The sequence below is a fragment of the Prosthecobacter sp. genome (assembly GCF_044236155.1).
Lineage (GTDB): Bacteria > Verrucomicrobiota > Verrucomicrobiia > Verrucomicrobiales > Verrucomicrobiaceae > Prosthecobacter.
Map to the genome: position 1 here is coordinate 1 of NZ_JBIIHA010000002.1, position 55394 is coordinate 55394.

54 protein-coding genes (1 of these 54 running past the window's edge) are annotated in these 55394 nt (G+C 62.3%); 30 read left to right on the forward strand and 24 right to left on the reverse strand.

Annotated features, from left to right (window positions below; all coding sequences use genetic code 11):
* Positions 1-169 precede the first annotated feature (169 nt).
* Positions 170-430 carry a helix-turn-helix domain-containing protein gene (locus tag ACILSE_RS01800; RefSeq protein ID WP_395715627.1) on the reverse strand — a complete coding sequence of 87 codons (261 nt, stop codon included), beginning with the start codon at positions 428-430 and terminating at the stop codon, positions 170-172.
* Between the two features lie 167 nt (positions 431-597).
* Complete coding sequence (locus tag ACILSE_RS01805) at positions 598-1389, reverse strand: hypothetical protein (RefSeq protein ID WP_395715628.1); 792 nt, start codon at positions 1387-1389, stop codon at positions 598-600.
* A 251-nt stretch (positions 1390-1640) separates the two neighbouring features.
* Here ACILSE_RS01805 and bioA point away from each other — a divergent pair, with 251 nt between their 5' ends.
* The gene (gene bioA / locus ACILSE_RS01810; protein ID WP_395715629.1) at positions 1641-2936 is read left to right on the forward strand and encodes an adenosylmethionine--8-amino-7-oxononanoate transaminase; all 1296 of its coding nucleotides are present in this window, start codon (positions 1641-1643) and stop codon (positions 2934-2936) included.
* Between the two features lie 57 nt (positions 2937-2993).
* Here the strand turns inward: bioA and ACILSE_RS01815 are convergent, their stop codons facing one another.
* The 3 genes from ACILSE_RS01815 to ACILSE_RS01825 form a co-directional block, all read right to left on the reverse strand.
* Entirely contained in the window at positions 2994-4088 is a 1095-nt protein-coding gene (locus ACILSE_RS01815; protein ID WP_395715630.1) for an anion permease, read from the reverse strand.
* An 18-nt stretch (positions 4089-4106) separates the two neighbouring features.
* On the reverse strand, positions 4107-4739 hold the full coding sequence (locus ACILSE_RS01820; RefSeq protein WP_395715631.1) for a DUF47 domain-containing protein: 633 nt from the start codon (positions 4737-4739) through the stop codon (positions 4107-4109).
* 165 nt (positions 4740-4904) lie between these two features.
* Positions 4905-5252, reverse strand: coding sequence for a P-II family nitrogen regulator (locus tag ACILSE_RS01825; protein WP_395715632.1), 348 nt, complete (start codon positions 5250-5252; stop codon positions 4905-4907).
* Between the two features lie 205 nt (positions 5253-5457).
* On the opposite strand from ACILSE_RS01825, the gene ACILSE_RS01830 reads away from it, so the two are divergent.
* Positions 5458-6375 (forward strand): hypothetical protein, encoded by a 918-nt coding sequence (locus tag ACILSE_RS01830; RefSeq protein WP_395715633.1) that lies wholly within the window; start codon positions 5458-5460, stop codon positions 6373-6375.
* 1 nt (position 6376) lies between these two features.
* Here ACILSE_RS01830 and ACILSE_RS01835 read toward each other — a convergent pair whose 3' ends face one another.
* The 5 genes from ACILSE_RS01835 to ACILSE_RS01855 all read right to left on the reverse strand — a co-directional run bounded on the left by ACILSE_RS01835 (position 6377) and on the right by ACILSE_RS01855 (position 9413).
* The gene (locus ACILSE_RS01835; RefSeq protein ID WP_395715634.1) at positions 6377-7378 is read right to left on the reverse strand and encodes a glycosyltransferase family 2 protein; all 1002 of its coding nucleotides are present in this window, start codon (positions 7376-7378) and stop codon (positions 6377-6379) included.
* An 8-nt stretch (positions 7379-7386) separates the two neighbouring features.
* On the reverse strand, positions 7387-7842 hold the full coding sequence (locus ACILSE_RS01840; RefSeq protein ID WP_395715635.1) for an arsenate reductase ArsC: 456 nt from the start codon (positions 7840-7842) through the stop codon (positions 7387-7389).
* A gap of 133 nt (positions 7843-7975) precedes the next feature.
* Entirely contained in the window at positions 7976-8617 is a 642-nt protein-coding gene (locus ACILSE_RS01845) for an MIP/aquaporin family protein (RefSeq protein WP_395715636.1), read from the reverse strand.
* A 1-nt stretch (position 8618) separates the two neighbouring features.
* Positions 8619-9098 carry a DUF6428 family protein gene (locus ACILSE_RS01850; protein WP_395715637.1) on the reverse strand — a complete coding sequence of 160 codons (480 nt, stop codon included), beginning with the start codon at positions 9096-9098 and terminating at the stop codon, positions 8619-8621.
* A 6-nt stretch (positions 9099-9104) separates the two neighbouring features.
* Positions 9105-9413, reverse strand: coding sequence for an ArsR/SmtB family transcription factor (locus ACILSE_RS01855; RefSeq protein ID WP_395715638.1), 309 nt, complete (start codon positions 9411-9413; stop codon positions 9105-9107).
* Between the two features lie 94 nt (positions 9414-9507).
* Here ACILSE_RS01855 and arsD point away from each other — a divergent pair, with 94 nt between their 5' ends.
* Positions 9508-9840, forward strand: coding sequence for an arsenite efflux transporter metallochaperone ArsD (gene arsD / locus ACILSE_RS01860; RefSeq protein WP_395715639.1), 333 nt, complete (start codon positions 9508-9510; stop codon positions 9838-9840).
* Positions 9837-11633, forward strand: a complete 1797-nt coding sequence (gene arsA, locus ACILSE_RS01865) for an arsenical pump-driving ATPase (RefSeq protein WP_395715640.1) — start codon at positions 9837-9839, stop codon at positions 11631-11633. Before arsD ends, arsA begins: the two co-directional genes overlap by 4 nt.
* A gap of 9 nt (positions 11634-11642) precedes the next feature.
* Here the strand turns inward: arsA and ACILSE_RS01870 are convergent, their stop codons facing one another.
* Positions 11643-12755 carry a GTP-binding protein gene (locus tag ACILSE_RS01870; protein WP_395715641.1) on the reverse strand — a complete coding sequence of 371 codons (1113 nt, stop codon included), beginning with the start codon at positions 12753-12755 and terminating at the stop codon, positions 11643-11645.
* 88 nt (positions 12756-12843) lie between these two features.
* Here ACILSE_RS01870 and ACILSE_RS01875 point away from each other — a divergent pair, with 88 nt between their 5' ends.
* The 5 genes from ACILSE_RS01875 (at position 12844) to ACILSE_RS01895 (ending at position 16514) form a co-directional block, all read left to right on the forward strand.
* Positions 12844-13158: an ArsR/SmtB family transcription factor gene (locus ACILSE_RS01875; RefSeq protein WP_395715642.1), complete on the forward strand. Its 315-nt coding sequence runs from the start codon at positions 12844-12846 to the stop codon at positions 13156-13158.
* A gap of 65 nt (positions 13159-13223) precedes the next feature.
* Positions 13224-13604, forward strand: a complete 381-nt coding sequence (locus ACILSE_RS01880) for a hypothetical protein (protein WP_395715643.1) — start codon at positions 13224-13226, stop codon at positions 13602-13604.
* A 78-nt stretch (positions 13605-13682) separates the two neighbouring features.
* The gene (locus ACILSE_RS01885) at positions 13683-14684 is read left to right on the forward strand and encodes a hypothetical protein (protein WP_395715644.1); all 1002 of its coding nucleotides are present in this window, start codon (positions 13683-13685) and stop codon (positions 14682-14684) included.
* A gap of 10 nt (positions 14685-14694) precedes the next feature.
* Positions 14695-15771, forward strand: a complete 1077-nt coding sequence (locus ACILSE_RS01890; RefSeq protein WP_395715645.1) for a hypothetical protein — start codon at positions 14695-14697, stop codon at positions 15769-15771.
* Positions 15768-16514, forward strand: coding sequence for a hypothetical protein (locus ACILSE_RS01895; RefSeq protein ID WP_395715646.1), 747 nt, complete (start codon positions 15768-15770; stop codon positions 16512-16514). Before ACILSE_RS01890 ends, ACILSE_RS01895 begins: the two co-directional genes overlap by 4 nt.
* A 7-nt stretch (positions 16515-16521) precedes the next feature.
* Here ACILSE_RS01895 and ACILSE_RS01900 read toward each other — a convergent pair whose 3' ends face one another.
* Positions 16522-17499: a hypothetical protein gene (locus ACILSE_RS01900; RefSeq protein WP_395715647.1), complete on the reverse strand. Its 978-nt coding sequence runs from the start codon at positions 17497-17499 to the stop codon at positions 16522-16524.
* Between the two features lie 172 nt (positions 17500-17671).
* Between ACILSE_RS01900 and ACILSE_RS01905 the strand changes: the two genes are divergently transcribed.
* Genes ACILSE_RS01905 through ACILSE_RS01925 form a run of 5 tightly spaced genes read left to right on the forward strand, consistent with a single transcriptional unit; the run spans position 17672 to position 25152 of the window.
* Positions 17672-21379 carry an RDD family protein gene (locus tag ACILSE_RS01905; protein ID WP_395715648.1) on the forward strand — a complete coding sequence of 1236 codons (3708 nt, stop codon included), beginning with the start codon at positions 17672-17674 and terminating at the stop codon, positions 21377-21379.
* 21 nt (positions 21380-21400) lie between these two features.
* A complete protein-coding gene (locus ACILSE_RS01910; RefSeq protein WP_395715649.1) occupies positions 21401-22645 on the forward strand; it encodes a hypothetical protein in 1245 nt (414 codons plus the stop codon).
* Between the two features lie 2 nt (positions 22646-22647).
* Entirely contained in the window at positions 22648-23322 is a 675-nt protein-coding gene (locus ACILSE_RS01915) for a zinc-ribbon domain-containing protein (RefSeq protein ID WP_395715650.1), read from the forward strand.
* Between the two features lie 15 nt (positions 23323-23337).
* The gene (locus ACILSE_RS01920) at positions 23338-23634 is read left to right on the forward strand and encodes a hypothetical protein (RefSeq protein WP_395715651.1); all 297 of its coding nucleotides are present in this window, start codon (positions 23338-23340) and stop codon (positions 23632-23634) included.
* Between the two features lie 51 nt (positions 23635-23685).
* Positions 23686-25152 (forward strand): sulfatase, encoded by a 1467-nt coding sequence (locus tag ACILSE_RS01925; protein WP_395715652.1) that lies wholly within the window; start codon positions 23686-23688, stop codon positions 25150-25152.
* A 6-nt stretch (positions 25153-25158) separates the two neighbouring features.
* Here ACILSE_RS01925 and ACILSE_RS01930 read toward each other — a convergent pair whose 3' ends face one another.
* Positions 25159-26028, reverse strand: a complete 870-nt coding sequence (locus tag ACILSE_RS01930) for an AraC family transcriptional regulator (RefSeq protein ID WP_395715653.1) — start codon at positions 26026-26028, stop codon at positions 25159-25161.
* Positions 26029-26098: 70 nt separating this feature from the next.
* Here ACILSE_RS01930 and ACILSE_RS01935 point away from each other — a divergent pair, with 70 nt between their 5' ends.
* The 4 genes from ACILSE_RS01935 (at position 26099) to ACILSE_RS01950 (ending at position 32070) form a co-directional block, all read left to right on the forward strand.
* Positions 26099-28438, forward strand: coding sequence for a hypothetical protein (locus tag ACILSE_RS01935; protein ID WP_395715654.1), 2340 nt, complete (start codon positions 26099-26101; stop codon positions 28436-28438).
* Between the two features lie 146 nt (positions 28439-28584).
* Positions 28585-29166, forward strand: a complete 582-nt coding sequence (locus tag ACILSE_RS01940) for a helix-turn-helix domain-containing protein (protein WP_395715655.1) — start codon at positions 28585-28587, stop codon at positions 29164-29166.
* Between the two features lie 6 nt (positions 29167-29172).
* Positions 29173-29505 (forward strand): hypothetical protein, encoded by a 333-nt coding sequence (locus ACILSE_RS01945; RefSeq protein ID WP_395715656.1) that lies wholly within the window; start codon positions 29173-29175, stop codon positions 29503-29505.
* Positions 29506-29568: 63 nt separating this feature from the next.
* On the forward strand, positions 29569-32070 hold the full coding sequence (locus tag ACILSE_RS01950) for a glycosyltransferase (protein WP_395715657.1): 2502 nt from the start codon (positions 29569-29571) through the stop codon (positions 32068-32070).
* Here the strand turns inward: ACILSE_RS01950 and ACILSE_RS01955 are convergent.
* The 6 genes from ACILSE_RS01955 to ACILSE_RS01980 are packed head-to-tail and all read right to left on the reverse strand — an operon-like array spanning position 32067 to position 39727.
* Complete coding sequence (locus ACILSE_RS01955; protein ID WP_395715658.1) at positions 32067-32705, reverse strand: TVP38/TMEM64 family protein; 639 nt, start codon at positions 32703-32705, stop codon at positions 32067-32069. The genes ACILSE_RS01950 and ACILSE_RS01955 overlap by 4 nt on opposite strands.
* 19 nt (positions 32706-32724) lie before the next feature.
* Entirely contained in the window at positions 32725-33879 is a 1155-nt protein-coding gene (locus ACILSE_RS01960; protein ID WP_395715659.1) for a hypothetical protein, read from the reverse strand.
* 42 nt (positions 33880-33921) lie between these two features.
* A complete protein-coding gene (locus ACILSE_RS01965) occupies positions 33922-35166 on the reverse strand; it encodes a hypothetical protein (RefSeq protein WP_395715660.1) in 1245 nt (414 codons plus the stop codon).
* A 19-nt stretch (positions 35167-35185) separates the two neighbouring features.
* On the reverse strand, positions 35186-36634 hold the full coding sequence (locus ACILSE_RS01970; RefSeq protein WP_395715661.1) for a DUF1501 domain-containing protein: 1449 nt from the start codon (positions 36632-36634) through the stop codon (positions 35186-35188).
* Entirely contained in the window at positions 36631-39225 is a 2595-nt protein-coding gene (locus ACILSE_RS01975; RefSeq protein WP_395715662.1) for a PSD1 and planctomycete cytochrome C domain-containing protein, read from the reverse strand. The genes ACILSE_RS01970 and ACILSE_RS01975 overlap by 4 nt, the downstream gene beginning before the upstream one ends.
* 43 nt (positions 39226-39268) lie before the next feature.
* Positions 39269-39727, reverse strand: a complete 459-nt coding sequence (locus ACILSE_RS01980) for a YhcH/YjgK/YiaL family protein (protein ID WP_395715663.1) — start codon at positions 39725-39727, stop codon at positions 39269-39271.
* A gap of 98 nt (positions 39728-39825) precedes the next feature.
* Between ACILSE_RS01980 and ACILSE_RS01985 the strand changes: the two genes are divergently transcribed.
* The 5 genes from ACILSE_RS01985 to ACILSE_RS02005 all read left to right on the forward strand — a co-directional run bounded on the left by ACILSE_RS01985 (position 39826) and on the right by ACILSE_RS02005 (position 45671).
* Positions 39826-41814, forward strand: a complete 1989-nt coding sequence (locus ACILSE_RS01985; protein ID WP_395715664.1) for an ABC transporter substrate-binding protein — start codon at positions 39826-39828, stop codon at positions 41812-41814.
* 3 nt (positions 41815-41817) lie between these two features.
* Positions 41818-43023 carry an STAS domain-containing protein gene (locus ACILSE_RS01990; protein ID WP_395715665.1) on the forward strand — a complete coding sequence of 402 codons (1206 nt, stop codon included), beginning with the start codon at positions 41818-41820 and terminating at the stop codon, positions 43021-43023.
* A 143-nt stretch (positions 43024-43166) separates the two neighbouring features.
* Positions 43167-44096, forward strand: coding sequence for an ABC transporter permease (locus tag ACILSE_RS01995; RefSeq protein WP_395715666.1), 930 nt, complete (start codon positions 43167-43169; stop codon positions 44094-44096).
* 6 nt (positions 44097-44102) lie between these two features.
* A complete protein-coding gene (locus tag ACILSE_RS02000) occupies positions 44103-44915 on the forward strand; it encodes an ABC transporter ATP-binding protein (protein ID WP_395715667.1) in 813 nt (270 codons plus the stop codon).
* Between the two features lie 6 nt (positions 44916-44921).
* Positions 44922-45671 carry an anti-sigma factor antagonist gene (locus tag ACILSE_RS02005; protein WP_395715668.1) on the forward strand — a complete coding sequence of 250 codons (750 nt, stop codon included), beginning with the start codon at positions 44922-44924 and terminating at the stop codon, positions 45669-45671.
* On the opposite strand, the gene ACILSE_RS02010 is transcribed toward ACILSE_RS02005, so the two are convergent.
* The 3 genes from ACILSE_RS02010 to ACILSE_RS02020 form a co-directional block, all read right to left on the reverse strand.
* Positions 45640-47019, reverse strand: coding sequence for a PP2C family protein-serine/threonine phosphatase (locus ACILSE_RS02010; protein ID WP_395715669.1), 1380 nt, complete (start codon positions 47017-47019; stop codon positions 45640-45642). The two genes, ACILSE_RS02005 and ACILSE_RS02010, sit on opposite strands and share 32 nt — an antisense overlap.
* A gap of 172 nt (positions 47020-47191) precedes the next feature.
* Positions 47192-47905 (reverse strand): hypothetical protein, encoded by a 714-nt coding sequence (locus ACILSE_RS02015; RefSeq protein ID WP_395715670.1) that lies wholly within the window; start codon positions 47903-47905, stop codon positions 47192-47194.
* 23 nt (positions 47906-47928) lie between these two features.
* A complete protein-coding gene (locus tag ACILSE_RS02020) occupies positions 47929-48669 on the reverse strand; it encodes a DUF1080 domain-containing protein (protein WP_395715671.1) in 741 nt (246 codons plus the stop codon).
* Positions 48670-48783: 114 nt separating this feature from the next.
* Between ACILSE_RS02020 and ACILSE_RS02025 the strand changes: the two genes are divergently transcribed.
* Positions 48784-49203: a VanZ family protein gene (locus tag ACILSE_RS02025; RefSeq protein ID WP_395715672.1), complete on the forward strand. Its 420-nt coding sequence runs from the start codon at positions 48784-48786 to the stop codon at positions 49201-49203.
* Here the strand turns inward: ACILSE_RS02025 and ACILSE_RS02030 are convergent.
* The gene (locus tag ACILSE_RS02030) at positions 49166-50368 is read right to left on the reverse strand and encodes an NADH-quinone oxidoreductase subunit H (RefSeq protein ID WP_395715673.1); all 1203 of its coding nucleotides are present in this window, start codon (positions 50366-50368) and stop codon (positions 49166-49168) included. The two genes, ACILSE_RS02025 and ACILSE_RS02030, sit on opposite strands and share 38 nt — an antisense overlap.
* A gap of 78 nt (positions 50369-50446) precedes the next feature.
* Entirely contained in the window at positions 50447-50824 is a 378-nt protein-coding gene (locus tag ACILSE_RS02035; RefSeq protein ID WP_395715674.1) for a DUF4282 domain-containing protein, read from the reverse strand.
* Between the two features lie 167 nt (positions 50825-50991).
* Between ACILSE_RS02035 and ACILSE_RS02040 the strand changes: the two genes are divergently transcribed.
* The 6 genes from ACILSE_RS02040 to murJ all read left to right on the forward strand — a co-directional run.
* Complete coding sequence (locus tag ACILSE_RS02040) at positions 50992-51972, forward strand: TraR/DksA family transcriptional regulator (protein WP_395715675.1); 981 nt, start codon at positions 50992-50994, stop codon at positions 51970-51972.
* A gap of 23 nt (positions 51973-51995) precedes the next feature.
* Positions 51996-52169: a 50S ribosomal protein L33 gene (gene rpmG / locus ACILSE_RS02045; protein ID WP_395715676.1), complete on the forward strand. Its 174-nt coding sequence runs from the start codon at positions 51996-51998 to the stop codon at positions 52167-52169.
* 42 nt (positions 52170-52211) lie between these two features.
* On the forward strand, positions 52212-52427 hold the full coding sequence (gene rpsR, locus ACILSE_RS02050) for a 30S ribosomal protein S18 (protein ID WP_395715677.1): 216 nt from the start codon (positions 52212-52214) through the stop codon (positions 52425-52427).
* An 80-nt stretch (positions 52428-52507) separates the two neighbouring features.
* Entirely contained in the window at positions 52508-53296 is a 789-nt protein-coding gene (folE2, locus tag ACILSE_RS02055) for a GTP cyclohydrolase FolE2 (protein ID WP_395715678.1), read from the forward strand.
* The gene (locus ACILSE_RS02060) at positions 53293-54336 is read left to right on the forward strand and encodes an L-threonylcarbamoyladenylate synthase (RefSeq protein WP_395715679.1); all 1044 of its coding nucleotides are present in this window, start codon (positions 53293-53295) and stop codon (positions 54334-54336) included. Before folE2 ends, ACILSE_RS02060 begins: the two co-directional genes overlap by 4 nt.
* Positions 54333-55394 carry the 5' portion of a murein biosynthesis integral membrane protein MurJ gene (gene murJ / locus ACILSE_RS02065; RefSeq protein ID WP_395715680.1) on the forward strand. 555 nt of this gene lie beyond the right edge of the window, so the window shows 1062 of its 1617 coding nt (coding positions 1-1062); the start codon lies at positions 54333-54335; the stop codon falls past the right edge of the window. The genes ACILSE_RS02060 and murJ overlap by 4 nt, the downstream gene beginning before the upstream one ends.

Below are 55394 nucleotides of genomic sequence, written 5' to 3' on the forward strand. Positions count from 1 at the left end.
GACGCTTGGGCAAGCAGGTCGGCCATCCGACCTTTGTCCTCGAAAAACGGATGCAGCACCCGCGCCATACGGAAGAGCCACAGATGGACGCCACCTCCAGTAGCGGGGCAGGCGCTGAGCATCTCGTGTGCAAAGCGGGGCAAGTGGATGCCGTCGTGGATGCGGAAGCTCATGGCCGCCCCTCCTTGGCTTGAGCGTCTGCCAGCGCTTCGATATAGGTGCGCAAAGACATGCTCGAGATCAGCCGCGTGCCACGAACTTGTTGCGGGCTTCGCAAAGCCGCCGAGCGAATGGTGCCGGCATGAATGAGTTGATACAGCTTGGGCTTGGAAATCCCAAACAAGCGCTTCGCTTCACTGACGCGCAACCACTCTGGTGCGTTCATCTTGACCACTTCCTGTGGTCTGTTTTGGCATGAGTTTTGGTTCATGCGCACAAGATACCAAACCGGCCCCGTGCAAGATTTGGCGGCACATTTGCAAGAAGGCACTGCGGTTATGCCAGACTCATGCAGAAATAAGACCTGCCGTTGTCAGAGCGCGTCCGTAAGTTGCCAGATCAACACCCCACGGCGGACAGTTTTGCCGCCAGCCCGAGTCAAGCTCTTTTCCTGCCTTTGTTGCGCTTTGATGCCTTTATTGACTTTGTGGCATCATCCTGAGACGGCTTATAGAACCTGGCAAAACGCGGGCAGAAGGGTGCGAGACATTTCGCCAAATGCCAAAACTCAGCCTCGTCTTCAATCTCATCGGCGGTGCCGACGGCGGCCTGCTCAGCCGAAAAAGGTGCCAGCCCCATGGCGCTGCGTTGCCAGTTCAGCATCCTGAGCCGGAATTCAGTCCGGCGTTTACGGCTGTATTCACCACTGACATGCCGCACCGCCTCGTCGAGGGGGACCGGATATGAACGCGGAGGCCGGATCATCGACGCGCCCGGAAAATCTTTGTTTGGCACGCCGATGGAACTTACGGCCTCAACGGTATGAATGCCTGAGTCCCAGATCAAATGCATGTCGGCACATGCCAGGGGTGTGAGAGCGTTGCGCGCCTGCCAGGTGTGTTTGAGCAGCGCCACAGCCCCGGCGACATCGGGCTCCTTGATCCCCTTGAGTTGCGCCAGATGAATGGCCACCTCCGCAAGTTCGACCGCACTTACCCAGGGCTTATCCATGGCCTCAAGCTTCGTTGCCTCCGGCGTGTCTTTTTGATAGGGGCCCAGAAGCGTGCGCATACCCGGATTACTTGAGCCAAGAACGCAGATGTTCAAGACTTGTTCTACCGCAAGTTTTTGTCCAGATCCGCAGTTCATGCGAATCAATGAGTAGGCGGCACATGCCTGCATGACAAAACATGACAACTCAAGCTCATCAACTTGCGAAACCATGCGCATGCACCCGCGATTCCCTTTGCAGACAACGAAGGAAACACGCAGGTTTACGCATGGATCACAAACCCAAGCAAGGCCAACGGGCTTGCGTCATGCAGCACCCGGAGTGCCGAGCGAAAGCGAGCGCTCTCCTGGGACCACGCATCCACCCCGCGATCCCCGCCGTTTGAGATCATCTGGCGGCCTCCCCGAATCTGCGGGAGATCCAAAATCGAGCCATCAAAGCTCCAAGCTTGAGCCGGACCTGAGGTCAAATGATCTCCCCAACCGCCTCATTGACGAGACCCGGCGTGCCGGGCATGGAAGCGCCCGGCATGGATTCCCTGGCATCACTCGACAAACGCCACCTCTGGCACCCTTTCACGCCGATGCGGCCGTGGTGCGCGGAGGATCACACGCCGTTGATGCTGGTGGAAGGACGCGGCTGCCTGCTGCGGGACCAGTTTGGAAACGAATACCTCGACGGCAACGCGTCGATCTGGACGAACATCCACGGCCACAATCATCCCGTGATCAACGCGGCGATCATCGAGCAGCTCGGCAAGGTGGCGCACACTTCGTTTCTCGGCTTCACGCACGACCCGGCGATACGGCTGGCGAAGGAACTTGTGGAGCTGGTGCCCGGCGGGAAGCTGACGCGGGCGTTTTTCACCGACAATGGCTCCACCGCCATCGAGTCCGCCGTGCGCATGGCCTTGCAGTATTGGAAGCAGAACGGCCGGCCGGAGAGTGACACGCTGGTGGCCTTTGATCACGCTTATCACGGCGACACACTCGGCGCGGCGAGCCTCGGTGGCATTCCGCTCTTCAAAGGCAGCGGCAATGATTTTGGCTACCATGTGGTGACGGTGTCATGTGTCGAGGAGCTGGCGAGTCTCGATGCAAACCGGATCGCGGCTGTCATCATCGAGCCACTCATCCAAGGCGCGGCAGGCATGCGCCTGTGGCCACAGGGCATGCTGAAGGCGCTGGATCGATGGTGCGTGGCACAGGATGTCTTTTTGATCCTCGACGAGGTCATGACGGGCTTTGGCCGCACGGGGAAGATGTTTGCGTGCGAGCATGAGGAGGTGGTCCCCGACTTCCTCTGCCTCGCGAAGGGCATCACCGGCGGTTATCTGCCGTTTGCGGCCACCTTGACGACGGAGCGTGTGTTTGAAGGCTTCCTCGGTGATCCAAGCGAAGGCCGCACGTTTTTCTACGGTCACAGCTATGCCGGCAGCCAGCTCGGATGCGCTGCGGCGCTGGCGAGTTTGCGCGTTTTTCGCGATGAACGCGTGCTGGAGCAGCTTCCGGCCAAAATCGCCCGCTTGGGCGAGTTGATGCGCGATCTGCCTGCCTTCCGTCAGTGCGGCATGATCGCCGCGATGACGGTGGATGGCCCAGATTTGAGCCTGGGGGCGAAGATTTGCCTCGCCGCACGCAAGCACGGCCTGCTCACCCGTCCCATCGGCAACACCCTCGTGCTGATGCCGCCGCTTTGCGTCACGCTCGAGGAGATCGAGCGCATGGTTGGCGCGCTGAAGGCGGCGCTGGCTGAGGTGATGTAGATTCGATTGTGAATCGAATCGGTTTGGGACATCGGCTTCGATTACCAATCGAAGCTACTACGAACCGAGCAGCTTGAAGAACACCCAGCCGAGCAGCGCCGTGGCGGGGATGGTCATGACCCAGGCCCAGATGATGCTTTCGACAAGCGTCCAGCGGATGGAGCCCCAGCGCTTCGCGGCACCGACGCCCATGATCGAGGTGGTGATGGTGTGCGTGGTGGAGACGGGCATGCCCATGTAGCCGGTGGTGGCCAGGATGGTCGCCGCAGTGGTCTCGGCAGCGAAACCGTGCACGGGCTTCATCTTCACCATCTTGTGGCCGAGCGTCTTGATAATGCGCCAGCCACCCGCGTAGGTGCCGGCGGCCATGACGAAGGCACAGGTCATGATGATCCACATGGGGATGCTGGCGTTTTTGTCGGGAATCTTGAGGAAGCTGAGCCAGGCAGGCAACGAATCAAGATCGCCAGCCTGCGTGGCACCGAAGAGCGTGAGCATGATGACGCCCATGGTCTTCTGCGCATCGGCCATGCCGTGGCCAAAGCCCATGTAGGCGGCGCTGAAGATCTGCAAACCACCGAAGGTCGAGTTCACGGTGCGCGGACGCCAGTTGCGGATGAGCCAGAAGAGAAAACCCATGACGAAGAAGCCCACGAGGAGCCCGAGCATCGGGGAGGTGATCATGGGAATCACCACCTTGTGGTAAATGCCCTCCATGCTGACCTTGCCGCTCACTTTGTCGATCTTCTCGCGTGACCAGATGAGTACCTGCCAGTTCCCGTTGGCCGAGGCCACGCTGGCACCGATGAGGCCGCCGACGAGCGCATGCGTGGAGCTGGACGGCATGCCAAACCACCAGGTGATCAGGTTCCAGACGATGCCGCCGAGCATGGCGCAGAGGATCGTCATGGTGGTCACGGCGACGACCTTGTCATCGACGATGCCGCTGTGAATGGTCTTGGCCACGGCCTGACCGAAGAAGGCACCGATAAGGTTCATCCCGGCGGCAAGCACGAGCGCCTGCCGCGGCGTGAGCACCTTGGTGGAGACGACCGTGGCGATGGCGTTCGCGGTGTCATGAAAGCCGTTGATGTACTCGAAGGCGAGCACGACGAACAGCACGATGAAGAGCAGGAGCAACGCGGTGGTCATGGGGCGCGGGCGCTGCGATCAGGAGTTCTTCAGCACAATGTGGGCGACGACGTTCCCCGCGTCCCGGCAGCGGTCCACGACCTTTTCAATGAGATCGTAGAGATCCTTGAGGATGACGACCTGAACGGCGTCCTTCTCCTTGGTATAAAGATCGCGCAGGCAGTCCAGCATGAGCTTGTCAGCGTCGCCCTCGACCTGCTGAATCTTTTCATTCAGGGTCTTCACGCGCTCGAGGTGCAGCTTTTGGCGCAGCTCGGAGATCATGGTCACGACGACCTCGGCCGCAGTGTCCATGAACTTGATCTGGCGTGAGAAATCGACATTGACTAGGCGCTCGCGGCAGATGGACACACGCTCGGCGATTTTTTCGACGGTCTTGGGAATTTTGTAGAGCGCGTTGGCCAGCGCCTCGATGTCCTCGCGTTCCAGCTCTGTCACAAACGTGCGGCAGAGCGCTTCGTCGATCTGCTGGGTGATTTTTTTGTCCTCGCGACGCGTGGCGGAGAAGGCGTCGATGGTCTGGGCAGGGTCAGCCGGCTGGGAGAGCAGCTTGTTCAGGGCCTGGACGCTCTGGCGGGCCTGGGCCGCGCTGGCCTCCAGCAGGTCGTAGAACACATCCGTTTTGCCGAAGAGCTTTTGAAAGGAGATCATGTGGGAGAATGTGAGCCCAGGGTTGTGGGCGCGCCAGTTAGAGCGAGGGCTGGCATCTCTGTCAACACGGGCCAGCCCGCGTCATGTGCCGGAATTGTTGCAAAATAATGCCCGCCCCTGGCTAAACCAGGGGCGGGCATCAAAGAACAGGTTCTGGGGGGTAAATTAGCTGCTGGCCACAGCGTCGGAACCACGCTCACCAGTGCGAATGCGGATGGCGTCAAGCACAGGGCTGACAAACACCTTGCCGTCGCCAATCTTGCCAGTGTTCGCAGCTTTCACGATGGCCTCCACCACGGTGTCGGCACGGCCATCATCGACGACGACCTCAATCTTCACCTTGGGGAGGAAATCGACGGTGTATTCGCTGCCGCGGTAGATTTCGGTGTGGCCCTTCTGGCGGCCAAATCCTTTGACCTCCACGACGGTCATGCCTTCAACTCCGACTTCGGAGAGGGCTTCCTTCACATCTTCGAGCTTGAACGGTTTGATGATCGCTTCGACTTTTTTCATGGTTAACGCAATTAGGAGTGTGGTTCACGAATTGCAACGATCAGAACCGTGGGAAGTGATTTTCCCGGCCTAACCTTTTGCAGAAGCATGGTAAAGCCGGAACCGTGCCAACTCTCAAACCGATTTTTTTCAAACCTTGTTCCCGCGCTGCCGGGATCGAGTGCCGCGTTGCAAACCAAGGCCCACGCGCTTACACCTCGCCCGCATGTTCCGCCCCGCCCTGCTCCTGGTCTCCACGCTCCTCTGCCTCTCCTCCGCCCCGGCCCAGGATGACACCCCGGTGGAGCTCAAACTCCACTGGGAGCCGGGCCAGACCTACCTCCAGGAATCCGACACGGACACTACGAACTTCCTCACCGCCCTCGGCAAAAGCAGCGACCAGAAGCTGCGCCTACGGCAGACCACCGGCATCAGCGTCCAAAAGTCTGCCCAAGGCCAGACCGAGGCTCGAGTCATGATCGAGCAACTCGTCGGTGAAATGATTTATGAGGGTAAAACCCACACTTTTGACTCCAAAAGCCCTGCCACCTCCCATCCCGCGCTCCAGCAGATCCTCGGTGGCACCGCCGGACGCGGTTTCACCCTCGTGTATGATGACAAAGGTGCTTTTCTGGACGCCAAAGACACCGCCTCCATGGTCACCGGCGGTGTCGAGCCCGACCTCGTCTCCATCGCCAATGCCCGCCAGCTCGCCACCCTTTACCGACGCTCCTTGGAGATGGGCCTGCCGAAAATCCCCGTCCGTCCCGGCGACAAATGGATCTCTGACGAAATCGTCCCCTTCCCCCAGGCCGGCACCGTGCAGGTGAAGCTCAACGCCAAATTCGACGGCATCGTCGATCGCGAAGGCCATCGGCAGGCCCAGATTTCCTTTGAAGGCAGCATGAAAAACCAGCGGGACAAAGACAGCACCAGCGGCCGTGACCTCGACACCGAGCGCCCTGTCACTCTCGGCGAAGATTCCAAGGTCAACGGCCACGTCTTCTTCGACCTGGATCGCAAGACCATCAGCCTCGCCGTCTTCTCCGCCACCCTGCAGCTCAAAATCGAAGGCAAACCCATGCCCGTGCGCCAACAGGTCACCACTCGTCTCGTCTCGATGAAGCCCACCGCGGCCCCCTGAGTCACGCTACGAGTAGAAAATCATGCCCTTCGACCCAACCGCGTTGTGTCAGGTGCTCATAAATCGCCTCCCGAGCACCACGGGCAGCCACGCCAGCCAGGATGAAGCTCGTTTCACGCACCGGCAGGTCATCGGCCATGCGAACCACCCGCCCGTCGCGATGTTGACCTCGCTTTGTCTCATCCACGTCGATGAAACCCGTGATCACCTCCGCCAGGGCATCAAACCGCCGCCGGGTGACCCTTCCCGCACCCCACAGCCAGACCTCGCGGCCTGCGGCATGCGCAGCCAGCCAGCGCTCCAAGTACAGGCTCTTCATCTCATAAAAGGCCTCCACTGAATAGCGTCCATCTGTGCGCGACAAGCGCTGCGGCAGATCGTTCCACGTGAGCAGCTCCACATCGACCTTTCCAAACCGCACGCCCGCCTCCAGCCAGCGGAGCCACAGCTCATAATCCTCTGGAAAACCGCCATCGCGGTAGCCGCTGTGCTTCGTGATCAACTCACGCCGGAACATCACACTCGGATGCGCCACCGGTGCCTCCACAAAGCGTCGCAAGCTCATGTCCTCATGATTCGTCAACGCATTGATCCAGTCCACATGCGCAGCATAACCCGACTCCGTCCCGCCGAACTTCACACGGCACGAAACGAGCCCGAAATCGCGATTCGCGGCTAAAAACGCCCTCTGTGCCTCCAACCGCCGCACGTCCATCGAATCGTCAGCATCCATCCGCGCGATGAATTCGCCTCTGCATGCCCCAAGCCCGCGATTCAACGCCTCCACGATGCCCTTCGGCTCTTGCTTGATCAAAACGACCCGCGTGTCCGCATGCGCTGCGTGTTCAAGCAATGCCGTCGTGCCATCCTGCGAACCGTCATCCACGATGACCAGCTCCCAATCCGCCAAGGTCTGCCCGCGCACACTTTCAATCGCCGCCTCGACCGTCTCTCGCGCATCGCGAACAGGCATCAGGACCGAGATGGCGGGAGATCCGGGCATGGGGTCGATCAGACGGCTGACGGGCGCTTCATCTGATCGCGCCGACCATCCGCATAGGCGGTGAACACGGCTTTAATCTCATCCCGCACGCGGCGGAAGACGTTCATGATTTCGTCCTCGCTGCCGGTGGCGTGGGCGGGGTCGTCGAAGGGCCAGTGGTGGCGGTTGAGCTGGCCGGGATACATCGGGCAGGCCTGATCGGCGTTGCCGCAGACGGTGATGACGGTCTCCACGTCGCGGACGAGGAAGTCGTTCATGTGCTTGCTCGTGTGCGCGGAGATGTCGATGCCGATTTCCGCCATCGCCTTGATGCCGAGCGGATGCACGTAGCCCGCAGGTTTCGAGCCAGCGCTGGCAACTTCGAGGATGTCACCCGCCACATGGCGCAGCAGGCCTTCGGCAAGGTGGGAACGGCAGGAGTTGCCGGTGCAGAGGATGAGGACGAGGGGTTTGATGGTGGTCATGGGAAGAAAGAAATCTTGGAGCTGTCGAAATGACGAATGAGGAATTTAGAATGACGAATGAAGTCCGAAGGAGGGAATGACGAAGTTAGTGTGCCGTTGGAGCATTGGGGCTTGGGCATTCATTCGGCATTCATCATTCTGGTTTCGTCATTTTGGCCAGCGGCACGGCAACGAACGCGCCGAGCACCGTGGCCGTGAGATAGATCCAAAGATGCTCGAACTGGCCTGAGACAATGGCCGGAGCCAGCGAGCGGGCCGGGTTCATCGACGCGCCACAAATCGGTCCGGCGAACATCGCCTCGAGCGCGATGATTCCACCGATGGCGATGCCCGCCGTGATGCCTTTTTCCTTCGCACCAGTGGAGATGCGCAGAATGGCCAGCATGAGGATGGCGGTGAGGATGAGCTCCAACACGAAGCTCTGCATCGCGGAGCCGCTGGGAAGCGTCGCGCCGAGTTTGTCATGCGCGGGGAACAGCAAATGCAGCACACCGCTTGCGGCGAGGGCACCGGCGATTTGGGCCAAAACATAGCCGGGAACGCTTTTCCATTCAAAACGGCCTGCGACAGCAAAACCGAGCGTGACGGCCGGATTGAGGTGCGCACCGCTGACATCGCCAAACGTGTAGATCATCGCCATCACCACGAGGCCAAAGGTCAGCGCGATGCCCGCGTGGCCGATCACCCCGCCGCTGACGTCGTTGATGACGATGGCTCCCGTGCCTGCGAAGACGAGGATGAAGGTGCCGAGGAGTTCGGAGAGAAGCTTGTTCATGTCAGCAGCATTTGGAACCCGGCGTGCAGCAGGTTTGTGGCAGGCTTTGCGGTGTCGGAGAGCACTCGCCGGGCAGGCAAATGCCGCGGGCGAGGCAATCGGTGTGCTTCCAGCCGCAGCGGAAGGCCAGCGAGCCATCGATGATCTCTGCGCTCTCGACCGGGAACTGCGCCACGACGCCGTCTTCGTATTCGATTTCGACGGGCAGCTCATGATTTGGCAGCACATCGCCCGCTTTGTCGAAGATGGTGGCCAGTTTGCCGGCGTGGAGGCGATGATCGACATCGTCATGCACCCAGGTTTGCAGCAGGCAGGTCTCCAGCGTGCGCCGCGTGCCACCGCAGTCGATGAAGCGCTTCATAACGTGGCCCACCTCGGTGATGTGAAAGTGCGCGGGGATCAGGCCGCCGTCGGGAAGGACGAAGGCGAGCGGTTTGTCCGCATGCGACCGGAGTTGGGTGAGGAAGTCAGCGATGGTCATGAGGAATCAACAGCAGGTGGTTTTTTTGCCGCCGCAGGCCAGCCGGTCCACGCAGCGGAGGAAGTCGCCGAGGCAGTCGCAGGCAAGCGAGTAGTAAATGTTCAGGCCGCGCTTCTCGCAGTTCAGCACGCCAGCCTCGCGCATGAGCGTGAGGTGCTTCGAAACGGTGGACATGTCCGCGCCGACGAGGTCTTTGAGGTCACACACGCACATTTCGCCCTTCATGAGTGCCTCCGCGATGAGCAGGCGCGACGGATGCCCGAGCGCCTTGATCACGGCGGCGCGGTCTTCGAGCTTTTTCTTCGTGGTGGGCATGTATTTGGCGAATTAGCCAAATAAAGCGGGCGGGCAACAAGTTTCGCTCAGTGACCGGGCTTTACTTGCTGACCAACAGGGCGAGCGTCACTCCATGAAAACCATCCAGGTCTTTGATCCGCCCATGTGCTGCTCCACGGGGATTTGTGGGCCGAATATTGATCCTGATCTTGTGAACTTCGCGGCGGCGCTGTCGCAACTGGCGAACATGGGCGTGAAAATCGAGCGCCAGAACCTGGGGCAGCAGCCGATGGCCTTTGCGAAGAACGCGGCGGTGAAGGCGCTGCTCGAAAAAGAGGGCGCCACGGTGCTGCCAGTCATCTTCATCGACGGCGAGGTTTATATGAAGGGCCGCTATCCGAACCATGACGAGCGTCCGGTGTTCTTCCGCGCGGCGCTGGGCATCCCGGAGGAGGCCAAATCATGAAGTTGCCCGCTTACCAGCCTGATGCCGCCACGGCGACACGCTTCCTCTTTTTCACCGGCAAAGGTGGCGTGGGAAAAACCTCGCTGTCCTGCGCTGTGGCCTTGAAGCTCACGGAGGCAGGCAAACGCGTGCTGCTGGTGAGCACGGACCCCGCGTCGAACCTCGATGAGGTGCTCGAAACAAAGCTCACGAACGCGCCCACGCCCATTGTGGCTGCGCCGGGCCTCGATGCGCTCAACATCAATCCCGTGGCTGCCGCTGCGGCGTATCGCGAGCGTTTGATCGGCCCCATGCGCGGCCTGCTGCCCGAGGCGGCGCTACGCAGCATGGAGGAGCAGCTTTCCGGCTCCTGCACGGTGGAGATCGCGGCGTTTGACGAGTTCTCCGGCCTCATTGGTGATCCGAATGCCGCGAAGGCTTATGACCATGTCATCTTCGATACCGCACCGACCGGCCACACGCTGCGGCTCATGAGCCTGGCGAAGGCCTGGGACCAGTTTCTCGATAAAAACACCAGCGGCACCTCCTGCCTCGGCCCGCTGGCCGGATTGGAAAAGCAGCGCGGCATTTACGAGGCCACCGTGAACACGCTCGCGGATGCCACCGCGACCACGCTGGTGCTCGTGAGCCGTCCGCAACTCTCCGCGCTGCGAGAGGCCGAGCGCACCTCGAAGGAGCTGCGGGCGCTCGGCGTGGCGAATCAATGCCTTGTCATCAACGGCGTGTTCGCGACGAATTATCCGCAGGATGTCACTGCGCAGGCCATGCAGCAGCGCGGTGAGATTGCGTTGAATGCCGCGCAGGCCTTCATCGACAGCATGCCGGCCTTCATCGTGCCGCTGCGCTCCATCAACATCCTCGGCATCGGTGGGTTGAGAGCCTTGCTGACCAAAGATTTAACCACCGAGCCTCATGCGACTTTCGCCGAATGGTCTGCGCCGGAGATGCAAAGCCTCGCCGATCTCGTTAGTGGCATCGAGCAGCAAGGGCACGGCGTCATCATGACGATGGGCAAGGGCGGGGTCGGCAAAACAACCGTGGCAGCGGCGATCGCCGTGTTGCTCGCGAAACGTGGTCACAGCGTCCACCTCAGCACCACCGATCCCGCCGCGCATATCGCGCAAACGCTTGTCGGGCAGGTGGAAGGCCTCACGACGAGCAAAATCGATCCCGCTGCCGAAACCGCCGCCTACACCGCCGAGGTCATGGCCAATCAAGGCATGCAAATGGATGCCGCAGGCCGCGCCTTGCTCGAAGAAGACCTCCGCTCGCCCTGCACGGAGGAGATCGCCGTGTTTCGCGCCTTTGCGCGTGAAGTGGGACAAGGTACCAAACGCTTCGTCGTGCTCGACACCGCGCCCACCGGCCACACGCTGCTCCTTCTCGATGCCAGCGAGGCTTACCAGCGCGAACTCGAGCGCCAGGCCCGCAGCACGCAGCCCGAGGAAGTGCTGAAACTCCTCGAACACCTGCGTGATCCCGCTTTCACGCACATCCTCCTCATCACCCTGCCCGAGGCCACGCCCGTGCACGAAGCCGCCGCCCTCCAGGCCGATCTCCGCCGTGCCCGCATCGAGCCCTACGCGTGGGTCATCAATCAAAGCCTCCTCCACAGCGGCTCCTGCGATCCTTTGCTGCAACGCCGCGAGCAGTCCGAGCACCGCTACATCGACGAAGTCATCGAAAAACAAGCCACCCGCACCGCCTGGCTGCCCTGGCAGGCCGAGGAACCCATCGGGCCGGAGGCGCTGGCCGCGCTCGCTGCATCAAGCCTGCATGCGGAGGTGGCGTGAGCGAATCCCTCACGCATCCCGATGCGTCGGCGTCGGTTTGCCTGGGCGGAAGTGCTCTTCGTGATCGAGCGTGGCTTTGAGGCCGAAGAATTGCGATGCAGTGGCTTCGACGCCGGCTTTCACGGCTTCCATAAGCGACGCCGGATCTGCCTCAGCACGCAGATTGACGATCAACTGGCCGCCGGTGCTCGGTTCGTCGAGTTCCATGCCGAGTTCGGCCACATAGTCGCTGCGCACGAGATTGATGCTCGCTAATTCGCCCGCGATGCCGTCGTCGGGGCTGAAGGTCATCTTGAAATGGGCGATCTCGACGCCTGCGAGCTGCAAGCGGCCCTGCACATGCGTGGCGAGCTTTTTGAGGAAGTCGTTCGCGTCGAACTCGTCATCCGATTTCAGTGTGACGGTGGCATTCAGCCAGCCGAGGAGGGCTTCGCCATCGGCATAGACTTCGTAATCGACGGCCATGGGATTGCGCCGCGCCTGCTCGTCGGTCATGAGGCTGGCGAAAAGCTCGTCGAGGCCGGTTTCCTGACGTGGCGAGGCCGTGACAACCTTCGCGAGCGGGAATTCCTTCGTCAAAACGGCCCGCAACTCCTCGCGCTGCGTTTCGTCGATGAGATCGCTTTTGCTGATGACGATGATGTCGGCCTCCTCGAGCTGCTTTTTGAAGATGTAGGCCACTTTGGATGAAAACGTGCCGCCGTCATCGAGACCGAACACACGCCGGGCGCGGATCGGGTCCACCAGCACACTCAGCGGCGCGATGGTGAAGGCATCGCCATACATGCGGCGCAGCGGATACGTCACCGTGGCGACGAGGTCGGTGCAGCTCCCCACCGGCTCCGCGATGAAGACATCGGGCTTCGTTCTGGTCGTGAGCTTGCTGGCGGCATCGACGAGCGTGTTGAAGCGGCAGCAGAAGCAGCCGCCCGCAATTTCCTCCGTCGCATAGCCCTGACCGCGCAGCAGCTTCGTGTCCACGAGGCCACCTGCTTGATCATTCGTGATGAGGCCGACCTTGAGCCCCTGATCGCTCAAATGCCGCGCCAGCCGGCCGACGGTGGTCGTTTTGCCGGCTCCGAGGAAGCCTCCGATCATGATGTAGCGTGCGCGTTGGGACATGGGTTGTTTTTATTTGCCAGATGTGGCAAATAAACAAGCGCCAAGCACGCATCTTGCGCAAAAATCGTCCACACTGTATTTCCGCCGCATGCCCGCCCGCAAAACCTTCGACTGCCTCAGCGCCATGCGAGCCCTGGGCGAGCCGACGCGGCTGCGCCTCGTGCGGCAGCTCATCGCCGGGGCAAAGCCCGTGACGGAGCTGTGCGACACGCTTCACGTCACGCCCTACAATGTCTCCAAGCACCTCCGCGTGCTCAAAGAAGCGGGCCTGCTCGAAGTCGAGAAACAAGGCCAGCAGCGCATCTACGCCCTCGCCACCGCCTTCCGCGAGAAGCTCTCGAACAACGCCAAAACGCTCGATCTCGGCTGCTGTCAGTTTCATTTCGACAAGCTGCCAGACTGAAGCAAGCGCAAAGAATGCGCATTGAAGGCCAGCGAGAATGCCTGGGCGGGTTGTAGGCTCCAAGCATGAGACTTGCCTGCTTTTTACTGCTGGTGGCGCTGTGGGGTTCCGCGCATGCGGGGACCGGATATGATCTGCGTTGCGAGGACGCGAAGTGCGGATTCACCGCGTCGATCGGCATTGGCGGCGGACGGATGTTTGAAGAAGCAACCGGCTACTGCCCGAAGTGCGCCAAGGTCGTTTCCGTGACGTGGAAACGCGATGGAAAGCCAAGGAGTGCGCCGGCGCGGTTCTGGGATGCGTTGACTGGGCGCTTGCGGGAGATTTTCCGCTGCCAGTCCTGCCAGGGACCGTTTGTGAAGATCGAGCAGATCGAGGACTTCAAGCACTGCCCCAAATGCGGAAAAGCCTCGCTGAAGGCACGGCGGACGGTGCTCTACGATTGAGATGCGGGTGGCAAGAATGGCCCCGGAGTGCCCAAGCGCCGGTTGGAGACCCGGACGGGGCCCGAGTAGTATGTGCCTATGAAAAAGCCGACTTTTGCCTGTCTGGTTCTTGCTGCTCTCGCGGTGATGCCCGTCGCCCAGCTTGGCGCGGAGGAGTTTCCGGAGGAGCCGGTGATCGTGCAGGCCGATCTGGATGGTGACGGGACGGCGGAGATGATTTCCCGGCGCAAACTGGGCGCGGACAACCAGCTTGGCACCTTTTACCAAGTTCTTGTCAAAGATGCGCGAGGAAGCGTGCTGTGGCGCAGTCCTGAGGAGCTGGACACCGAGCACCCGCTGGCCTTCGGGGAGTGGGATTTCGGCATCAGCCTGCCGCAGTTTGCCGCGGATGTGGATCAGGATGGCACGGTGGAGTTGATCGCGCCGGCACCGCAGAGCGATGTCTCACCCACCTATTTCCGCATGCTGAAATGGACCGGCACGGCGTTCAAACCCCACCAGTCCAAGGCGCTGACCGGCAAGGCGCAGAAGGGCGCGGCCTTTCGATGGTCGGAAAGGCCGTCTTCGTCGTCCTACTGGGTGGAAAAGTGGATCGGCACGAGCGCGGAAGGCGGCTGGGTGGTGAAGCTCGCAAGCCTTGCCCAGAGCACGGACGGTGAACGCATGATGATGGCTGTCGCCGTGCTTGCCACGAAGGGGGATGGCTTCGAACTGGTGCGCTGGATCGAGACGCCCGAGGCGCTGGGAGCGGGCGGCGATGAATCCGCTGGTGTGCGACCGGACTCCTATCGGGCAAAACTCAGCGCGGCGGATCATGCGAACTCGACGGGCGTGCCGCTCAAGAACGTGCTGGAGGTGCTGCGGCAGGATCGTGCGAACGTGCACCGTGGCACGCATCGCGACCGGGAGGACGATGTGGATGTGTTTTTCACGACGCCGGAAAACCGGGAGGCGATGGCGCAAATGGAGTTGCGCGTGGTCGGCGGAGCGAAGGCCGAGTCGGCCATCCTGAGAGGCCAGCCCGTGGTGGAGGTGCAGATCTCGAATGACGGCCTGCAGGTGGAAATCATTGAACCGTGAGATTTCGAAGATGAACCCGAATCCAACACCTGCCTGCGCGAAGTGCGGCGCCCCGCTGGCCGCCGGGACGCGTTTTTGCGAGCAATGCGGCGCGGAAAACGTGGTTCAGCCCGTGCCTGCGGCTCCTCCGGGCCGTGGTGTCTCGCCGCTCGGATTGATCATCGCGGCATTGGTGGCAGGCGGGATCGCGTTTGGCCTGTTCACGCAACGTGAACGCCTCATGGGCCTCATCAAAGCCGCGTCCGCGGCTCCGGCAGCGCCTCCGGCTGATCCAGCGGTGAAAGCAGCCGAGGATCTCGCTGACGCGACGCTTTGGCTGCAAAAGCAACCGTGGCTGCTGGAACTGCGGAAGTCGATGCCGCGCGGTGTGGGCATGACGATGCACGCGGAGCCGTATGACGCGGAGGGCTGGTCGGAGGTGGCGCTGCGTGAGACGCATTCCGAGGACTCGGGCTATGATCCGAACGTGAGCCCGATGATCGGCCTGTTTCGCATCTCACGCACGGAGCAGCGCATCGAGTGGATGGAGCCGGTTTCAGGCGAGTATGTGCCTGTGGAGCAGTTTTTGGCGCATCGCGGCCTGACATCGGGCGCGGTGGCGCAGGTGCCCGCTTCGAAGAACAACTCTGCGCAAGCAGCGATCCCAGGCGGAGACTTCGAGTCCACGGCCACCAGCGGCCCGAACAGTGACACAGCGGTCATCGTGGCTGATCCGACACGGAAGGGAAATCACATCGCGTGCATCACCGGGCCGGATGAGATGAGTTTTGACCTGCCGCTGCGGCTGCCACCGGGAACACCGGAGGCCACGATCTCCCTGCGGCTGCTGCATCCGATGAGCACGAAACTCATCCGCTTTGACGACGGGCACGTGCCGGAGGGCATCCGCCTGCGTGTGCGGCTGGTGAATGACATCGGCAACTCAATCATCCGGGACGCCATCGTGCGGCCCACGGGCCAGTGGCGTGAGATGGAGTTCGCATTCTACGACCTGCCGCAAAAGGTCGTCAGCGTGAGCGTGGAGGCGATCTGGATGGAAGGCCCGGTGTATTTTGACGACGTGAAACTCATCCCCACCCAACCATGAACCGAGACTTCAAAATCGCTCGCCGCGCCTGGATCGTGACCGTGATCTTTTTCCTTGCCTGCTTTGTGCCGTCGCTGGGCGACTGGGACATGATGAACGGCGGCTTTGCGATGATCGTGTTGTGCGGTTTTGGGTCGCTGACGGCGTTTATCACCGCGCTGATGTTCCGCAGCCGCGGCAAACTGGCCGCGAGGCTTGTGAGCGGCACGGGGGAATTCATCACGGAGTGGAAGATCCCGGCGGAGCTGTGGCGTGAGATTTTGCAGCTCCAGTATGAGGAGGAAAAATCGGCCAAGAAGGCGCTGCTGCGCATCGTGTGGTTCTTCTGCGTGCTCTTTGGCGTCGGTTTCATGGTGTATGATCCCGAGGCGGGAGTGTGGGTGGCGGCGATCATGCTGCTGATGATGGTCCTCACGGGTCTGGCGGCCACTTTGACACCTGGTGCGCGGCTGCGCCGGCTCAGCGGAGTGGAAATGTGCGCCCGCGTGGGAAAAGAGTGCGTGATGCTCGGTGACGAGCTGCACTCGTGGTCCATGCCGGGCTCCTGGCTGCAAGGCGCCCAATTGGAAGAGGAGGAGGGCCGCCGCTGGCTGCGTGTGAATTATGCGTTCATCACCCGTGCCGGCATTCAGGAGGAGCAGGTGCTGCTGCCGGTGCCGGAGAGTGAGATGGGCAAGGCGGAGCTTGCCGCGGCGGAACTGACGAAGCTGAAGCGCGACAAGCCGCCTGCGGTTCAAATTTAGGCGGGGATCAGCGATCCCAGGCAAAGACCCACACGCTGCGCCATGGCTCGCCGGGCACCGCGAGCTGGTAGAGGCCCGCGGCGGGCAGCGAGTGCGCGGTCACGGCCTTGGGCGGCAGCACGATCTCCACGCCGGTGCCATGGTGGCCTTCCTTGGTGCTGCGCAGCCGTGCTTTGAGCTCGCGATCCGTTTCATTGCTCAGCGAGAGCGCGGCTCCTGCCGGCAGGTGCACGTCCCGCACGCCGGGATAGATGGCGGCAGGGCCGATGCGGATCATGCGGTCACCCAGTTCGGGATACGCGGCCACCGGCTGCCAGGCGAGCACAAACCACGCGGCGAGCGCGAGGATGGCCGTGCCGGACGCCGGCAGCGAGACGCCCCATCCACGCGTTTTTCGATCCTGACACACGCGGCCGAGCGGATAGCCGTAAAAGAGATGCGCGACGAAGGCGATGATGACAGTCTGCGAGAAGGCGCGAAGCCCGAAGAGCTCACCGAAGGGCGTGATGACAGCCATCGCCTCCAGGCCGAGGCCCCACAGCACGCCCCAGCCCCAATGACGCCCCGTCATGAGCAGCGCGTAGATCCAGCCGAAGGTGATGCCATTGCTGATGTGATAGGTGAAGCCAGCGAGGTCGGTCCACGGCGTGGCGTGATCAAGGCCAGACACCCACATGCCGTAGGCGCGGATGGGTGGAAAGGGATTCAGGCCCATCAGGTGCAGCGGCACACGCACCGCGTCGTAGCCCACCGTGCCCCATAAGCCGCCCACGAATCCCAGGCGCAGCCGCTCGGTGAGAAAGCGATCGCCTTTCGATGACGAAAACCACCACACCGCGAGAATCACCAGTGAGCAAGGCAGGGCGACGGGCAGGAGCAACGCGTGCATCGTGCTGATTCCGGCGACGTGGCAGATCAGCAGCGCGATGGAGCCGAAACTGGCGAGCCAGGCGGCCAGGGGCAGAGGGCGGAAGAAGGTGTTCATTGGATCGTGGTGCGCAATTCTGGCAGGATGGTTGGCATTGTGGTGCCTGCGTGCCGAAGGCAGCTTGGCTCGTATGGCCAAGCCAGCACAAGAACCTCCGGTGCTCAAATGCAACCACTGCGCCTCGGTTGTGGCGCCGGGGGCGAAGTTTTGCCCGTCTTGCGGGAAAACAGTGACGGTCCTGGAAGCGCCTTCCACGCATCCACCCCTCGCAGGACCTGTCCATGTCGTGCTTGGAGGCGGCACGCCACCTCCTGCGCTGCCGCCCGCGAGTTTGGCGGACCGGGTGAAGGCAGATTTGATCGACGCAGGCCTCATCTACGCGGGCGCCTGGCTGATCGGCCACATGATCTGGGAGTCCGCGTGGTCCGGCTGGCGCTATCCGCTGCCGTTCGGAGGCCAGACGACGACCTTGCTGCCATGGCTGCCCTTGCTGGTGGCGGCGTTGTATTGGTTCACGGAGGTCGTCGGCGGCAGATCGCCGGGCAAACGCCTCGCCGGGGTGCGCGTGGTGACCGCGGAGGGCGGCAAGCCGGGCTTTGTGATGCTGAAGAAGCGCTGGATGATCAAGATCGGCGTCTTCACTGGCGCGATGTTTTTGTGCATGGTGCTGTGGCAGATCCAGCTGGGCTCGCCCATGCGGAACGAACCCTGGCTGCTGAACCGGCTCGTGTTTCTGCTCGGCGGCGGCATTCAGGTGATGGTGCTGCTCTCCGCGCTGGGCATGCGCGGCCTGCATGACCGCGTCTCCGGCTGCACGGTGGCGCGGTTTGACGCCGCCGCCGCGCATCATCCCGCCTGGACGGCAGGCGAACTGCACGCGAAGGAGCTGCTGCGCAAGGCGCCGCGGCTGCTGCTGCAGTTTGTGAAGAGCGCGAGCGGCATCTTTGATGAGAAGGGCAGGTTCTCCTTCAAGCAGTTGCTGCTTTACCCGGTGCGCATGATCAAATCGAAGACGCAGGCCTTCCTGCAAGGCGCGGCGCTGGGCATGATCATCCATTTCTCCACCGTGGGGCTGAGCGGCGGCTACAACGACGTGGCGGAGTTTCCCACGATGCTGATGGTGCCCACGCTGTCGAAGTCCGCGCCGTCCTCGACCTTCTTCTTCCCGGTGGCGACGGCCTTGTGGGGATCGGTCGCCTCGATGTTCGGTTTCATCCTCGGCGTGTTGCGCGGTGGCAGCACACGGCGCGGGAACACACCGCCCGCGCTGCCCGGCACCGGCATCGCCGCTGGTTTGCTGGCTTTCTGGGCCTGTGACGACCTCCTGGCGGACGACTCCGGCTTGTCCGAGTGGGGCGCGGATCCCTCGCGATTCGCGGCGGAGGGCGGGCTGAACCTCGTGGGCCAAAGCACGGTCGTCGGCACCGCCACGGGCGTGGGAAATGCGATCGGTCAAACCGCAGGCGAAACCGTCGGACAAGGTCTTGCCCCCGGCGAGGGCAAAGAAGGCGAAGGCTGGATGGTGCAGGACACCGACGGCAAGGAGCACTTCTTCCCGAACGAGGCGGACGCTTACAAGTACTGGCAGACGCAGATGGACAAGCTGCAGCAGGAAACGGAGAAGGAGAACACGCGGCTGAAGCAGGATGACTACAAAAACACCGTCGAGCAGATCGGCTTCATCCAGTCCATCCGCGATGGCTTGAAGGCCTCGGGACGCGATTGCAGTGAGCAGGATCGAGAAATCGAGCGCCTCAGCAAGGAGCGCGACCGCATCAACCGCGAGCTCTCCGAGAAAGGTGCCACTGTGGACTACACCGCGCGCCAGCGCGACATCTGGCGTCCTGACCCCGTGCTGGAGCAGATGGTGCAGCAGCACAAGCAGGAGGCGCAGACCTTGCAGGACATCCACAAGACCGCCGATGCCATCCGTAATCTCCAAGCCCAGGGAAATCTCAGCTACACCGACGGACAATCGGAGAAGATGCTCGAAAAGCTCAACGAGATGTCCAAGAACCTGCTCGCGGGCAAACCGCCCTCGCAGGAGCAGATTAAGAAAATCCCCAGCCTCGTCGGCAAGGAGATGGAGGCGGAAACGTCACGCAAAGAGGCCCGCGAGACGAACTGGGTCCAAGAAGGCGCTCAAAGCACCGCCCGCGAAGTTTTCACCGGCACAAACTCCGATGGCGAGACCTCCTACAAGGCGATGGCGCTGCGCGGATTGCTCGGCGTCGCAACTGGCGGCCAGTCGGAGTATGGCATGGAGGTCGCGGAGAAAATGTACGGCGTGCATGATGACGTCATGGCGGGCAAGAGCGGCATGGAGGCCTTCACGAATGCCGCGGGCAAGGTCATCTTCGACGAAGGCGTCGGACGTGTGATGGAAAAAGGCATGGCCGTGACCGGAAAGACCGCCGGAGCGGCCTACGATGCCACCTTGAAAGGCACGAACTTTGATCGCGCCGCCAAAAAACGGCTCGAACAGGCCGGCAAGTTCCTGAATCAAGACGCGAAAGATCTCGTGGGCGGGCCAAAGCCCAAAAACCCAGACCTGCCCAGCACGAAGTTGGACGGCCCTTCCGATGCTGCGGTCAAAGACCGCACGGAGGCCTTCGAGAAAGGTCGTGAGATGGGCCATAAAAAAGTCAATGAGCTCGAGGAGGCGATGGGCAAGCATCGCGAGAATCCCACCCCCGAAAGCATGGCTGATTTGCGCAAGAAGCTCGATGCCGTGCAGCAGGACAAGCGCGCCATGCAGGCCTTGAACGTCCGCCAGGGAGAGGCCGCGGACAGCGTGCGCAAAGGCTTCAGCGAGGATCTCGGCCAGTCCTACAACCAGGCACACATGGCCGCAAAGGAGCGCATCTCGCTGGAGTATGGCGTGCATCCCGACGATGTGAAAGTCGTGCAGCCCACCAACAAGCCAGGCCTGGTGCCGAAGCCTGATCCCAGCGCTATCGCGAAAAAACCAAAGGGAACACCGCTGACTCGTGGAGATGATTTCACTCAAAGACCCGGCAAGGTGCCCGAGGTCGATCCTAAGAAGGCCAGCTTTGACCAGGACGTGACCTATCGTGTGCCACAGAAAGGCATTGATCCGCGCACAGGCCAGCCATTCATCGGCAAAGTCGATGTGCCCAAAGCGGATGCAAAGCGCATCTACAATGAAGAGTTTTACAAGGCGCGGCACGGCGGCGAGTTGCCCTATGAAAAGCATCTCAACGGCACCCGGAAGCTCGATAAGGCTGGCAAGCCCATCATCGACAGGGCGAAGGTCGATGACTACGCCCACAAAATGGACCAGTCCGTCACGGACCGGCTCGACGCGGAGGCTTACGGCACCGGTGACAAGGACCTTCAAACCGCTACCAACAGCAACGTGCGCGGCCGTGATTTCAGTGACGTCGAAGGCGTCGGCAAGACAATGGAGCACAAGCAATACGAATGGCGCAACCAGTCCCAGCAGATGCAAAAGGACGCGTCTGAGCTCAAAAAACTCGCCCAACAGGAGGCCGCCGCCGGAAACCTGGAAAGAGCCGCTGAACTCCAGAACCATGCGGACAACCTCTCCGCCGCCGCCGAGGCCAAGATGGAGGAAGGTTTCCGCCAGACGACAAAGCAGTTCAAAAACCAGATCCAAGGCCGCGTGGACGCGCTGAATGCTGAAATGGGTGCGAAAGTGGCCAAAGTGCCGCCAAAACTTCAAGAAGCTGTCAGCATCATGGAGCAGTGCGGCAAGGAGGCGGAGGGCGGCCTCTCTCCCGCGCAGGTGGAGCAAAAGCTCGCGCAAATTGGCTACACGCCGGAAAAAGTGGTTCAGCAAATGTCCGGCACGCTGGAGAGCCTGCAGAAGTTCAAACCCAAGCCTCCCAAGCCCGGCTACATGGGCCGCATCCTCGGTCAGACCGTGACGAAGGGCGCTCTCGATCAAAACTAACCTCCCATCCACTCCACGCTCATGAACTACGAAGGCAAAGATCTCGTCGCCACCGGCGCGGAACTCGTCGCAGCCTCATCGCTCATCGGCGAGCCTTATGGCAACCTCTCGCGCCTGCCGCGTGTGCTGCCCACGCCGGAGGTGGAGGACGGTGTGAAGGCTTTTTTGGAGCAACTCGCCCCGGAAAGGCGAAACATCACCACCGCGATGATTTCCGCCGTGGCCAATCCGGGCCGCGCCGGCACGCTTCACTACACGCTCGGCGATCTCGAGGTGCGCCGCGTCATTCTCGCCTGGCATCCCGCCACCGGCCCGGCGTGGACGTTCATGTTCTTTGGCGGCACCCAGTGGCATCTGCGCCTCGTCGAGCCGGAGGAACTGCTGCGAGTGCTCATGGAGGTGCTCCAGTCTGACACGCCGCTGCGCAGCACGCCTTACCGCTGCTGCCTGAACACCTCCTCGTCGCTGCTCTTCCTCGGCATCCTGCACCTGCTCCAGGCCGCGCACCTGCATGCCTGCCTCGGTCATGTCGAGTCGCCGGTGAGCTTTGATCCCAACGTCCTGCCAGATGTCATGCACGAAGGCTCCACGGAGGACTTCCGCTGGCCGCTCTATTTCTTCGACAAGGTGCTGCCGCATTCCGTCGAAGTGATGCCCTGGGCCGAGGAACTCGCTCCCGCGCTCGCCGACCTCGTCGCGCATGATCTCATCAAACCCGAAGGCGGCGACTACGCGCTCACTCCTGCCGGATTCGCCTTCGCCGCGGCCTTCCGCCATCATCTCACGAAGATCGGCCTGCGTTTCACCAGTCAAAACGACGCCGAAATCGAGACGCATGAGGCGGTGCTCCTTGTTCGCTCGCCGCACGACCTGCATCTCCTCGATGTCGGCGGAAAGGAAAGCGCTCTCGCGTCTCTCACTTTGGCGGATGCGCGCAACTTGCTCGCGGAGCTGCTCCATGTCGGTCCTGCGAAACCGGCCGCGCCTGTTTCAACAAACGCTCCCGCACCGGCTCCTTCGGCCAAACGCACCTGCACCGTTTGTGGTGCGCGCTACGCCATGGAAGCGGAAGTGTGTCCCACCTGCGGCACGCCCGCGCATGCGGAAGCCGTGCAAAAGCACGCTGCTCCCGCGTCTGAGCCCAAGCCTGCCGCAGCGGCACCACCACTGCCGGCAAACGCGCCTCCCGTTTGCAAGCAGTGCGGCAAACCGCTCGCCAAAGCCACGTCCAAATTCTGCGGCCACTGCGGCGCACCTGTCTCCTGATCATGTCTGATACCATCCAGCCATCTTTTTGCAGTCACTGCGGCGCACCGCTCACACCCGGCAGCGCGTTCTGCGATCAATGCGGCCATCGCATCGCGCAGGAACCATCCGCGCCACCACCGGTCACTGTGCCGGCGGCAACGCCTCCCGCACCCGCTCCTTCTCCCGCAGCCACGTTCACCGCGATCGAGCGCACCCAACAGCAGTCCTCGAAAAGCCTGCCAATGATCATCGTCATCCTGGTCGCCGCTGTGCTCGGCGTGGGCGGAGGTCTGTTGTATGAACAGCTCAAAAAAGGAAAGGCAGGCGGTCCTCCTGCTGGAGTGACCACGTCACCGGACAAGCCGGCGATTCTTTCCGATCCCGTGGGTGCGTTCGATGACAAAGGCACGCCGCCTGTCGAGGTCGCCTACATTCACTTCCTGGACGAGGCGCACCGTCTCACCAATGGCAACATTCGTGTCGGCTCGCCCAAATCCACGCCCACACACATTGAGGTCCGCGTCACCGCGCCGAATGGCAAGCCCGAGACCGTCGTCGTCCTCGAAAAATCCAACGATGGGCGTCAGGCCACCGTCATCGTCGGCCCGAAGGACGCCGGCGCGGTGCGCAGTTACACACTTGTCCTCGGCCCCGGAGGCTGGACCATCCAGTCTTTCGAGGATCTCGAAGGTTGATTTCGGCACGAAGCCATGAAGCCGGCGCGCAACAACTCCAACGAAGCCAGCACCGCGCTGCTCTTCTGGCTCGGGCTGGGCTTTGTCGCCTTTGGTGCCTTTCTCGCCTGGGCATTGCTCACCGCGCCGGAAGGGCCGCCACGCGAGCTCCTCTCCGCCACACCGACGCAACGCCTCGCCCGCATGGTGCCGCAAGACATCGCCTCACGCATCACGCTGGCTTTCGCCGGGCTGAGCGGCGTCTTCGGCCTGCTGCTCCTCGCCGGTGCTTTCATGGACATCTGCCGCCGCCTCAGCGGCCGCGGAAAATGAGCTTCAGATCGCATCGCAAGATGGTTTGGCTCCACGCGTTTTGACGGCCTCATGCTCCGCCTTTCCTCTCTCGTTCTCGTTTTCGGTTCCTCACTGCTCGCGGCATCCAAGCCCAACGTTCTGCTTATCTGCGTGGATGATTTGAAGCCCGTGCTCGGCTGCTATGGCGATCCGTTGGTGAAATCACCGAACATCGACCGCCTGGCAAAGCGCGGTGTGCTCTTTGAGAAGGCATATTGTAATCAGGCCGTGTGCTCGCCTTCGCGCAATGCGCTGCTCACGGGCCTGCGGCCGCAATCGCTCGGGATTTATGAGCTTAGCACGAATTTCCGCCAAGGCGCGCCGGACGCAGTGACGTTGCCGCAGCACTTCATGGCGAACGGCTACCGCGCCGAGGGCCTCGGGAAGATTTTCCACGTCGGTCATGGCAACGTGAACGACACCGCGTCGTGGAGCGTGCCGCATTACAGCCCGAAGACCATCAGCTACGCGCTCAAAGAAAACAATCCGCCTGAGTCCACTCGCGAACAGGCGTTGTTTGAAAACAAAAAAGAGGCCTGGAAGCTGCCACGCGGCGCCCCCACCGAATCCGCTGACGTGCCGGACAATCGCTACGGCGACGGGATGATCGCGGAGGAAGCGATCAAACGCCTCGCCGCGGCCAAAGCGAAGCCTGCAGAGCCATTTTTCCTCGCCGTGGGCTTTTTGAAGCCGCATCTGCCGTTTGTGGCACCGAAGAAATACTGGGACCTCTACGATCCGGTCAGTTTCAAGCTGCCGGAGCTGCAAAAAGCGCCCGAAGGGGCACCAGAGTTCGCACCGAGCACCTGGGGCGAACTGCGCCAATACAAAGACATGCCCGAAAAAGGCTCGGTGACGAAGGAGCAGGCAATTCATCTCATCCACGGCTACTCTGCCGCCACGAGCTACATGGACGCGCAGCTTGGCAAGGTGCTCGATGCGCTCGACGCCAGCGGTTTGGCCGCCAACACGATCATCGTGCTCTGGGGCGACCACGGCTGGCATCTCGGCGATCACGGCATGTGGTGCAAGCACACGAACTACGAGCAAGCGACGCGCATTCCGGTGATCGTCGCCGCTCCCGGCATCTCCGGCGGCCAGCGCACGCAGGCGCTGATCGAATCATGCGACATCTACCCGACGCTCGCCGAACTCGCTTCTCTGCCCGCACCGAAACAAGGCGACGGCCGCAGTTTCGCCGCCGTTTTGAAGAATCCGGGCACCAGCACGCGCGACCACGCCATCCACGTCTATCCGCGCGGCGAAGGTCGCATCGGTCGCGCCATCCGCACGCAACGCCACCGGCTCGTGGAGTGGAAAAAGCCCGGTGCGCCTGCCGATTCGGCCCTTCTCGAACTCTACGACTACGAAGCCGATCCGGCGGAAACCAAGAACCTCGCCACCGAGCAGCCTGAAGTCGTCGCCGCTCTGCGCAAACTCCTCGCCACACATCCCGAGGCCAAACCGCAAATCCCGAACAAGCCGAAGGCCAGGTAGTGACCATCACGCTGCCTCCATCCCGCCCGTGCGATACACCGATGGCGAAACGCCCACCTGCCGGCGAAACCACGCCGTGAAGTGCGAGGCATGGCGAAAGCCCAGCTCAAAGGCGATCTGCTTCAGCGTGCCTTCACCCGCCAGCACGCGTTCGCGGGCCGCGTCGAGTCGGCGACGCTCCAAATGACCGCGCAAACTCGTGCCAAGGTGCTGCTGGAGCAGTTGATCCGCCCGGCGCAGGCCCAAGGCGAAGTTCGGCGGCAAAGTCGGCATCGTTTGATCGAGCGGCCGCGTGTCCAGCCACGCGATGAGTTGCTCCACGCGGCTACGACGGCCCTTCGCGGCCACACGCGGCTCCGGTTCGATGCCGTTTTGATTCAGCACCTCGCTCCAAACCGCGAACCATTCCAAAAACGCCGCCTCTCGCGCCGACCATGTTGCCAGCGCCTTTGTCGCGGGCTTCACCGCCTCGCGAAACGTCACCGCTCTGCGCCCGCGATGCACGCGGCGGAAGAGTTCGAGCGTCGCGGTGCGCAGTTTGGCCAACTTCGCGGCGAAATTCAGCCCCGCGCGGAAAACCGGTCGCTCATCCGGCCACAGGCAGCGAAACCCGACCGAGAGCAACCGCGTCCCCGGCGCAAACCAATGCTGTCGCGGCCCCGGTGCGGATAAAAAGGCCTCGCCACGCTTCACGGCGATCTCTTTTCCATCCGCTCGAATCCGTCCGCTGCCCTGTTCCACAAAAAACACGCCCGCCGGCACCGGAATCTCCGCCGACCACACCCCGCACACCGGCACCGCCCCGCGATACACCCACAGCCACTCGCAGCGCAGGCTGCGCCAGGCATCGGCGGTGATTTCGGGTGGTCGGGGCATGTGTAAGCGATTTCCGTTTAGCATAACACACGGTGGTTGTCTGCCTTGCCGACTCTGCTTTGCTGCCCGGATGAAGCCCAACCTTCTGCTTTCTGTGTTTTCCGCGTGTTCCGTAGGCCTGCTCTCCGCGCAGGAGCCACGCAGCATCAGCGGCATCTATCCCTCGCTCGCCATGTTCAACAACGAGGGCGAGTGCGGCACGGGCGCGGTGGTGCCGTGGGCGGATCGCTTGTGGGTCATCACGTATGGGCCGCATCTGCCGTTCGGATCGAGCGACAAGCTCTACGAGATCACGCCGGACCTGAAGCAAGTCGTGCGACCGGAAAGCGTCGGCGGCACACCGGCGAACCGCATGATCCACGACGAATCGAAGCAGCTTTTCATCGGACCGTATGTCATCGACGCGGATCGAAAGGTGCGAGTGATCCCGCCGAGCATCATGCCCGGCCGTCTCACTGGCAATGCGCGGCACCTCACCGATCCCGCCGGCAAGATCTACTACGCCACGATGGAGGAAGGTCTCTACGAAGTGGATGTGAAGACGCTCGCCGTGAAAAACTTCATCCGCGACGGCAACGGCATCAAAAAGGGCTTCAAAGTCGAAACGCCGCTCTCGAAGCTCGACTCCCAACTGCCCGGCTACCACGGCAAAGGCCTCTACACCTCCCAAGGCCGCGTCATCTACGCGAACAACGGCGACCGCGACAAACGCGTGCTCACCGATCCCACCACGCCCAGCGGTGCGCTCGGCGAATGGACTGGCAGCGGCGATTGGCAGCTTGTGCGGCGCAATCAATTCACCGAAGTCACCGGCCCCGGCGGCATCCACGGCAGCGACGCCAACGCGCCCGTATGGAGCATCGGCTGGGATGCCAAATCGCTCATCCTCATGCTGCTTGATAACGGCAAATGGCAGTCCTTCCGCCTGCCCAAAGTCAGCCACAGTTACGATGGCGCTCACGGTTGGAACACCGAGTGGCCGCGCATCCGTGACATCGGCGAAGAAAACCTGCTCATGACCATGCACGGTGCCTTCTGGAGCTTTCCGAAGACCTTTTCCGCCGCGAACACTACGGGCATTCGCGCCCGCAGCGCCTACTTGAAGGTCATCGGCGACTTCACGCGCTGGAATGACCGACTCGTCTTCGGCTGCGATGACTCCGCGAAGTCGGAGTTCCTCAACAAGCGCAAGGTCAAAGGCGGCATCGACAGCATCGGCCAGTCGCAGAGCAATCTGTGGTTCACCAGCCCCGACACCCTGGACAAACTCGGCCCCGCGCATGCCAGCGGTGCGGTGTGGCTTCACGACAGCGTCAAAGCAGGCGACATGAGCGATCCCTTCCTCGTCGCCGGTTGGAAACATCGCAGCGTGTGGCACATCGATCATGCCAGCGGCACTTCAAAGCGTATCGAGACCACCGGCGACGATGAATGGCTCACGGTAAAGGCCGAAAAAGACTCCAAAGACTTCAGCGTGCTCATCACGCTCTCCAATGGCGAATCCCGCGGCAGCGAGCCCGATGCGATGTTCGACGGCATCGCCCGAATCGGCGATGAAAACGCTCAAACCGGCCTTTTCCGGCCACGCGGCGAAAACAAGCGCACGCTGAGTTTCGCGACAAAAGACGGCTACTACGAGCTGGGAGCCGATTTGGCCCTCAAACGCGTCGAAGACGCCAAAGCCAAGGCCTTTGTCGAAAAGGCCGTCGCCCTGCCGAAGAACGTCATCACACTCGATGAGGCCAGCGTGCTCGTCGTCGATGATCGCGGCCGTCGCTGGCGTCTGCCGCGTGCTTCGAAGGCCTACGACGCTGCCACGAACGCCGGCGAGCTGCGCATCTGCCGCGAAGTCGCCACCGAGCGTGACATGCTCAGCGCTTGCGGCACCTTTTTCGAACTCCCCGCCGAAAACGCCGACGGCTTCGCGAAGATCCGCCCCATCTGCTCGCACAACCTCCGTGTCACCGATTTCGGTGGCTATCGCGGCCTCTTCATCATGAGCGGTATCAAACCCGATGCCAAAGCCAGCGACCACATCCTCCGCAGCGAAGATGGCAAGGCCGCGCTTTGGGCCGGAGCCATCGACGACCTCTGGAAACTCGGCAAACCCCGTGGCGAAGGCGGCCCGTGGAAGTCCACAAAGGTCAAAGCCGCTCAAAAGAGCGATCCGTATCTGATGTGGGCTTATGACCAACGCACGCTCACGCTCAGCCACGATCAAAATGAGCCCGTAAGGTTCCACATCGAGCTCGACCTCACCGGCACCGGCCTGTGGGTGAGCTACAAACACTACGAAGTTTCCCCCGGCGAAGAAACCGCCCTCACCTTCGAACCCGCCATCCAAGCCCGCTGGCTCCGCGTCACCACCGACAAAGCCTGCGCCGCGACGGCGCAGTTGAAATACGAGTAGGCGACTTCTTGTGTCATTCGTCCTTCGGGATGAATAGGCTGACTGCTTTCAGGCCTGTTTTGGAGTGATACGGGCAGGCGGCGGGTGGAAAAATTTCATCGCATCGCGCATCAAAGATGTCACTATGGGCGCACAACCCAGCCGCCATGCCAGCCACCTTCGGACAAAAGCTCGCCGCAGCCCGTGAACAACGCGGCTTGTCCATCGAGGACGCCGCGCACGAGACGCGCATTCCCGCGCACCGCCTGCGGTTGCTGGAGGCCGGAAACTTCGCCGGCTTTGGCAGCATGACCTATGCGCGCTCTTTCATACGGGCCTATAGCGATTTCCTCGGCGTGGATTGCACCGCAATCATTCAGGAGCTGCCGGAGGGCGTGCTCGGCGGGGAGAACGATTACCGCTATCTCACACGATCCCACGGCGCGTGGTTGCGGGAACGCGCCGCGTATTCTGAGCGCGTCACCGCTCCTGCCGCCGGCAACCGCGTGCGCACCATCAAGTCTCCCGTGCCCGCCGCCATCGCGGTCTTCGTGCTCATTCTCGCGGGAACGGCCATGTGGGGAAAGCATGTGGCGGACGCCCGCCAGAAAATCGAGCCTGCCGCTCTGAAGGCCCTGCCGGTGGAGGATGAAGAGGACACGCCGCCGTCTCCCGCGCCGGTCGCCGCGCCACAATCCAAGCAAGTCGATTTCCCCGTCTCCATGCGTAAAGCCACTCCGGTGGATTGATCCCAGATGTCCGCGCCTGAAACAACTTCTGTGAAGAAAACCGGCGGCTGGGTGGAGCCGCTCGTCTGGAGCCTCGTGTTCGTGGCGGGCATTGTCATCGCCGCCGTGTTGAATGAATCCGCGCGAGAAGTCATCCTGCAGGGCGTGGGTTATCTCTTCACTTTCTTTTCAACGCCCTTCGTGCTCGAGGCCAGTGTCGCCTTCATCGGTTTGTGTCTTGTTTTCATCATCAACAGCCGCCGTATCGAGAAAGAGGGTGACGGCTGGGTGGTGATGGAGGTGAAAAAGCCGGACGCGGAGGCGAAAACACCGGCGGATAAAGCGGAGACGACCGTCTGAGCCGGAACAGGTCTGAATCCGGCTGGCTTTGCGGGCGTCTTTGTCTCAACTTCCGCTTCCCGCATGTCCGCCGCGCCCGCTCATTCACATACTGCCACCGCGCCTCACGTGGCGCGTGTCGTGACCGCGGGAAAATTCCTGCGGCTCGCGGACGGAACAGCGTTTTTCATGCGCGGCGTCAGCTACGGCCCGTTCCGGCCGAACTCACGCGGCCAGCCTTTCCCTGAGGATGCGCGCCTCGCCGCCGACTTGCGCCATATCGCTTCCCTCGGCTTCAACACGCTGCGGATCTACGAGCTGCCGACGCAGGCGGTGCTCGATGAGGCTGAGGCAAACGGCCTGCGGCTCATCGCCGGCATTCCATGGGCGGAGCATGTGGATTTTCTCTCGGACAGCGCGCTTCAGCTCGATATCGAAAAACGTGTGGCTGAAACCGCCGCCAGACTGGGCGGGCACAGCTGCGTCGCCGCGTTGCTGGTCGGCAACGAGATCGAAAAAACACTCGTGCGCTGGATGGGGCCGGAGCGTGTGCGCGCTTTCATCGAGAAGCTCATCCGCATCGCGCGGCAGAACGCGCCTGACACGCTCGTCAGCTACGCGACCTATCCTTCCACGGAGTATCTCGTGCCGCGCAGCGCGGATTTCCTCGCGGTGAACGTCTATCTGGAATCACGCGAGGCTTTTTCCGCCTGCCTCTCCCGTCTGCAAAACCTGGCGGGCAACAAGCCGCTGCTCATCACCGAGTTCGGCCTCGATGTGAACGCGCATGGGCTGGAAAAACAGGCGGAGGTCATGCGCTGGCATCATGACAGCCTGCTGCGTGGCGGTGGTGCCGGCGGCGTGTGGTTTGCTTACACGGACGAATGGCATCGCGGCGGGCGTGACATCACGGATTGGCGGTTCGGCATCACGGATCAAGCGCGCCATGAACGGCCCGCATGCACCGTGGCGCGTGATTTGCCCCCGCGACTCGCGGCGCCCGCGGACGCGCCGCGCATCTCGGTTATCATCTGCACGCGCAACGGCGCGAACACGTTGCGCGCCTGCCTCGAATCGATCGTCGCGTTGAATTATCCGGATTTTGAACTGCTCGTGATCGATGACGGCTCCAGCGACGCCTCCGTGGAGATCGCGCAAAGTTTTGCGCAGGTGCGTTATCACCGCCAGGAGCACGCGGGGCTGAGTGTGGCGCGGAATTTCGGCGCGCAGCTCGCCACCGGCGCGATCCTCGCCTACACCGACGACGACTGCATCGCGCACGCGGACTGGCTGTTGCACCTGAGTCACGCGTTCGCTGAAAAATCGGTCGTGGCGGCGGGCGGGCCGAATATTCCGCCACCGCCGAGAAACCGCGTCGAACGGGTCGTCGCCGCCGCGCCCGGAGCACCCGCGCACGTGCTGCTGGACGACATCGAGGCCGAGCACCTGCCCGGCTGCAACCTCGCCATCCGAAAGGACGCGCTCGAACGCATCGGCGGCTTCCGCGCCGAGTTCATGGCCGCGGGCGATGATGTGGACGTGTGCTGGCGGCTGCGCGAAGGCGGCGGTCGGCTTGTGTTCGTGCCTGGAGCGATGGTCTGGCATCACCGCCGCTTCACCGTGAGGGCGTATCTGCGGCAGCAGTCCGGCTACGGTCATGCCGAGGCGCTGCTGATGAAAACACATCCCGCGCGCTTCGGCCCGCTGGGCGGCGCGCGCTGGCGCGGCGGTATTTATGGCGACCAGCACCCGACGGATCATCCCGTGGAAGGCAGCATTTTTCACGGTTCCTTCGGGCTGGGTGCTTTTCAGGTCATTTATGCCTCTTCTTCGTTCCGCTGGTGGGAGCGCTTCACCGGCGTGCTTTGGATCGCGCTGCTGCTCGTCGCGCTGGCCTGCGGACAGCTCGAAATGGCCGCCTGCGCCGGCTTTTTCGCGTGCTGGGCCGCTTGGAACGTCAGTGCGCGCAACACCGCCAGCCTTCGCGGACCGGGTGACCGCCTGCTGCTCTGGCTGCTCGCATTGTGTCAGCCGGTGGCGCGTGAGTGGGCGCGTCTGCTCGGCATGATCCGCCTCGGCGCGCGCCCAACGCGACGGCCGTTGCTGCCGGAAATCATTCCGCCGGAAAAGCCGCACAAGTTCACGCTTCATCTCGGTTCGCTGCGCTTCTGGAGTGAGAAAAACATCGCTCGTGAAGCCTGGTTGAGCGAGCTGCGCAAATCGCTCAAGGCCGCGCACATCACCCACCGTGAGGATGACGGCTGGCGCTGGTTCGACATCGAGGCATGGCCCTGGTCGGAGGTCTCGCGCGCCTGGCTCAGCGTCACCGAATATCACGGCGAGGGTCGCTGCCTCACCCGTGTGCGCTGCCTGCTGCGCGTGCGGCGCGGCATCGGCTGGAACTACCTGCTGTGGTTCGTTATCGCCGGCTTGATGATGACGACGCGGCATCTGTTGATCATCGGTGCCGCTGCCGCCATCGCCGCCGTGCTGCTGACACCGCTCGCGCTCTGGCTTGCGCGCCGCGAGATGCAAAAACAAGCGCGCGAGGCGGCGCTGGCCGCGGGCCTGATCGAAATGCGCTAGCGTTTCAACACACGCGCAGCGCCCAACCACAGCAGCACCGGCACGACGCAGCTCAGAAGGATCGCCCAGAGCGGATCTTTCTGCCCCATGTGCCCGATGGCGGCGAACACAAAGCCCGTCGGGACCGAACCACAGGCCAGCGCCGGTAGAAACACACGCCAGCGCATGCGTGAAAGACCCGCAAGACACGCCACCGCCTCCGGCAGCACCGGCATCCAGCGTGAGAGCGCCACCAGCCAGCCGCCGCGCTTCTCGAAAATCTCCTCACCGCGTCTCAGGCCCTCCTCTCCCGCGATCCAGCGCGCCGCGCCGCGTCCCAGCCACCGGCACGCCGCGTACGCGATGACGCCGGAGAGCATCGAGCCTGCCGCGCTGATCAAACCACCCAGCCACCAGCCATGCATCCACCCAAGCGCCGACATCACCACCGTCGAGGGCACGGGCAGCGCGATGTCAGCGATCAGGAGCACGATCCCCGCCACCCATGCCCAGCGTCCATAGCCTTCCATCCACTCACGCGCGCCTTCGATGCTGAAGGCCGCGTCAAACCGCGCGCCCCAGATCAAGAAAGGCACGATGATCCCGCTCAAAATCAGCAGTGTCAGCACCAGCAGCGCGCGGTTGGATGAATTCATCACACGAAAAAGAGCATGCTCACGGCCTCTCCGCCACCATCAGCCGCGTGAACTCTTCATCGCTGGTGTTGTAGTAGATGCGTTTGCCATCGGCGCTGAAGACGGGATGCGGATCGTTGCGGCGCCAGGATTTCGCGCCGCGATTCTGCTCAAAGCTGTGCAGCACCACCCACTTCCCGCCGTTCATGCCGGCCACCATGACGCCCCACTCGTTCGGTTTGCCGCCGACCGGCTCCGTCATGCCGTCGGTCACCATCAATTGGCCGTCGGGACTCACCGATGGATGCGAACCGCGCAGCACCGGCACATCCTTGAGCTTCGTGTAGTTGCCCGTCTGAATGTCAAAACTCACGTTTCCCATCTCAAAGATGTGCCGCGAGTCTGGGGTCCAGCCTGGATGGCCCCACTTGCCGTGCTGCCAGACGCACACGCCTGCCTCGAGGTCATAGCACACAAGCCCCTGCCGGTGGCTGGCGTTTTTCGCCATGAAGTTGTCACCACCGTTACCGGCTGCGATTTTGAAGAACACACGCTTCAAATCCGGGCTGATCACCGGAAAGAAAATCGAGCACGGCCTGCCGCCGAACTCCTTCGACAGCCATTCGCCGTATTTCGCCTCAACTTCGCTGATTTTCGCGCGCGTCGTCGTTTTTCCTGTCGCGGCATCCCAGACTTCGAGATCGCGATAGGGGCCCGGATTCCAATGGCAGCCATACATCGGCAGCAAATCGCCCTCCGGCCTGCCAAAGCCGACTTGATGATTTTCCGCGACGATGACCCGCTCCAATGTCTCGACATTCACCACGACCACACGCCACTTTTTGTCGGTCACCTCGTGAAACGCCACGCGCTTGCCACCGGAAAGCCATTGCTGACACGCCGCGCGGTGAGCGTCCTCGGTGTGAACATTTTCTGCCAGCACCGTCTCCTTGCCCGTGGCACGCTCCAACATGCGCAACTCGCCCACATAACCGGCGGGATGTGATGACGTGAAAAACAACACGCGTTTGCCATCAGGACTTTCCGGGTTCGCCACATAGTAGCTGTGAATCGTGTGCCGTCCCGGCAGGGCGGAGACCTGGGTGATCTTCACATCCTTCGCCCATGCTGTCACGAGATCATCCGCCGGGCACGTGGTGGCAAAGAGACAGGCCATGGCAAGGACGCGTTTCATGGCGGCATAAACGCACCGTTGCGCGCGAACCATGCAGAACACTCACTCCAGCCAGAACGTGGCGTCCTTCGGCGCGGTGTAGCGCACCTCCATTTCAGGAGTGTCGATGCGTTTGCCGCCACGATGCAAGGACTCGACGGCGGCGATGACCATGCCGGAAGTTAAGAGCGTGCGTTCCGGCGGATAAGCGGCGCGGTTTTCGATCACCATGCGCTCGATGTGATGGACGAGCGGATTGAAGAAGTCAGCGGTGGTGGCGACGGAACTCGGCATCGGCAGGAACATCTGGCAGGAGGTGATCTCACCCGTCTCGGCATTCAGACCGGCGTAGTTGAAGTCGCGAATGCCGAGCATGAAGAGCGTGGTGCGGAAGCCGTCGCGATGCTCGATGAAGTAACCGTAGGCCTCCGGGAAGTTTTTCCGTGCCCACTCGAAGCTGATCGCCTCGGTCGGATAGCCTTCCTTCACGGGAAGTGTGTGGCTGCGGCTCAAGGCGGCGAGCAGAAGCCGCTGCGTCTGCTTCAAGCCGGCCGCGTGGGCCCACATGGCCTCGCCACGAAGAGCGAGGACGTATTGAATGCCGACCTCGCCTCCTTTGCGACGCTCGGACATGCACTGGGCCGTTTCGAGGCCGTGAAAGTCGTACTTCTCCACGCCACCGTAGCCGACGGCGACACTCTCGCTCAACGGCGTGCCCCAAGGCAGGTCGATGGCGGGCAATCGGCGTGTCACGGGCAATGAGGAACCGGCGAGGAACGGAAAACCCAGACGTTTCGAGTCAGCGACCATCTCGACGCATTGTTTCCAGTCGGTGGAAAGGTGCTTGTCGTTGAAGACGGGCACGCTGCGGCCGCTGGATTCGAAGACTTTGACGACTTCTTTGAAGAACTCGAAGCGCGGGTAGAGCGTCTGGCCTTTCTCATTCACGGGATAGTCGCCGTGCTCGCCAATCAGGACGACGCCATCGACCGCAAGCTTGCCAGTGCCGAGCGTGAGCGCGTCGTCGATGCTTTTGTGAATCGAGATGCCGTAGCGCTCCGAACGGCCGCGAGCGAGGTCGTTGGCAGGAAACTGATCGACGTAGAGCGAGACGAGATCGACCTCCGGCTTCCGCCAGCCGCCATTCCAGCCGTAACCGAGCGCGAAGCGGTCGATGAAGTGCTGCGCGTGCGATTTCTCGAACACGACCGTGGCAATGAGCGCGATCTTTTTGCGCGGCGATGCCGCAGTTACGTTGGCGACAGCCGCCGCCGAGCCGAGGAGGAAGGAACGTCGCGACCAGGGCATGACGGCGGCAATTGGGGTGTCAGGCGAGCAGTTGATCGACCACCTTCGCGCCCTGGTTGTCGGTGAGCGACGCGGCGAGGCCATTGCGCTTGTAGGTGAGGCGCGTGTGGTCGAGGCCGAAGACCTTCAGCAGCGTGGCGTGGTAGTCGTAGTGCTTCACTTCGTCTAGGACCGCCTTGTGGCCAAATTCGTCGGTCTCGCCATGCACGTAGCCTTTTTTGAAGCCGCCACCGGCGAGCCACATGCTGAAGCCGTAGGTGTTGTGGTCGCGGCCCCACTTGTCTGGACCGGCGTCGTTTTGCAGCACTGGCAGGCGTCCCATTTCGCCACCCCAGTGCACGACGGTGCTGTCGAGCAGACCGCGTTGTTTGAGATCGAGGATGAGCGCCGCGCTCGGCTGGTCGGTGGCTTCGCAATTCTTCGGCAGCGCACTGACGAGCGAGCCGTGCTGGTCCCAGGACTGGCCGGAATTCAGCACCTGCACGTAGCGCACGCCGCGCTCGACGAGACGACGTGCGATGATGCAGCGCGTGGCGTAGTCCTTGGTGATCGGATTATCGACGCCGTAGAGCTTTTTGACGTGGTCGGGCTCCTTCGAGATGTCGAGAGCCTCCTTGGCGGCCGTCTGCATCTTGGCGGCGAGCTCGTAGCTGGAAATGCGTGCCTGCAGGTCGAGTTCGCCGCGATGTTGAGCGAGGTGGTCTTCGTTGAAGGCCTTCAGCAAGGCGAGCTGCCGCTCCTGCGGCGTGCCAGCGAGCGAGGCGGGCGGATCGAGATTCAAAATGCGCGGCTCGGTCGGGCGCACGAGCGTGCCCTGGTAGAGCGCGGGCAGCCAGCCGTTCGTGTAATGCTCGCCGCTGAAGGTGGGCAGGCCGCTCGGGTGCGAGAGCACCATGTAGGCCGGCAATTCGTCGGTCTCGCTGCCGAGACCGTAGGTGAGCCAGGAGCCGATGGCTGGACGCCCCGCGGTGATGCGTCCGGCGTTCATGGCATAGAGCCCTTGCGCGTGGTTGCTCACACCGGAGGTCATGGAGCGGACCAGCGTGATCTCATCGACGACCTTCGCGAGGTTCGGCAGCAACTCGCTCAGCTCCATGCCGCACTGGCCGTGCTTCGCGAACTTCCACGGCGAGCCGAAGCACTTCGACGAGGCCTGGGCGAGGTTGTCATACTTGATCTCGCCGGGGAATTTCTGCCCGTGATACTTCGTGAGCATCGGCTTCGGGTCAAAGAGATCCATCTGCGACGGCCCGCCCATCATGAAGAGCGAGATCATCGCCTTCGCCCGCGGCTCAAAGTGCGGCTTCTTCGGCGTGAGATCATAGCGGACCTCGCCAAAGCTCTCCGGCTTCACCGGCGCGGCAAGAAGGCCTTCCCTTTCCAATAACGAGGCGAGCGCCAGCGTGCCAAGGCTGTAGCCATTGGCATGAAGGAAATGACGGCGAGAGCAAAGCGAGGTGGATTTCATTCGACGTAAAGGAAGCGGTTCGAGCTGCAAAGGATCTGGCAGAGGCTGGCCATGGCCTCCTGCGGCGGATTTGGCACGACGCCTTTCGGGTGCTGGATGTCGTGGTGATACTGCGTGAGGGCCTTGGTCTGCTCTTCGAGGTAGGCGAGGCACTTCGCGATGTCAGCGTCGGTCGCAGGCTGGCTGTAAAGCAGTTCCCACACGCGGCGCAGTTGCTTCGCACGGTCTTTGGGTGCCTCCTTCTCGACGAGGTCGGCCAGACGGCGCGAGCTATCGAGCACGAAGGTGTCATTCATGAGCAGCAGTGATTGAGGTGCGACGGTGGTTTGGGCACGCAGCTCGCAATTCGGCTGCATGACCGGCGCGTCGAAGGTTTCGAGCACGGTGAGCGGCTTGCTGCGGCGCATCTGCACGTAGATTGAGCGGCGGAAGTCGTCCGCTCCGGCGGGATCGACCTTGTTTAGCGTGATCGTGCTCTTGTCGATGCCGGTGATCACGCGGCCCTGCGGATCACGGCCGATGCCGCTCGGCGGGCCGTAGCTGGCCTGCACCAGCGTGCCGGTGACGCCGAGCATGGAATCGCGCAGCGTTTCGGCATCCAGGCGGCGCATTTTGAAGCGGGCGTAGAAGCGGTTCTCAGGATCGGCGTTCAACGAAGCGCTGTTCACCGAGGATTGCCGGTAGGCGCTGCTTAAAACGATCAAACGATGCAGCGGCTTCAGCTTCCAGCCGCCTTTCACGAACTCGTCGGCGAGGTAGTCGAGCAGTTCGGGATGAGTCGGAAGCTCGCCGAGGCGGCCGAAGTCTCCAGGCGTGTTCACGATGCCGCGGCCCATGTGGTTGAGCCAGAAACGATTCACCAGCACGCGGGCCGTGAGCGGATGCTTCCCACTTGTGAGCCACTGCGCGTAGGCGAGGCGACGGCCGCTCGATCCGCTGCTCATGGCCACCGGTTTGAACGGCTCGATCTGCGGGCTGGCGAGAATGCCCAGCTCTCCTGGCTGCACGGCCTGCTTTGGCTGGTCGTGATCGCCGCGGTTGAAGAACTTCGACACCGGCACCTGCCCCTTCACTTCGGTGAGGGCCATGACAAAGCCTTCCACGGGTTTGGTTTCGCGCAGCTTCTTCGCCTCGGCCATCTTGGCATCCACGAGGTCCTGCTTCTTCTTGTCGTAAAGGTCGAGCGAGTAGGTGGCCAGCGCGGAGGGATACTTCTTGATGAGCGCCTTCTGCTCCGGCGTCTGCTTGGCCACCGGCGTGTCACGGGCGACGCGGAAGGCGGCCTGCTCCTCCTGCGGCACCTTCTTGATCTCCACCTCGAAGATCTCATCGAGGAACTTCTTCGACATCGCACGTGCCTCGACCTCGATCTCCTTCGCCTTCGCCTCGATCTCGGCGGCTTTCGCACGTTCTTCCGGCGAGTAGAGCGAGTAAAGCCTGCTCGCCGGCGCACGCCAGGCCTCCCAGTTGTAGGCCGGGTCGAAGATGGCGCGCAGGCGGTAGTAATCGACCTGCGTGATCGGGTCGTAGCGATGATCGTGGCATTGCGCGCAGGCGACCGTCATGCCCATCAGCGAGGAGCCGAGGATTTTCATTTGCTCGGCGATCACCTGGTTCTTCGCGAGCTTCGCATCGTCCACGGTGTCGCCCGTGCCATCGGGAGCCATGCGCAGAAACGCTGTGGCGATGAGTTGCTCGGTGCGTTTCGGGTCCAGCACGGCCTGCTGGAAGTCGCCGTGCGTGGCGTTGGCGAGTTCGTCGCCCGCGATCTGTTCCTGAATGAACTCGTCCCAGGGCTTGTCCTCATTCATCGCACGAATGACGTAATCGCGGTAACGCCAGGCCTGAGGACGCACGCTGTCGGCCTCCGTGTAGCCGTTGGAGTCGGCGTAACCGACCACGTCCAGCCAATGTCGGGCCCAGCGCTCGCCGTAGTTCTTCGACGCCAGCAGCCGCTCCACGAGCTGCTCGTAGGCGAGCGGCGACTGGTCGTTCACGAACGCCTCCACCTCCTCCGGAGTCGGCAGCAGTCCGGTCAGATCCAGCGTCACGCGACGGATCAGCGTGCGACGATCCGCCTCTGGAGCCAGGGTCAGGCTCTTCTCATTCAGTTTCGCCAGAACGAACGCATCCACTGGCGTGCGCACTTTCTCCCAATCGACCTTCTGAGGCACCGCAGGCCGCTTCACCGGCTGGAAGGCCCAATACTCGCGGTCTTCGTCGGAAATGATCGGTCCCGGTGCCAGTGCGAGCGGTTCGGGCTTCGCCGTTTTCGCCCCCTGCGTGATCCACTTCTCGATGACCGCGATCTCAGCCTCGGCGAGCGGCTTTCCCTTCTCCGGCATCTCCCCGCTGCGGATCAGCTCCACCAGCTTGCTCTTCGCCGGCTGTCCGGGCGTGACGATTTTGTCCATGAAGCGCCGCAAGCGCAGATCGAGCCCGCCCTCGGGCTTTTCCTCCTCGCCATGGCAGTGCGTGCAGTGCGTCTTCAGGATCGGCCGCACGTGCTTTTCAAACGTGAGCACGGACTCCGCACCGCGGGCGGTCACGGCAAGGGTACAAAACAGGGCGGCGGCAGTCGTCGGCTTCATCGGTGGGCCAAACCTACGGTCGGAACCCCTCGCATTTTGCCTGCTATTCCACCGCCACCTTCACCACCACTTTGAGCACCTGCTCCGGCTTGTCCCACTCGATGCACGGCGCATGCGCGTCTTGCGGCCACAGGATCGCGAAGTGACCGTCGCTGACATGCAGTGGCGTGAAATCCGCTGTCAGCTTCCACAGCGCGGCCTCCTTCTCCTCCGAGTAAGCCATCATTTCCTCCTTCATCGACGCCAGCGGTGCCCACAGGATCGTCTCGCGGCCGCTGTGGATGAACTGCACGTCGATGTATTTGCGATGAGCTTCAAACTTGGCCTTCTCGATCGGCTTGGTCTCGTAGGTCTGCACAAGCGCGAAGCAGTGGTCGCCGTCGATGTCATGACGGCCGATTGCCTGCGTGCCGTCAAAGGTGCGCAACCACGCGAAGGTCTTCGCGAAGCGCGAGTTCAGGGATTCATAGCGGGCGGCGTTGTCGAGCGTGTCGAGGATCATGGCGCGCCATTGGTCGGCAGATGCGCGCGGCTTGCAACGAGTTCCGAATCCGAAATCACATTGCCCCGCGCTGCATCCTCGCTCATAACTCGCGGCCAATGACGGGCGCACTTCGCAGACTTTCCCTTGGATTCATCCTCATGGCCGCGGCGGCGGCGGTGCTGCTGCTTTCGGACCTCGGATCGCGTGTCTCGACTGCACCCAAGGCCAACGCCGGCCGCGTGATGCGCGTGGCGATGCTCCAGCATGCGTCGCAGGCGATTCTCGATCAGGGACGCGACGGGATGATCGCCGGATTGAAGGAAAAAGGCTGGGAGCAGGGCAAGAACCTCGAACTCAAGCTCTACAATGCCGAGGGCGACAACGCGGTGTCGCAAACGATCGCGAAGGAGATGGCGGGTGGCGGCTACGATTTGCTCATGACCATCAGCACCGTGTCGCTGCAGGCCGTGGCGAATGCGAACAAGGCGGGCGGCACGAAGCATGTCTTCGCGCTGGTGAGCGATCCGTCCATCGCAGGCGTCGGAGTGAGCAAGGCGAACCCGCTCGATCATCCGGCGCATCTCGCGGGCTTCGGCACGATGCAGCCCATCGCGGAGGCGTTCAAAGTCGCGCGCGAGATGAATCCGGCGCTCGCCAAGGTCGGCGTCGTTTGGAACGCGGCGGAGGCGAACTCGGAGGCGCAGGTAAAGCTGGCGCGCAAGGTGTGCGCGGAGCTAGGCATCGAGCTGATGGAATCGACCGTCGATAACTCCTCTGGCGTCGCCGAGGCTGCGGGCGCGCTCGTGGCACGCGGCGCGGACGCGTTGTGGATGGGCGGCGACGTCACCGTGATGACTGCGGCGGACAGTTTGATCGCCACGGCGAAGAAGGGCCGCATTCCCGTCTTCACCGTGATCCCGCCGAACGTGAAGAAGGGCTCGCTCTTCGACCTCGGTGCCGATTATCCCGAAGTCGGCCGCCTCGCGGGCAATTTGGCAGGCGAGATCCTCAGCGGTCGCAGTCCGGCCACCGTGCCGATCACGAACGTGATGCCGGAGATGCTCGCGCTGAATGAACTGGCGACGCAAGACCTCAAGGCGACATGGAAAATCACCCACGCCATGCGCCAGCGTGCGCAGCTCATCATGGATGCCAAAGGCGCGGAGCAGAAACGCGCCAACGCGAACGCCGCGCCAAACCCAAGCGGCAAAAAGTGGAAGATCGCCATCGTGAACTACATCGAGTCCGGCCCGTCCGACGACACCATGGCCGGCATGAAGGAGGCGTGGAAGCGCAGCAAGCTCGTCGAGGGCAAGGACTACGTGATCAGCTACCGCTGCGTGCAGGCCGACATCGCATCGCTCAATGGCATCTTCGACGCCGTGCTCACCGAATGCGCGGACATCGTCGTGCCCATGTCCACGCCCGCCTTGCAGGCCGCTGTGCAGAAGGTGAAGAAGGTGCCCGTCGTGTTCACGGTCATCGCGAATCCCGTCGTCGCAGGTGCAGGCAAAAGCTTCACCGATCACCTGCCGAACATCACCGGCGTGTCCGTGCTCGCGCCCGTCGATGCGGCGCTCGACATGATCCAGAAGCACTTCCCGCAGTATCGCCGGCTCGGCACGTTGTTCTGCCCCGCCGAGGCGAACTCGGTCGATTTGAAGGAGTCGTTTGAAAAGCTGTGCAAGGAGCGCGGCCTCACGCTGGAATGCGTCGCCGTAAATTCCTCCAGCGACATCGCCGACGCGTCGCTCTCGCTCGTCGCGCGTCCCATCGACGCCGTGGTGCAGATCTCAGACAACATTACCACCGCCGGCTTCAATGCGCTCACCAAGGCCGCGCGGCAAGCACAACGACCGCTCATCAGCCTCAACAGCACCACGCTTCCGCTCGGCGCGCCGATCTCGCTCGGCCGCGACTACCACAACTGCGGCGAAGCCACCACCGAGATGATCGAGCGCGTCATCCGCGGCGAGGACGTCGCCAAAATGCCCTTCATCCTCCCACCGAAGCTCTTCTACAGCGCCAGCCCCGCCAACGCCGCCGCCGTGGGCATGACGCTGCCGGAGGCGCTGCTCAAAGAGGTCAATAAAGTCGCGAACTGACTCATGGAAATCTCCCGCCAATCCTCCGGTGATCTCATCGTCCTGCAGCTTGCGGGGCGGTTGGACGCGAACTGGTGCTCGCATGTCGAAACCGCGCTCTCGAATGCCGTGCGCGAGGGCGAGCATCGACTGCATCTCGACATGAATGCGGTGAGCTACATCAGCTCCGCAGGCATTCGCGTGCTGCTTGCCTGCTACAAGCAACTGCGCGCGATCAACGGCCTCTTCGGCGTCATTCGGCCCTCCGAGGCTGTGCGCTCCGTGCTGGAGCTTTCGGGCCTACAGATGCTCATCGCCTCCGAAACGGTCGCGAGCGCGACGAACGACGACGCAGGCAAAAAACTCGCCTCACCGAGCGCTGCGTATGAACTCTTCACGCTCGGCAGCGGCGGCATGAAAATCGAGCTGGTGGGCGATCCTGCGATGCTGGAGCGCGGAATTGGCACCACACAGCCTGCGGCACGTCGTTTTGACTCCAGCACCGTCGCGCTGGGCATCGGCGCACTCGGCGCGAACTTCGCGGAGAACGCCTCGCGCTGCGGTGAGATGCTCGCGGTGGCCGGTGTGGCCGCGTTTCAGCCCGCCGACGGTGCCAGCCAGCCCGACTTCATGCTCAGCGAAGGCGCGCTCGTGCCGGAAGGCCATCTTGTGCTCGGTTTGAGTGCGCAGGGCATATTTTCATCGCTGCTGCGCTTCGAGGCGAACGACGAGGACCGCCGCATCGGCATCACGGAGCTGATGCAGATGGCCTTGGAGTCCAGCGGTGCGAATGCGGTTGTGGTGGTCGCTGTCACCGAGACCGCAGGTCTCGTGGGCGCGATGCTGCGCCAGTCACCGACGACCAACGCCACCAACGAGCGCTTCGGCTTCCCGCAGATCCGCGACTGGCTCTCCTTCACCAGCGAGCGCTCGTTCCGCGACACCACTTCGCTCATCGTCGGTGTCATCGCGAAGCCTGGCTCGTCGTTCGACGCGCTGCTGCGTCCGCTCGCCAAAGGCAGCGACCTGCTCGGCCACCTGCACGCCGCCGTGTTCCCGTATCGACCGCTGCGCAAAGGCTGCATCGAATTGAAGACCGCCGTGACCAGCTTGTTCGACGGCCAGTCCTTGCAGGACGTGCTGCATCTCATCTGCGACCCACGCGGCTTCAGCGGCGCTGGCGAAAGCGAGCTGTATCGTGGCGCTGTCTGGATCGCGCCGATTCAATAAATGACGAATGAGGAATTCCGAATGACGAATCAATGCCCCAAGCACCCAAGCTCGAATGAACCGCACACAAAGCGGGCGGCATCGTCATTCGGGCCTCGTCATTCATTCGTCATTCCCTCATTCGTCCTTCGTCATTCTCATCCATGACTCTTCTCATCGGCGCATTGATCATCGGCCTCATCCTGTCGCTCCTCGCGCTGGGCGTGCTGGTGTCGTTCCGCATCTTCTCGATGCCGGACATCACCACGGATGGCTCCATCACGCTCGGAGCCTCCATCGCGGCCGTGCTGCTCGTGAAGGAAGTGAATCCCGTGCTCGCCACCGCCGCCGGAGCGCTCGGTGGTGCGCTTGCCGGAGCTGTCACGGGCATCATTCACACGAAATTCAAAATCAACTCGCTGCTCTCCGGCATCCTCGTGATGACCGCGCTCTATTCCGTCAATCTGCACGTCATGGGCCGCAGCAACGTGCCGCTCATGCAGGCCACCACGCTCGCCAGCTTCGGCGAAAAACTCGGCGAAGGGCTCGTGGGCGGCAAAACGATCCACCTCCTCGGCTGGCCCGTCGCTTCGGCCGATGCGGCGGTGCTCGTCCTCGCGCTCGGCTTCACCGCGGCGGCTGGCGCGGCGATGTTCGCCTTCTTCCGCACGCAGCTCGGCACCGCGATGCGTGCCACCGGCGACAATCCGCAGATGATCCGCACGCTCGGCTCCAACGTGGAGCGCAACATCATCCTCGGCCTCGCGCTCTCGAACGGCTTCGTCGCATTGAGCGGTGCGTTGCTCGCGCAGTATCAAGGCTTCGCCGATGCGCAGATGGGCATCGGCATGGTCGTGTGGGGCTTGGCCAGCGTCATCATCGGTGAGGCGCTCACCGGCACGCGCAGCCTCGGCCTCACCATCGTCGGCACCATCATGGGCTCCGTGTTGTTCCGCCTGCTCGTCGCCATCGCCCTGCGCTGGGGTTTGAATCCGAACGACCTCAAGCTCATCACCGCGCTCTTCGTCTTCGCCGCGCTCGTGCTGCCCGGCTTCATCGAGAAACTCAAGCGCCGCGCTTCAACCGCCACCTGATCCGCCATGCTTACGATTCGCGGCATCCGCAAAACCTTCAATCCCGGCACGGTCAACGAAGTTCGTGCTCTTCAGGGCGTCGATCTCACCATCGAGCCTGGCTCGTTCGTCATCGTGCTCGGCATGAATGGCTCCGGCAAATCCACGCTGCTCAATGCCGTCGCCGGCTCGTTCTTTGTCGATGAAGGCACGCTCACGCTCGCCGGACACGACGTGACGAAGTGGCCGGAGCACAAGCGCGCGAAGCTGATCGGCCGCGTGTTCCAAAATCCCTTCAGCGGCACCGCGCCGACGATGTCCATCGCGGAAAACTTCGCGCTCGCCAGCAAGCGTGGGCACGCACGCGGCCTCGGCTGGGCTCTGGCACCGAACTTGATGAAATCCCTGCGCGACCGCGTCGCCACGCTGAAGATGGGACTCGAAGACCGCCTCGACAACGCCATCGGCTCGCTCTCCGGAGGCCAGCGCCAGGCGCTTACGCTGCTGATGGCCACCTGGCTCAAGCCCGAGCTGCTCCTGCTCGACGAGCACACCGCCGCCCTCGATCCGAAGAGCGCCGATCAGGTCATCCAGCTCAGCGACGAGGTCATCCAGCGCGACAAACTGACCACGCTCATGGTCACGCACTCGATGCAGCAGGCCGTGAGCCTCGGCGACCGCATCATCATGATGAACCGCGGCCGTGTGCTGCACGACATCCGTGGCGCGGAAAAGAAACGCCTGCGCCCGGAGGACCTCATCGACCGATTCGACGAAGTGCGCCGCCGCGAACTGCTCGACGAAAGCGCCGCCGCGATGCTCCACGAGCTCTACATCTGACCCACCGTGAGCACGAACGCCCAAACCCTCACCCTGCGCAGCGATCTCGCCGAGCTGTCGCGGGTGAAGGCCCTTGTGGACGCGATTTGTGATCAAACACACGCCTCTGCAGCCGATGCGTCCGCCCTGCATCTCGCAGTGGAGGAAATCGTCACCAACGTCATCACCTACGGCTATCCCGACGGCCCTTATCACAACTTCACTCTCTTGCTTGAGTCCAACGATGCCGGTCGCATTCGCGCCGTCGTCACCGATAACGCTCCAGCCTTCAATCCACTCGCACGACCCGATGTGAACACCACGCTGCCGCTCGAAGAACGCCCCGTCGGCGGCCTCGGCGTGCATCTCGTGCGCCAGCTCATGGACGTATGCCTCTACGAGCATCGCGATGGCCACAACGTCTTCACGATGGAGCGGCAGCTCAACCGGGCCAGCGACTCCACGGCGCGCTTCGCCGCCACCAAGCTCGAATCCTCCGCCACACTCGCGCTTAGTGGCCGGCTCGATGGCTTGTCGAGTCCCGAACTCGAACAGCAGGTTGTTGCCCTGCTTGCGTCGGACATCCGCGCACTCGTCTTCGATCTCGCCGCGCTCGACTACGTCAGCAGCGCCGGATTGCGCGTGTTCATCCTCGCCGCGAAGAAGATGAAGGCCGCTGGTGGTGTGGCCACGTTCGTCTCGCCCACAAGCGCCGTGCGAAACATCTTCGAGATCACCGGCCTGCTCACCGCATTGGACGTAATGCCACGAGCGTGAGGTCATCCGCCTGCGGCGCGTCACCTTGATGCGCGAGCACCGCCGCCACGATGCGTTTTACCGCATCCTCGCTATGGTTGAGCGCCGAGCCCTGCAAGCAGCGCTGAATACCTTCGCTGCCAAACAGAGCCGACTGAGCATTCATCGACTCCGAAACGCCATCCGAGTACACGATCAAGGTTTCGTTCTGCGCGAGCACGCGACGCTGGGTCTCAAAAACCGTCTCCTCAAACACGCCGAGCGGTGCCGCACGCGGCCCTTCGAGCCATACGAGGTCGCCATTCGCTGAAACAATGGCCGGCAGAGGATGACCGGCGTTGGCCCAGGTCAATTCACCGCTCGCCGGATCAAACATTACCGCACAAGCCGTCACGAACTGCATCGTCTCGTTGCGCTCGCAGAGCAGCCGGTTCACCTGCGCCAGCAGCGTGCCCGGATCACCGATGTTCCTGACGAGTGTGCGCACGGCCATCGCTGCGAGAGCCATGAAGACTGCGGCGGACACGCCTTTGCCGGAAACATCGCCCACCAGCGCGAAGAAACGGCCATCGGGCAGGAAGAAGCCGTCGTAGAGATCACCGCCCGCCTCTTTTGCCGGATCGATGTGCGCCGCGAAATCAACGCGCTGACGTTCCGCTGCACTCGGCGGCGGTGGCAGCAGGCTGAGCTGGATTTGGCCCGCGATGCGCAGCTCGCTCTCGATCGCCTCACGTGCCGCGGTTTCCTGCCGCAACGCCGCGATGTGTTCCTGCAGCCGAGCTACGAGGAATTCCATCGCTTGCGCCACCGCGCCGACCTCGTCGTGACGTTCCGCCGCTTCCGTCACCCCAGGACGATCCCAGCCTTGCTCGGAGAAATCACTCGTCGCGAGTCCTCGCAAGGCATGCGCAAGCCGCGCCAGCGGTTCCTTGAGCTCCTGATTGCTGAACGACAAGCGTTCGGCCATCAGCGACGCCACATGACGATGAAAGGACAGCGCCAGCGCCGGATGCTTGCCCTCCAGCCGCGCCAGATTCGCCGAGGTCAACCGCCATAACACGGCAGAACCAACCGCCTCGACTGTCGCCGTGCGCACGCGTTGCCGATAGAATGCAATTTCGCCCAGACACTGCCCCGCGCCAAACTTCCGCACGTGCGAACGGCTCACACCATCGACTTCGAGCACCACGGCCACCTCACCTGACTCGATGAAAAACATGGAATCCGCGGGCTCGTCCTGGTGAAAGAGCGTTTCGCCATCGTTTAGCGCAATTTCCTCCAGATGCGCGCGCCACACGCCCCGAGTCGCGTCATCCGGGGCGAAGGCGGCCAGCGAGTTCAGCGATTCAGATGACGTCGAGGTTTCCACGGCGCTGCCTTTCCACAGGCGCCCCTTTATGGCAACGCCTCATGCGCTCATGACACCAGATTCCGGATCACCTGCGCGTGCACATCGGTGGGGCACCCGATGCTGTTGTGGCGGTCGATGGTCAGACGGCGCATTCCCAACCAACGACGCATCAGGGCTCTTTCTGCAATCGTCAGCGCACCCAGCGCGAGCCGCTGGACAGGCCCACATGCCAGTCGCGCAGGTGCATGTCGGAGTAGTCGGTCTTGCCGACGGCGCCGACCATTTTGGCGCCGGTGGCGCGTTTCCAGACCTTGCTGAAGCTCTCCGCCGTGTGGCAGCCCCAGCTCTGGCAGTAGGCGCTGTTCAGGATCGCGCTGCCGCTGATCCTGCGCAGATCGTTCTGGTGCAGCCAGGCGGTGGAGGTGGCGTAGGTGTCCGAGCTGTAGTCGAACATGAAGCTGTATTTGTTCGAATGGCCGAAGTACTCGAAGCCTGAGACCTTCATGCTACCGCGTTTGGGGCCGTGGTTGATGTAGCGGATCAATTCCTCGGTGCTGCGGAACCACACGAGATTGATGAATGGATAGGCCTTCGGCACGGACTCGATGTTCTGCATGAGCGGCTGGCGCTCCTCGGCCGCGCGGCGCACATAGCCGTCTCGATACACAAGCCAGGTGATGTGCGTGCCCTTCGGGGCAGAGGCGTTGATCTCCTGCATGCGCACGCGGGCGGTGCGGATGAAGTTGCCCCACCAGCGGTCGTGCTGCTCGCCCGGCTTGCGCAGATCTTCGAAACGTCTCACCGCAGGCCCGCCGCTGACGACGAGGTATTCGGTGTCGGCGGCGGCTTTGGTTGCGAGGCCGCAGGTGAGCAGAAGAAACGCGGAAAAAATCGGACGGGTCATGACAGCGTGAAGAATGCCAGTGATCACTTCAATTCAACCAGCTTCATGTCCTTGAACTGGACGGTCATCGGACCGCCGACATGGATTTGCAGCGCTAACAGGCCTTCCTTGGCTCCGACGGCGGATTCGTCGGTCACATCGACGGTTTGCACGCCATTGATGAAGTGCTGAAGGTGGCCGCCCTTGGCGACGATTTTGTACTCGTTCCAGTCCTCGTTCTTGATGACGGCCTGGATGGCGTCCGACTCGCCCACGCTGCCGGTGACCTCGATGTTCGCGCCTTTTTTCACGTTGCCCTTCTTGTCGGTCGTTTCCTTGTCGCCTTCCTTGATCACGACCTTCTGGCCGCGCAGGGCTAGGATGCCGCGGCCACGCTCCTCATAGAGGATGCCGCTGTAGGTCTTGCCCGCCTCGAAGTCGGCCTGGTAACCGCTGATGATCGGCCCCTGCGCGCCTTTTTCGAGCTCCTTGCTGCGATATTGGATGCCGGAGTTGCCTCCGATCATCTTGTACTTCAGCGTCAGCTCAAAATCCTTCACGAGGCCTCCGCGCCAGACGAGGAAAGTGTTGTGCTTGAGGATGGATTTGGCCGGATTTGCCGGATCGGCGGCCGTTTTTCCGGTGATCGCGCCGTCCTGCACGCTCCACAGCTCCATGTTGCCGTCCCACCCGGCGAGGTCCTTGCCGTTGAAGAGTTCTTTTTCTTCAGCGCCAGCAAAAGAGACGGCGGTGAACAAGGCGGCGAGTGTGAGATGCAGTTTCATGGTTGGAGTGGGTGGGTCGGGCGAGGTGTAACGCGAAGGCGTGGAAATGTCTATCGCTTTGCGGCCACGTCGAAACGCGCTTGCGGTTCAGACTGCCGGTGTTAGTCCCCGCAGATGAAGCCGCCGCGATTTCTCGTCCTTCCACTGTTCTGGCGCATGCTTGTCGTCGTCTGGGCGGCCGCTCTCTGGTGGCTGTCCTCGCAGAGCAAGCTGCCCTCGCCCGCGAAATTCGAGGGCATCGACAAGATCCAGCACGCCATTTACTTCGCCGCCGGCGGCCTGTGCTTTCTTCTCGGACTGCGCTTGGCAGGTTTGGCCCGCCAAACCATCCCCGCCATCGTCTTGACCGTGCTTTTCTGCTCAGTCATCGGCCTTATCGATGAATGGCATCAAACCTTCACTCCCGGCCGCAGCGGCGGCGATGTGTGGGACTGGACGGCGGATACCTTCGGCGGCTTCCTTGGCGCCCTGATCGCGCTTGGAGCCGGAAAATGGCTCACTTCAGCGGGAACCACCACAGCAGCAGGGCGGTGAGGAAGACGTTGGCGAGGGCGAGCTCGAAGAACACCTTCCAGCCGAGCGCCATGAGCTGGTCGAAGCGGAAACGCGGCAGCGTCCAGCGGATGACAATGAAGAAGACGATGAAACAGAACACCTTTGCGAAGAACGTGCCGATGTGCAGCAGCGAGGTGTAGAGCGGCGTGTCGCCGGGGATGTAATGCAGGTGCAGGCCGGTGAGCTTTGAGAGTACGGGGCCGAAGGGAATGCTCCATCCGCCAAGGAAGAGCGTCACGGCAAGGCCGGAACCGATGATCATGGCGGCGTATTCGCCCAGGAAGAACAGTGCGAACTTCATCGAGCTGTACTCCGTGTGATATCCGGCGACGAGTTCGGTTTCGCACTCGGCGAGGTCGAAGGGCAGGCGGTTTGTCTCCGCGAACATGGAGACCGTGAAAATGCAGAACGAGATGAAAACCGGGATCAGCAGCACCCAGCGGGCCGGGCTCAATCCTTCGCCCCACATGGGCAGCAGCAGCCAGCCGTTGGCGTCCTGGAAGGAGGACATCTTCGTGAGGTTCAGCTCGCCGAAGATCATCAGAACTGGAATGATCGAGAGGCCGAGCGAGATTTCATAGGAGATCATCTGCGCGCTCGAGCGCACGCCGCCGAGGAACGGGTATTTGGAGTTCGAGGCCCATCCGGCGAGCACGATGCCGTAAACGCCGAGCGAGGCGATGGCGAATGTGAAGAGCGGCCCGACGCTGAGGTCGGCGATCACCAGCTTGATCGGCTCCGTCACGCCGATGAAGGAAAGGTCCAGCTCGCTGCCGAAGGGGATCACGCAGCAGGTGAGCAATGCGGGCACCATCGTGAGGCAGGGCGCGAGCCAGTAGTAGAACTTGCGCACATGCGCGGGCACAAAGTCCTCTTTCAAGATGAATTTCAGTCCGTCCGCCGCCGCCTGGGCGAGACCGCCGATGCCGAAGGGCTGCCAGTCCTTCTTGAAACCAAACAGCGTGAGCGGCAAGCCGACGCGGTTCGGACCCACGCGGTCCTGGATCACCGCCGAGATGCGGCGCTCGAAGTAAACGGAAATCGAGACCAGCGGCAGGATGACGAGAAAGGTCAGAAACACGATCTTTCCCACCGAGGCGGCGAGCGCAATGAGATCGAAATTGGCGAGCAGGGGCGTGAACATCAGCATGGCGATTATCCGGCCCTCAAGAGGGGCGGCAACCCGATTTTGTGAAAAGTTTCACAAAGTCCCGCATCCTGCTCAGGACGGTGGATTGGGGGCGGGGTTTTGGACCGCCTTTTGCGCTTCTTCTTCCGACAGCGGCGCGATCTTGTCCGCGATGCGGAAGATGGCCAGGGTCAGCTCCACCGTCACTCGGGCGAAGATCAAATAGAGAAGGAAGGCCACCGGTGCCGTCACCATCGTGAACAAGCCGGAAAGGGTGCCCGACTTGAAGCCGCTGAACATCCAGGAACCCGCGTAAAACACCGCCGCCAGCAGGCTGAGCACGTAAAGCATGCGCACGAGGCGGGGCGTGACGAAGCGCTTGAAAGACAGGTCCAGAACGAGGTCAAGCACAGCTCGTATTTGCTGCCACAGGCTGGAGAGAACTGAGGAGGGGGAGGATTCGGCGCTCATGAGAGCAGAGTATGCCCGCCCGGGATGGCCGCAACATGCCAGAATCGAGGCTGGAATAGTGGTTGCGCCTTTCAGCAACCACAGCCAGAATCCGCGCCTCTTTTTCCGCCCCTGTGTCGGGGGTGGACAGTAAAGAAGCTCATCGACAAACCAACCCCGCCAAAGCCATGCCTGCGAAATCCAAAAAGCCCGCAGCTAAAAAGTCTGCCGCCAAGCCCGCCAAAAAAGCCCCTGCGAAAGCGGTGAAGTCGAAGAGCAAGCCCATTTCTAAAAAGCCTGCCCCCAAAAAAGCGGCTCCGAAGAAACCCTCCCCCAAACCTGTGAAGAAAGCCGCTCCCAAGAAAGCTCCCGTCGTCAAAAAAGCCCCAGCCAAAAAACCAGCCGCTGCTGCCAAGAAACCAGCCGCGAAGCCTGCCGCCCCTGCCAAGAAAGCGACTCCGGCCAAACCAGTCGTCAAAGCTGCCGCCAAGCCCGTAGCACCTCCGGCCCCCGCCAAACCTGCGGCTCCAGCCAAAGGCAAATCTGCTCCTGCTCCGCTGGTCCCCAAAGGCCGCACGACCACTTCAAATACCGGCACGCCCCGTGCTCGTTCCAAAAATGAGGACGAAGGCATCACGATCGAGATCGCCAAGGGCCCGGTGAAGATGACCCCCTTCCTCAAGAAGCAGAAACAGCGTCTCATCGAGCTTCGCGACGCCTATTTGAACTCCATCGAAGGCGTCGCCAACGAGACCATCCGCAGTGAAAATGGCACCGCCGCCGCCTTCGGCATGCATCAGGCTGACGCCGGCAGCGACGCCTACGACCGCGATTTCGCCCTCAGCCTCCTGGGCAAGGAGCAGGACGCTCTTTATGAGATCAACGAGGCCCTCAAGCGCATCGAAACCGGCACTTACGGCCTCTGCGAGGGCACCGGCGTGAAAATCCCCGAGGAACGCCTCGAGGCCATGCCGTTTGCCCGCTATTCGGTCGCCTACCAGGAAAAAATCGAGCGCAGCCAGATGTCCGGCCGCTGGAGCCGCCCCGTCCACTCCCTCTTCGGTCTTGATAACGCCGACGACGCCGCCGACGACGAGAAGGACGAAGACGAGGCTCCCGCCTCCAATAACAACAACTCCGGCGAATCGCTTGACTTCTCCAAGGAGTGACCTAGCCTCCGCGCCCCAAATTTATGCCGCGAGAAATCATCATCCTTGAATGCACCGAAGCGAAGGCCGCAGGAATGCCGACTTCCCGCTACGTGACCACGCGCAACAAGAAGAGCGTTCGCACCCCGAACCGTCTCGAGAAGGTGAAGTTCAACCACTTCATGAAGAAGCGCACCCTCCACCGCGAAATCCGCTAACCCCAGACAAAGACCGTTATGCAGCCGAAGACCAAAGAACGCATGTCCAACTTCCGTCGCGCGAATCGCAAGATGCCGCGCCGCCGCGTGGACATCCCGGTGGAAAAGATCGACTACACCAACCCGGAGCTGCTCGCCCGCTTCACCACCGAATCCGGCAAGCTCATCCCCCGCCGCGTCACCGGTCTGCCCGCCTGGCTGCACCGCAAGGTCGTGCGTGAGGTGAAGCGCGCCCGTGCCGTCAATCTGCTGCCCTGATCCGGCCCGGCATTGAATCCTGACCCGGTCCCACTGTTGCAACCTGCGGCAGTGGGATTTTTGTCTCTCTGAAATCCCCCATGTCCGCTCTCACAGACACGCAAAGCGAACGCGATGACCGCTGCCTGCCCATCGACCGCGTTGGCGTCCGCAGCCTGCGCTTCCCTTTGGGTATCCGTGATCGCGCCGCCCCCTTGCAGCACACCGTCGCAACGGTTTCTCTCGCCGTCGATCTGCCGCATCAGTTCAAAGGCACTCACATGAGCCGCTTCGTCGAGGTGCTGCATGCCCACGGTGCCGAGCTTACCGTCTCAAACATCGTCGCCATGCCGCGGGAGTTGATGAAAAAGCTCCACGCCGACAAGGCGCACGTCGAGATGCGCTTCCCCTACTTCCGTGCGAAAAAGGCGCCCGTCTCCGGCGCCGAGGGCCTGCTTGACTACGGAGTTGTCTTTGAAGTGAATGCCGACAAGGAAAAGACCGACTTCGTCCTCACCGTCGAAGTGCCCGTCACCACGCTCTGCCCGTGCTCGAAGGCCATCAGCGCCCGTGGCGCGCACAACCAGCGCGGCAACGTCACGCTCTCCATCCGCTTCTCCGAGCCGGTCTGGATCGAGGATCTCATCGAACTCGTCGAGTCCAGCGCCAGCAGCGAGCTGTTTAGCATTTTGAAGCGTCCCGACGAAAAGCACGTCACCGAGGCGGCCTACGACAATCCTGTGTTCGTCGAAGACCTCGTGCGCAACGTGGCCGTGAAGGCCAAGGCCCACAAAAAAATCACCTGGTTCCGCGTCGAGGCCGAAAACTACGAATCCATCCACAATCACAATGCCTGGGCGGTGATTGAAAGCCACACCCACCCCGCATGAGCTACGTCACCGCCGTTCTTCGCACCGATGAGCCACCGCTGATGCATCAGGCGGTCGAGGAAGCCGTGCGTTTGCTGCGTGAAGGTGAAGTTGTTGCCCTGCCGACCGAAACCGTCTATGGCCTCGCCGCCAACGCGCTCGATCCGGCCGCGGTCACGAAAATCTTCGAGGCGAAGGAGCGTCCGACGTTTGATCCGCTCATCGTGCATCTGCCCCGCAAAGAGCAGCTCGATCTCGTCGCCGAGGTGCCGCAGGAAATCGCGCAAACGGTCAAGCAGCTCACCGAACGCTTCTGGCCGGGCCCGCTGACAATCCTGCTGCCGAAGAAATCCGTCGTCCCCGACATCGTCACCGCCGGATTGCCCACGGTGGCCGTGCGGGTCAGCTCCAATGCCATTTTCAAACGCGTCATCAGCGCGCTCGACAAGCCGCTCGCCGCGCCGAGTGCGAATCGCTTCGGCTCCATCAGCCCGACTTCGGCCGGCGCGGTGCTTTCGGAGCTCGATGGTCGCATTCATCTCATCGTCGATGCCGGCGCCTGCCTGTTCGGCCTCGAATCGACCATCATCCGCATCGAACCCGGCACGCCGAAGCCGCTTATCACGATTGTGCGTCCCGGACCTCTCACACCGGATGATTTGAAGCCCTATGGCAAAGTCAAATTCGCCATCCGTAGCGTGATCGACGGCCCGGCGGACTCTCCCGGTCAGCTAGCATCCCACTACGCGCCACGCACCCCGCTGCGTCTGCTTTCCCGCCCCTCCGATTTCATCCCCGAGCATGGCAAACGCTACGCTCTGCTCAGCTATCGTGGCGAGGAGAAGGACGGCTACCTCAATCTCACCGACTGGGAGGAGGTCATGATGCTCAGCCCCGGCAATGGCAAGCTCCCGGAGGCCGCCGTGCGCTTTTTTCACGTCCTCCGCCGCCTCGACGAGCTCGGCGTGGACGAAATCATTGCGGAACCGTTGCATGAACACGGCATGGGAATCGCCATGATGGACAAACTGCGGCGCGCCAGCGTCCGCTACGCATCATGAGCGACGAAAAGAAAGACTCCTCCTCGCAAGCCCGGTCCACCGGGATCGTCTCCATCGCCATTCTTTGCAGCCGTGTGCTTGGTCTCGTGCGAGACCAGTTGTTGAACGGTTTCTTTGGCTCGGCGTTCACGGGTGTCTTCACCGCCGCGTTCCGCACGCCGAACATGCTTCGCGATCTCTTCGCCGAAGGAGCCCTTTCGACCGCCTTCGTCACCACCTTCTCCAAGAAGATGAAAACGGAGGGCGACGATGCCGCGTGGGCGCTCGGTCGCAAGATGATCTCGCTCTCGATCTGGTTCATGAGTCTGGTCGCTCTTGCCGGAGTGCTGCTGGCCCCCTGGATTTTCCGTTTGCTCACCCCCGGCTTGGATGAGCCGGCCAAGGTGCTCGGCACTTGGCTCGCTCAGATCATGTATCCCTTCATCGCGCTCGTTTCCGTCACGGCGCTGGTGATGGGCATGCTGAACTCAAAGAAGGTCTTCTTCATTCCGGCTGTCGCCTCCGCGTTCTTCAACCTTGGCTGCATCGTTGGCGGCGTGGTGCTCGCGTGGATCATCGACCCCGGCTTTCGACATGGCAATGTGAGCGAGAAAGGGCTTACTGGATTCGCCATCGGCACCCTGATCGGCGGCGTACTCCAACTCGCCGTGCAGTTGCCTTCGCTGCGTCGCGTCGGCTTCCGTTTCCGCTTCGATTTCGGCTGCAAAGATCCCGCTGTGAAGGAAGTCCTGCACCTGATGTGGCCCTCGATGCTCGCCGCCAGCGGCACGCAGGTCACGGTCCTGCTGAATTCCATTTTCGCCTCCTACACCGCGGGCAAGGAATCGTCCCTCGCCTGGCTGGCGAACGCCCAGCGGCTCCAGCAGCTTCCGCTCGGTCTTTTTGGTGTCGCCGTCGCCACCGTCACGCTGCCCATGCTTTCGCGTCTGGCCACGGAAGGCATCACACCGGCGTTTCGCGGCGCTTTGGCGAAAGGGCTGCGCCTTGTGCTCTTTCTGACACTGCCCTGCGCGGTCGGCCTCTCATTGCTCGCTCATGAGATCATCTCCGTCATCTTC

Coding starts and splice junctions, on each gene's coding strand:
- ACILSE_RS01915 (WP_395715650.1), top strand. CDS start 22,648: ATGTCTGATACCATCCAGCCATCTTTTTGCAGTCACTGCGGCGCACCG.
- ACILSE_RS01875 (WP_395715642.1), top strand. CDS start 12,844: ATGCCCGCCCGCAAAACCTTCGACTGCCTCAGCGCCATGCGAGCCCTG.
- rpmG (WP_395715676.1), top strand. CDS start 51,996: ATGCCGCGAGAAATCATCATCCTTGAATGCACCGAAGCGAAGGCCGCA.
- ACILSE_RS01995 (WP_395715666.1), top strand. CDS start 43,167: ATGACTCTTCTCATCGGCGCATTGATCATCGGCCTCATCCTGTCGCTC.
- ACILSE_RS01805 (WP_395715628.1), bottom strand. CDS start 1,389: ATGCGCATGGTTTCGCAAGTTGATGAGCTTGAGTTGTCATGTTTTGTC.
- ACILSE_RS02025 (WP_395715672.1), top strand. CDS start 48,784: ATGAAGCCGCCGCGATTTCTCGTCCTTCCACTGTTCTGGCGCATGCTT.
- folE2 (WP_395715678.1), top strand. CDS start 52,508: ATGTCCGCTCTCACAGACACGCAAAGCGAACGCGATGACCGCTGCCTG.
- arsA (WP_395715640.1), top strand. CDS start 9,837: ATGAAGTTGCCCGCTTACCAGCCTGATGCCGCCACGGCGACACGCTTC.
- ACILSE_RS01950 (WP_395715657.1), top strand. CDS start 29,569: ATGTCCGCCGCGCCCGCTCATTCACATACTGCCACCGCGCCTCACGTG.
- rpsR (WP_395715677.1), top strand. CDS start 52,212: ATGTCCAACTTCCGTCGCGCGAATCGCAAGATGCCGCGCCGCCGCGTG.
- ACILSE_RS01815 (WP_395715630.1), bottom strand. CDS start 4,088: ATGACCACCGCGTTGCTCCTGCTCTTCATCGTGCTGTTCGTCGTGCTC.
- ACILSE_RS01910 (WP_395715649.1), top strand. CDS start 21,401: ATGAACTACGAAGGCAAAGATCTCGTCGCCACCGGCGCGGAACTCGTC.
- ACILSE_RS01955 (WP_395715658.1), bottom strand. CDS start 32,705: ATGAATTCATCCAACCGCGCGCTGCTGGTGCTGACACTGCTGATTTTG.
- ACILSE_RS02000 (WP_395715667.1), top strand. CDS start 44,103: ATGCTTACGATTCGCGGCATCCGCAAAACCTTCAATCCCGGCACGGTC.
- ACILSE_RS02035 (WP_395715674.1), bottom strand. CDS start 50,824: ATGAGCGCCGAATCCTCCCCCTCCTCAGTTCTCTCCAGCCTGTGGCAG.
- ACILSE_RS01925 (WP_395715652.1), top strand. CDS start 23,686: ATGCTCCGCCTTTCCTCTCTCGTTCTCGTTTTCGGTTCCTCACTGCTC.
- ACILSE_RS01985 (WP_395715664.1), top strand. CDS start 39,826: ATGACGGGCGCACTTCGCAGACTTTCCCTTGGATTCATCCTCATGGCC.
- ACILSE_RS01880 (WP_395715643.1), top strand. CDS start 13,224: ATGAGACTTGCCTGCTTTTTACTGCTGGTGGCGCTGTGGGGTTCCGCG.
- ACILSE_RS01930 (WP_395715653.1), bottom strand. CDS start 26,028: ATGCCCCGACCACCCGAAATCACCGCCGATGCCTGGCGCAGCCTGCGC.
- ACILSE_RS02020 (WP_395715671.1), bottom strand. CDS start 48,669: ATGAAACTGCATCTCACACTCGCCGCCTTGTTCACCGCCGTCTCTTTT.
- ACILSE_RS01870 (WP_395715641.1), bottom strand. CDS start 12,755: ATGTCCCAACGCGCACGCTACATCATGATCGGAGGCTTCCTCGGAGCC.
- ACILSE_RS01830 (WP_395715633.1), top strand. CDS start 5,458: ATGTTCCGCCCCGCCCTGCTCCTGGTCTCCACGCTCCTCTGCCTCTCC.
- ACILSE_RS01920 (WP_395715651.1), top strand. CDS start 23,338: ATGAAGCCGGCGCGCAACAACTCCAACGAAGCCAGCACCGCGCTGCTC.
- ACILSE_RS01835 (WP_395715634.1), bottom strand. CDS start 7,378: ATGCCCGGATCTCCCGCCATCTCGGTCCTGATGCCTGTTCGCGATGCG.
- ACILSE_RS01965 (WP_395715660.1), bottom strand. CDS start 35,166: ATGCCCTGGTCGCGACGTTCCTTCCTCCTCGGCTCGGCGGCGGCTGTC.
- ACILSE_RS01800 (WP_395715627.1), bottom strand. CDS start 430: ATGAACCAAAACTCATGCCAAAACAGACCACAGGAAGTGGTCAAGATG.
- ACILSE_RS01845 (WP_395715636.1), bottom strand. CDS start 8,617: ATGAACAAGCTTCTCTCCGAACTCCTCGGCACCTTCATCCTCGTCTTC.
- ACILSE_RS01850 (WP_395715637.1), bottom strand. CDS start 9,098: ATGACCATCGCTGACTTCCTCACCCAACTCCGGTCGCATGCGGACAAA.
- ACILSE_RS01935 (WP_395715654.1), top strand. CDS start 26,099: ATGAAGCCCAACCTTCTGCTTTCTGTGTTTTCCGCGTGTTCCGTAGGC.
- ACILSE_RS01980 (WP_395715663.1), bottom strand. CDS start 39,727: ATGATCCTCGACACGCTCGACAACGCCGCCCGCTATGAATCCCTGAAC.
- ACILSE_RS01940 (WP_395715655.1), top strand. CDS start 28,585: ATGCCAGCCACCTTCGGACAAAAGCTCGCCGCAGCCCGTGAACAACGC.
- bioA (WP_395715629.1), top strand. CDS start 1,641: ATGATCTCCCCAACCGCCTCATTGACGAGACCCGGCGTGCCGGGCATG.
- ACILSE_RS01990 (WP_395715665.1), top strand. CDS start 41,818: ATGGAAATCTCCCGCCAATCCTCCGGTGATCTCATCGTCCTGCAGCTT.
- ACILSE_RS01970 (WP_395715661.1), bottom strand. CDS start 36,634: ATGAAATCCACCTCGCTTTGCTCTCGCCGTCATTTCCTTCATGCCAAT.
- ACILSE_RS01960 (WP_395715659.1), bottom strand. CDS start 33,879: ATGAAACGCGTCCTTGCCATGGCCTGTCTCTTTGCCACCACGTGCCCG.
- ACILSE_RS01945 (WP_395715656.1), top strand. CDS start 29,173: ATGTCCGCGCCTGAAACAACTTCTGTGAAGAAAACCGGCGGCTGGGTG.
- ACILSE_RS01885 (WP_395715644.1), top strand. CDS start 13,683: ATGAAAAAGCCGACTTTTGCCTGTCTGGTTCTTGCTGCTCTCGCGGTG.
- ACILSE_RS01890 (WP_395715645.1), top strand. CDS start 14,695: ATGAACCCGAATCCAACACCTGCCTGCGCGAAGTGCGGCGCCCCGCTG.
- ACILSE_RS01895 (WP_395715646.1), top strand. CDS start 15,768: ATGAACCGAGACTTCAAAATCGCTCGCCGCGCCTGGATCGTGACCGTG.
- ACILSE_RS02040 (WP_395715675.1), top strand. CDS start 50,992: ATGCCTGCGAAATCCAAAAAGCCCGCAGCTAAAAAGTCTGCCGCCAAG.
- ACILSE_RS01855 (WP_395715638.1), bottom strand. CDS start 9,413: ATGCCCACCACGAAGAAAAAGCTCGAAGACCGCGCCGCCGTGATCAAG.
- arsD (WP_395715639.1), top strand. CDS start 9,508: ATGAAAACCATCCAGGTCTTTGATCCGCCCATGTGCTGCTCCACGGGG.
- ACILSE_RS02030 (WP_395715673.1), bottom strand. CDS start 50,368: ATGTTCACGCCCCTGCTCGCCAATTTCGATCTCATTGCGCTCGCCGCC.
- ACILSE_RS01840 (WP_395715635.1), bottom strand. CDS start 7,842: ATGACCACCATCAAACCCCTCGTCCTCATCCTCTGCACCGGCAACTCC.
- ACILSE_RS02060 (WP_395715679.1), top strand. CDS start 53,293: ATGAGCTACGTCACCGCCGTTCTTCGCACCGATGAGCCACCGCTGATG.
- ACILSE_RS01900 (WP_395715647.1), bottom strand. CDS start 17,499: ATGAACACCTTCTTCCGCCCTCTGCCCCTGGCCGCCTGGCTCGCCAGT.
- ACILSE_RS01975 (WP_395715662.1), bottom strand. CDS start 39,225: ATGAAGCCGACGACTGCCGCCGCCCTGTTTTGTACCCTTGCCGTGACC.
- ACILSE_RS01825 (WP_395715632.1), bottom strand. CDS start 5,252: ATGAAAAAAGTCGAAGCGATCATCAAACCGTTCAAGCTCGAAGATGTG.
- ACILSE_RS01820 (WP_395715631.1), bottom strand. CDS start 4,739: ATGATCTCCTTTCAAAAGCTCTTCGGCAAAACGGATGTGTTCTACGAC.
- ACILSE_RS02015 (WP_395715670.1), bottom strand. CDS start 47,905: ATGACCCGTCCGATTTTTTCCGCGTTTCTTCTGCTCACCTGCGGCCTC.